This is a genomic window from Pseudomonas floridensis, assembly GCF_002087235.1.
Classification (GTDB): domain Bacteria; phylum Pseudomonadota; class Gammaproteobacteria; order Pseudomonadales; family Pseudomonadaceae; genus Aquipseudomonas; species Aquipseudomonas floridensis.
On the sequence record NZ_MUIO01000055.1, the window covers coordinates 1 to 56,313 of the forward strand.

A 56,313-nucleotide genomic window follows, 5' to 3' on the forward strand; every position below is an offset into this window, starting at 1 on the left:
GCCTTGCGGGGGTTATCGATTTTTCCCGGTGTACGTGAAAAAATGACCCCCGGCGGCCCGCGCCCCCCGGCGCCCATCTGCTGGCCCGCCTCGTTCTTGCTGATATTGCCCTTGCCGGGCCCCCCGGCGCCTCGGGCCTGGGCGTTGGGGGCCCATGAGCCCACGAACGGGACCGCCCCCCCCACCGCCCCCGCCGCACCGATAACAGACGTTGCCGCCACGAGGAAGCGACGCCGGCCAGTATTCACGCCGTCATTGCTCATTGCTGCCTTCTCCCCATCTGCTGTCGACCTGTCGAATCAGACGTCCGCCAGATAACAATTTAGCCGGTATCAAGACGGTTAGCGGGCAAATAATGTCTTTCAGGACCACAACGTCACCCTCTGGCCGACAACTGTAAAACCGTTGTAAACCGGGCATTACAGGCGAAAGACGCCCACTCATGAAAAAAGACGCACATAAAAAAACGCCCAACTCGATAAACGAGGTGGGCGTTCTTTTTGAACGAAGAACGAATTAACGCTTCGAGTACTGCGGACGCTTACGCGCTTTACGCAGACCGACTTTCTTACGTTCAACTTCACGAGCATCGCGAGTCACGAAGCCTGCTTTGCGCAGTGCGCCACGCAGGGTTTCGTCGTACTGCATCAGAGCGCGAGTGATACCGTGGCGGATTGCGCCAGCCTGACCACTTACACCGCCACCGATAACGGTGACGTAGATGTCGAACTTTTCAACGGTCTCGGTCAGTTCCAGCGGCTGACGAACTACCATGCGGGCAGTTTCGCGACCGAAGAACGAGTCCAGAGTGCGGTTGTTGATCGAGATGTTACCAGTACCCGGACGCAGGAAAACGCGTGCGGTTGCGGTCTTGCGACGGCCAGTGCCGTAATTTTGAGTCGCCGACATAATGAACTATTCCGTTAAAACTTCAGTTCTTGGGGCTGCTGAGCAGTATGAGGGTGTACAGCGCCCGCATAGACTTTCAGCTTACGATACATGTCGCGACCCAACGGGTTCTTAGGCAGCATGCCTTTGACCGCGGTCTCGATCACGCGCTCAGGAGCTTTGTCGATCAGCTTTTCGAAGTTGATCGATTTGATCCCGCCCGGAAAACCGGAGTGTGAGTAGTAGATCTTGTCGGAAGCCTTGGCACCGGTAACGCGGATCTGCTCGGCATTGATCACGACGATGTAGTCGCCGGTATCAACGTGCGGAGTGTATTCCGGTTTGTGCTTGCCACGCAGACGGCTCGCGATTTCGGTGGCCAGACGACCCAGGGTCTGACCAGCAGCGTCGACGACGAACCAGTCGCGCTTAACTGTTTCCGGTTTAGCAGTAAAAGTTTTCATTCTTTATAGCCTCAGGGGCCGCCCTGAAAATGAGACGGCGGATCTTACTGAATAGTGCGTACTTTGACAAGTCAAAGGCAGCCGGAAACAGACGCTATCGGGGGCTCGGGTCAGCGCGTCCGTTATACGGCAAGATTCTTCGGCAGACGGCGCATCACTTCCACTGCAAAGAGCTGGCGGATTATACAGGCTGAAAAAATAACCTCAACCGGATTTTTCATTCACGTTCTGTTTATTGCCCCGGACCGCTGCGATGGAGGATATTTGCCGCCCGGAAGCGCAGCCCCGAAAGGCCAGGACACCTCATAACGGTGACGACCTGACTGGACATGCCCGAGAAAAAATAAGACGATCCAGCCGTTGATTGACCATTTACCCATATAAGAATAAAGATTATGCCAACCCAACACTCCGCCCTTCTGCGGCGCGTCAGCATTCTGGCCACCGACAAGGTGTTTGCCTCGACCCTCATGCAGGCCAAGGATTTCTTCCACCTGGCCAGCCTCAGGTACAGTCGCCAGCTCGGCCATGGTCTGGTGCCTGCCTTCGAGATACGCCTGGTCAGCCCGGACGGACTGCCCGTGAGCAGCTTCAGCGACGTCACGCTGCCGGTCGATGGCGGACTGTGCCAGAGCGACATCATCGTGATCCCCGCGTTCTGGGATGATTTCGACGCGCTCTGCCAGCGCTACCCGCAAGTCCTGCCATGGTTGCGCGAACAGCACGCCCAGGGCGCGGTGCTCTGTGGCGAAGCCACCGGCGTATTCTGGCTCGCCGAGGCAGGGTTGCTCGACGGCAAGGAAGCAACCACTTACTGGCGCTTCTTCAGTCAGTTCGCCGAGCGTTACCCGAACGTGCTGCTCAATCAGGAAAAACACCTGACCGACGCCGACAATCTGTACTGCGCAGGCGGCACCACGTCTGCCTGCGACCTGTACATCTATCTGATCGAGCGTTTCTGCGGTGCGAACGTCGCGCAGGCCGTGGCCCGCGACATTCTGTATGAAGTGCGGCGCACGTATGCGCCGGGACGGATCGGCTTCGGCGGCCAGAAACTGCATCAGGACGTAATCATTCTGCAGATCCAGCACTGGCTGGAAGAGCACTTCGCCGACAAATTCCGCTTTGAGGACGTGGCCCGCGAACACGGCATGAGCATCCGCAATTTCATGCGGCGCTTCCAGACCGCGACCGGTGACAAGCCGCTGCATTACCTGCAAAGGTTGCGCATCGAAACCGCCAAGGGCCTGCTGTCCGGTTCGCGCAAAAGCATCAAGACCATTAGCTATGAAGTCGGCTACGACGACGCCAGCTTCTTCGCCCGCCTGTTCCGCCAGCACACCGAGCTGTCACCAAACCAGTATCGGCAGCAGTTTCAGCAGGCCGCCTGAACGGACCAGCCTGGACGTGAAAACGAGAAAGGCCTGCAATGCAGGCCTTTTCGTTCTGGTTCGCTCATCACGCCATCAAGGCTTGTGCGCCCGCGACAGAAATTCGTGGGACTGCATTTCCAGAAGACGGCTCAGGGTGCGCTGGAACTCGAACATCAGTCGGCCACCGGTGTACAGATCCTTCAGCTCGACTTCCGCCGAAATGATCAGCTTGACGTTACGGTCGTAGAACTCGTCAACCATGTTGATGAAGCGACGGGCGATATCGTCGGTAGAAACGTCCATCTGCTCGACACCGCTGAGCAACACGGCATGGAAGATTTTGCCCAGCTCGATGTAATCGTTCTGGCTGCGCGGACCGTCGCACAGCTCGCGGAAATCGAACCAGGCCACGTCGTCGCAGGTGCGCAAGGCACGAATCTCACGATTCTCGATGGTCAGCACGTCGTTTTCGACAGTCTCCGCACAATCTGGCGTCAGCGCTTTGAAGCTTTTGCGCATGCTGTCCTGCGCCGCTTCATTGAGCGGGAAGTGGAACAGCTCGGCCTGCTCGAGGTGACGCAGACGGTAATCCACGCCGCTGTCGACGTTGACGATATCGGTGTTCTGTTTGATCAGCGCAATGGCCGGCAGGAAGCGGGCGCGCTGCAAACCGTCCTTGTACAGACCGTCCGGGACGATGTTGGAGGTGGCGACCAGCGTCACGCCGTTCTTGAACAGCTCCTCCATCAACGTGCCGAGAATCATCGCGTCCGTGATGTCGGAAACGAAGAATTCGTCGAAACAAATCACCCGCGCCTCATCGGAGAACCGCTTGGCGATGATGGTCAGCGGGTTCTTCTCGCCCTTGAGCGTCTTCATCTCCTCATGCACGCGCTTCATGAAGCGGTGAAAGTGGGTACGCACCTTTTCCTTGAACGGCAGGGCATCGAAGAACGTATCGACCAGATAGGTCTTGCCACGCCCTACTCCGCCCCAGAAATACAAGCCTTTGACCAGCGCGGGCTCCTTTTTGCCAAACAGCTTGCCGAACAGGCCGGGCTTGCTGTCATGGGAGGCGACCAGATCGTCGTACAGACGCTGCAAATGCCGCACGGCATTTTCCTGCGCGGCATCGTGGAAGAAGTCCGGGCGTTTCAGATCAGCTTGATATCGTTCTAAGGGCGTCATATTCGTTAGCAAGGCAACAAAAACGGGTCGTCACTGTAGCGACGACCCTGAGGAATGGCAATCAGTCCTGCTGGGGAGCGAGTGCCAACTTGAGGGTCTGGATGGCGCTATCGCGCGTCTGGGCATCGTTGAACACCGGACTGTCCGCCACGCAGGCATCGTCCAGCCACAGCGTGAAGCGATCAGCCTCGGTGCGCAGATCAAGCTCGCCGCCCTGCTGAAGTTGCTTGCTGACCGCGCCTGCCGCCTTGCCGTCGGCAAAGGTACGCGACAACAGCAACTGCTCGCCGTCGGCCGCCAGCAGACGGAAACGGAAGCTGCCGTCATCTTCGCGGAAGCTGACGAAACGAGCGCCCTTGGCAGCTTTCTTCTTGCCGGTATCCGCGCCCTGCACCACGGTGCGGAACGAACGCAGGCCGACTGCTTCACGCAGCTCGCCGAGGAATGGCGTAGCGACGTGACGGGCCTTCTCGGCACCGCTCAACAGAATGTCTTCCAGGTCGGCCGGACGCTCGATCAGGCTCAGATACCTTTCACGCTTTTCGGCCAGTTCGGCGTCCAGCAGAGTAAACAGACGATTCTTCGCCTCGCCCCAGCCCAGACCGTCCAGCAATTCGCTGCGGAATGCAGCACATTGCTCAGGCGTCGAGAACGCCTGATACAGGGTGAACAGATGGGCGTTGTCCGGATCCTTCGCTTCGCCCGGCGCACGTGAGTCGGTGACGATGCGCGAGATCGCGTCTTTCATCTCCTTGGCGCTGCTGAACAAGGGAATGGTGTTGTCGTAGCTCTTGGACATCTTGCGACCATCCAGGCCCGGCAGCGTTGCGACGCTTTCCTCGATCAGCGCTTCGGGCATTACGAAGAATTCCTTGCCCTTGCCGAACAGGTGATTGAAACGCTGGCCGATGTCACGGGCCATTTCGACGTGCTGAATCTGATCGCGACCCACCGGGACCTGATGCGCATTGAACATCAGGATATCCGCCGCCATCAGCACCGGGTAACTGTACAGGCCCATGGTGATGCCAGAGTCCGGGTCTTCACCACCCTCAACGTTCTTGTCCACCGAGGCTTTGTAGGCGTGCGCGCGGTTGAGCAGGCCCTTGGCTGCCACACAGGTCAGCAGCCAGGTCAGCTCGGGGATTTCCGGAATGTCGGACTGGCGATAGAAGGTCACACGGTCAACGTCCAGACCGGCGGCAAGCCAGGTCGCTGCGATTTCCAGGCGCGAGCGCTGAATGCGCAGCGGGTCATCGCATTTGATCAGCGCGTGGTAATCGGCCAGAAAGTAGAACGAGTCGACGTCACTCTGGCGACTGGCAACGATGGCAGGACGAATCGCGCCCGCGTAGTTGCCCAGGTGAGGAGTGCCGGTGGTCGTGATACCGGTCAGGATACGAGTGGTCATGGCAGGTCGCTTATCTATGGGCTGCAATCAATTGGAGAGACGCGGCAGGATCAATTCTTTGAGATCGGTCAGCTTGCCGTGAAAAAAGTGTCCGCATTCTGCCACTTTCAGCAGCTCATGGGGACGTTGCAGCGCGGCAGACCAGGCATAGACCGTTTGCGGATCGATGACTTCGTCGGTTTCAGGCTGGATTACCGTCAACGGGCAGTTCTGCGGCAACACACTCTGGTCGCTCAGACGCGAAGCAGCTGCGGCCACCAGAAACAGGTGCTTTAGTTTTTCGCCCTGAGCCTCGAGCCGACCACCCAGATTCGCCGCGACATAGCCGCCGAACGAGAAGCCGAACAGCGTCATGGGCAAATCGGGGTGTTTTTCACGCAGCCACCTGGCGGCAGCCTGTGCATCGTCGATCTCGCCAGGCCCGGCCACCGACGTACCGGCACTGGCACCGACGCCGCGGTAATTGAAACGCAGAGTGATCAAACCCTCGTCCCGTGCGGTACGCTGCAACGTGGAGACGACTTTATTGAGCATCGTTCCACCCTGGATCGGGTTAGGATGGCAGATCAGTGCAATGCCTCTGGCATCCGGGACGTCCTGATACAGTGCTTCGAGCTGGCCCTCTGGGCCATCGATGAATGTAGGGGTTTCGCGCATGAGCAAAAAAGAACTCCGTGACCTTGAAATGGGTCGACTCGTCTAGCTGAATGTCTGCGGCTTGCATATCAACGACACGTCGCGGGTATACAGCGCAGGTTCGAGCCGTTAACGTAAAGCAAAGCCGTTTATAGAGGAAGGACTCGTGGAACACTCGCTCTTAGTTTGGTTGTTGCCGACTCTCGCCCTGGTTGCCGGTGTCGTCATTGGTTTCCTGGTCGCACGTCTGCTGCCCAACACCGTTCCGAACAGCACCCAGCGCCAGCTGGATGACATTCAGGAGCGCTTCGATACCTATCAGAACGAGGTGGTCACTCACTTCAACAGTACGGCTAACCTGGTACAAAAGCTTTCGCAAAGCTACCACGATGTGCAGGAACATCTCGCCGAGGGTGCCAACCGTCTGGCCCTTGACGAACTGACCCGTCAACGTCTGCTGGCCGCTCTGCACCCGGAGGCCAATCAGGCACCTCGCGACCGCCTGACACCGCCACGCGACACCGAAGCCCCTAAGGATTACGCCCCCAAATCGCCCAACACACCGGGCATGCTGGATGAGCATTACGGCTTGAAGAAGTAATAATCGTACCGCGACACCCAAAGCCCGCCACCGATCAAATGGCGGGCTTTTTTCGGTCATGAAAAAGCATCGGAGGGAGCGCTCACAGGCTTTAAGCTTCCTCCTTCAAGTATCAAAAGCAAAAACCCGCCTGAATCGGCGGGTTTTCTGCAGCAGGCTTAGACCTAGATCGCGCCGCGACTACGCAGCACGTCCAGCACCTGTTTGACGCCTTCGTCCACGGTCAGTGTCTGGGTGTCGATCACCAGATCGGCATCCAGCGGCACGTCGTACGGGAAGGACTCGCCCGGAATGTTGTCGCCATCGGCCGCGTACAGGCCTTGAGGATCGCGCGCACGGCATACTGCAGGCGATGCCTGGACGTACACGGTGATCAGACGGTCCTTGCCGATCAGCGCCTTGACGCGCTCGCGACCTTCGGCGTCCGGCGCAACGAAGGCGGCCAGGGTCAGCAGGCCCGCTTCGTTGAACTGGCGCGCCACGTGAGCGGCACGGCTCCAGTTCTCGGTGCGTCCGGCACGGTTCTGCGGCAGGCCTTTGTTCAGGTCGTGACGCAGGTTCTGACCGTCCAGCACATACACGGCACGGCCCATGTCGAACAGCTTGCGCTCCAGCGCATAAGCCAGCGTGCTTTTGCCTGCGCCGGAAAGGCCGCTGAACAGCACGGTCGCCGGTTGCTGACCGAAGCGCTGGGCGCGCTCTTGCGTGGTCACATGAGCCGACTCGCCATGGTGAGTCGAACCCCCGGCATTGACCGGCCTGGCGATGATCATGCCCGCCGCCACGGTGCCGTTGGTCAAACGGTCGATGACAATGAACGCGCCAGTGGTGCGGTTACTGTCGTAGCCATCCAGCGCGATCGGCGCATCGAGGCTGATCTTGACGCGACCGATCTCGTTCAACTGCAGCGAACTGGCAGGCCCTTCCTGCAGCGTGTTCACATCCACGCGGTGGGTAATGCTGGCAATCGAGCCCGGCACGTAGCTGGTAGCGCGCTTGATGTCGTATTTCTTGCCCGGCAGCATCGGTTCTTCGGCCATCCAGACCAGCATGGCATCGAACGCGTCGCTGACTTGCGGGACATTGTCGGCATGCACCAACAGGTCGCCACGGGAGATGTCAATCTCGTCTTCCATCGTCAGCGTCACGGCCTGACCAGGACCCGCCTGCTCCAGCTCGCCTTCGAAGGTGACGATGGACTTCACGCGGCTGCTCTTGCCCGACGGCAGCACGACGATTTCATCACCCTTGTGCACGATGCCGCTGGCCAGCGTGCCGGCGAACCCACGGAAATTGAGGTTCGGGCGATTGACGTACTGCACCGGGAATCGCAAGTCGGTGTAGTTGCGGTCACTGGCGATCTCGACAGTTTCTAGGATTTCCATCAACGACTGGCCGGTGTACCACGGCGAACGCTCGCTGCGGTTGACCACGTTGTCGCCCTTGAGCGCCGACATCGGCACGAACGCCATGGTGGTCGGCTTAAAGGCAATGCCTTCGGCGAACTTCAGGTAGTCGGCCTTGATCGACTCGAACACGCTCTCATCGAAACCGTTGAGGTCCATCTTGTTGATCGCGACCACGATGTGCTTGATGCCCAGCAGCGACGCGATGTAGCTGTGACGACGGGTCTGGGTCTGCACGCCGTAACGGGCGTCGACCAGAATGATCGCCAGATCGCAGGTCGATGCACCGGTGGCCATGTTGCGGGTGTACTGCTCGTGGCCCGGTGTATCGGCAATGATGAACTTGCGCTTGGCCGTCGAGAAATAGCGGTAGGCGACATCGATGGTGATGCCCTGTTCGCGCTCAGCCTGCAAGCCGTCCACCAGCAACGCCAGATCGACGTCGTCGCCTGTAGTGCCGGACTTCTTGGAATCGCGCGTGATGGCTTCCAGGTGATCTTCATAGATCATCTTGGAATCGTGCAGCAGGCGGCCGATCAGCGTGCTCTTGCCGTCGTCGACGTTGCCACAGGTAAGAAAGCGCAGCATTTCCTTGCGTTCGTGCTGGCCCAGATAAGCGAGGATGTCCTCGCTGATCAAATCGGATTGATGCGACATGTGACACCCCCCTTAGAAATAACCCTGACGTTTCTTTTCTTCCATCGAGCCTGCGCCATCGTGGTCGATGACCCGGCCCTGACGTTCGGAAGTACGCGTCAACAGCATTTCCTGAATGATGTCGGTGAGGCTGGTGGCGTCGGATTCCACGGCACCGGTCAGCGGGTAGCAACCGAGTGTGCGGAAACGCACCTTCTTCTTGACGATGCGCGACTTTTCCTCGTCGGTGAGGTGCTCGAGGATGCGATCGTCGTCGATCATGATCAGCGTGCCGTTCTTTTCGATCACGTCACGCTCGGCCGCGAAGTACAACGGCACGATCGGGATACCTTCAAGGTAGATGTACTGCCAGATGTCCAGCTCGGTCCAGTTCGACAGCGGGAACACACGAATCGACTCGCCTTTGTTGACGTTGCCGTTGTACACGTTCCACAGCTCGGGACGCTGGTTCTTCGGATCCCAGCGATGCTTGCTGTCGCGGAAGGAATACACGCGCTCTTTGGCACGCGACTTCTCTTCGTCACGGCGCGCACCGCCGAACGCCGCGTCGAAACCATGCTTGTCCAGCGCCTGTTTGAGGCCCTGTGTTTTCATGATGTCGGTGTGCTTGGCGCTGCCATGGGTGAACGGGTTGATGCCCTGCGCAACCCCTTCAGGGTTGACGTGGGTAATCAGGTCCAGCCCCATTTCCTCGACCATCTGGTCGCGGAAGCGATACATTTCCTGGAATTTCCAGCGGGTATCGACGTGCATGACCGGAAAAGGCAGCTTGCCCGGGAAGAAAGCCTTGCGCGCCAGGTGCAGCATCACGGCCGAATCCTTGCCGATCGAGTACAGCATCACCGGGTTATCGAACTCGGCGGCGACCTCACGGATGATGTGGATGCTTTCCGCCTCCAGCTGTTTCAGATGCGTCAGTTTGTCAACCATGGTTACTCACGGATTGCGTTCGTTATGGACCGGGAAAACCCGGGGCGGCCTGCGGGCCGTATTCGAGCCGCGCACTTTATCATGCGTGATATCGCTAATCAGCGAAGCGGCTAGATCGAAACGATCTATGCATATGCCCCGCCGTTTGATCGGTCAGATCGGGTTCGGACAGTCGATGAAGATGTGCTCGACGGCAAAGCGCCGCGCCAGATAATCGCCCAGCGCCTGAACGCCGTAGCGCTCGGTGGCGTGGTGTCCGGCGGCGATGAAACTGATGTCGTTTTCGCGAGCACTGTGGAACGTCTGCTCCGATGCCTCGCCACTGAGAAACAGATCCACGCCTTCGAGCACGGCCTGATCGATGTAGCCCTGCCCGCCTCCCGTGCACCAGCCGACCCGACGAATCATCTGACTGCCTTCGATCAGCAACGGCTCGCGGCCCAGCGCGTCCTGCACTCGCCGGGCGAAATCACGCGGGGTCACGGCTTCGGACAGGGAACCGACCAGACCGACCACCTTGGGGTTTTCCGGATCAAGAGGGCCCTCAACGGTGATGTCCAGTTGCCGAGCCAGCTGCACGTTATTGCCCACATCCGGATGAACATCCAGCGGCAAGTGATAGGCCAGCAGGCTGATGTCATGCTTGAGCAACGTTTTCAGACGGCGCTGTTTCATGCCGACGACACAGGGGTTTTCGCCTTTCCAGAAGTAGCCATGGTGCACCAGGATCAGGTCGGCCTGAGCCTCGACTGCGGCATCCAGCAACGCCTGACTCGCAGTGACACCGCTGACGATGCGCATCACTTGTGGACGACCTTCGACCTGCAGGCCATTGGGGCAGTAATCCTGAATACGGGCGCTGTTCAGATAGCGATCGGCTTCTTCAACCAGGGTGCTCAGGGCAACAGCCATAAAAGACTCCTAAATATGCAGTTCAGAGCTGCTTTGTGCTCGTATAATGCCCGCCATTATGGCGCACCCGCGGCAAAAATCTCTGCGCCGAAACCATCAGGACGTGTTCAATGCTCAAGGCACTGCGCTTTTTTGGCTGGCCGCTGCTGGCCGGTGTGCTTATCGCCATGCTGATTATCCAGCGTTATCCACAATGGGTCGGACTGCCCAGCCTGGATGTCAATCTGCAACAGGCGCCGCAGACCACCAATATCATGCAGGGCCCGTCGTCCTACGCGGATGCAGTGAGTGCCGCCGCGCCAGCGGTGGTCAACCTCTATACCACCAAGATGGTCAACAAGGGCAACAATCCGCTGTTCGAAGACCCGCAGTTCCGGCGCTTCTTCGGCGATAACACACCCAAACAGAAGCGCATGGAATCCAGTCTGGGATCCGGCGTGATCATGAGCCCGGAAGGCTACCTGTTGACCAACAACCACGTGACCATTGGCGCTGACCAGATCGTAGTGGCGCTCAAGGATGGCCGAGAAACCATCGCACGCGTGATCGGCAACGACCCGGAAACCGATCTGGCCGTTCTCAAGATCGACCTGAAAAACCTGCCGTCCATCACCATCGCCCGCTCGGACGGCATCCGCATCGGTGATGTGGCGCTGGCCATCGGCAACCCGTTCGGCGTCGGTCAGACGGTCACCATGGGCATCATCAGCGCCACCGGGCGTAACCAGCTGGGCCTCAATACCTACGAAGATTTCATTCAGACCGACGCGGCCATCAACCCCGGCAACTCGGGCGGTGCGCTGGTGGATGCCAGCGGTAACCTGACCGGCATCAACACGGCGATCTTCTCCAAATCGGGTGGCTCGCAAGGCATCGGCTTCGCCATTCCGACCAAGCTGGCGATGGACGTCATGAAGTCGATCATCGAACACGGTCAGGTCATTCGTGGCTGGCTGGGCATCGAAGTTCAGCCGCTGACTCAGGAACTGGCCGAATCGTTTGGCTTGAAGGACCGTCCAGGGATCGTGGTCGCCGGAATCTTCCGGGACGGGCCGGCGCAGAAAGCCGGCTTGCAGCTGGGTGACGTGATCCTGAGCATCAATGGCGAGCCAGCGGGCGATGGACGCCGCTCGATGAACCAGGTGGCGCGCACCAAACCCAAGGACAAGATTGCCATCGATGTAATGCGTAACGGCAAGGAATTGCGGCTCAGCGCCGAAGTGGGCCTGCGTCCGCCACCGGCACCTACACCTGCGGCGAATCCAGGCTAGTCGACTTACAGCGCCTTGATGCAGCCTTCGCGGGCAGGCCAATACCCGTGAAGGCTGCAGAACAGACAGGCGCTGATTCTCAAATATCGCTCAAACCGTCCAGCAGCGCCTGATGCTGTTCGGGCGTACCGATGCTGATGCGCAGGAACTGGGCGATACGTGGTTGCTTGAAGTGACGCACGATCACGCCCTGCTCTCGCAGCTTCGCCGCCAGACCCGCCGCATCGTGTTGCGGATGACGGGCGAAGATGAAGTTCGCAGCCGACGGCAGGACTTCAAAGCCCTTGGCCTCCAGTTGTCCGACCAGCGCCTCGCGACTCTCGATGACCTTGTTGCGGGTCACTTCGAAATGCTCACGATCCTCGAACGCTGCCGCGCCGCCCACGTTGGCCATGCGATCCAGTGGATAGGAATTGAAGCTGTTCTTGACCCGCTCCAGCGCCTCGATCAGATCCGGATGCCCGACCGCCAGACCGACCCGCAGGCCCGCCAGTGAGCGCGATTTGGACAAGGTCTGGGTGACCAGCAGGTTCGGGTAACGATTGACCAGCGCAATCGCGGTTTCACCACCAAAATCGATATACGCCTCATCCACGACCACCACCGAATCCGGGCTGGCCTGAATGATGCGCTCCACTGCGTCCAGCGGCAGCAGGCAGCCAGTCGGCGCGTTCGGATTGGGGAAAATGATCCCGGCGTTTGGACGCGCATAGTCCTCGACACGGATCTGAAACTGTTCATCCAGTGGCACCGCTTCGTGATCGATGCCATAAAGGCCGCAATAAACCGGATAAAAGCTGTAGCTGATGTCCGGAAACAGCAGCGGCGCGTCATGCTTGAACAGACCGTAGAAAATGTGCGCCAGCACTTCATCCGAGCCGTTGCCCAGAAACACCTGATTCGGCTCGACTTCGTAATAGCGGGCCACCGCCTGCTTGAGCAGGTCGCTGTTGGGGTCAGGATACAGACGCAGATCGTCGGTCAGCGCTGTGCGCATGGCGTCGAGCGCCTTGGGCGACGGGCCATAGGGGTTTTCATTGGTGTTGAGTTTGACCAGCCGGGTCAACTTCGGCTGCTCGCCCGGTACGTAAGGCACCAGACCACGGACAAAAGGGCTCCAGAACTTGCTCATCACTTGTCTTCCTCTGTGCCACCGGCTTTCCAGCTCGGGTCGGTGATTCGATATTCGGCGCTGCGGGCATGGCCGCTGAGCGATTCGCCACGGGCCAGAACCGAAGCCGTCTTACCCAGTTCGGAGGCGCCCTCTGGCGAGCAGAAGATGATCGAGGAGCGCTTCTGGAAATCGTAGACCCCGAGCGGCGACGAGAAACGCGCTGTGCCGGAGGTAGGCAATACGTGGTTTGGGCCGGCGCAGTAATCGCCCAGCGCCTCGGAGGTGTGACGGCCCATGAAGATCGCACCGGCATGACGAATCTGCGGCAGCCAGGCTTCAGGATCGGCCACTGACAACTCCAGGTGTTCAGGCGCAATGCGGTTGGCGACTTCAATGGCTTGCGCCATGTCAGCCACCTTGATCAGCGCGCCGCGGCCGTTGATGGAGGTTTCGACAATCGCTGCACGCGCCATGGTCGGCAGCAGGCGCGTGATGCTGGCGGCCACCTTGTCGAGGAACTCGCTATCCGGGCTGACCAGAATCGCTTGCGCATCTTCGTCGTGCTCAGCCTGGGAGAACAGGTCCATGGCGATCCAGTCAGGATCGGTCTGGCCGTCGCACACCACCAGAATCTCGGAAGGCCCGGCAATCATGTCGATGCCGACCTGGCCGAATACGTGACGCTTGGCGGTCGCCACATAGATGTTGCCCGGACCGACCACCTTATCGACCTTCGGCACGCTTTCAGTGCCATAGGCCAACGCCGCGACAGCCTGGGCACCACCAATGGTGAACACCCGGTCAACGCCTGCAATGCAGGCCGCAGCCAGCACCAGCTCATTGATTTCGCCACGCGGCGTTGGCACCACCATGACCACTTCGGTCACGCCCGCCACCTTGGCAGGGATCGCGTTCATCAACACCGACGACGGATACGACGCCTTGCCGCCCGGCACGTACAGACCGGCACGATCCAGTGGCGTAACCTTCTGACCCAGTACCGTGCCATCGGCTTCGGTGTAACTCCAGGAATCCTGCTTTTGCTTTTCGTGGTAGCTGCGCACGCGCTCCGCGGCCTTTTCAAGGGCCTGGCGCTGCGCCGGCGTAATACGGGTCAGCGCCAGCTCCAGACGTTCACGGGGCAGAATCAGATCGGCCATCGACGCGACCTGAAGCCCGTCGAAACGCTGGGTGAACTCGACCAGCGCCTCATCACCGCGCTCGCGTACCGCCTTGATGATGTCGAGCACGCGCTGATTAACCGAGTCGTCAGACACACTTTCCCAGCTCAGCAGATGATCCAGATGTCGGGCGAAATCCGGATCGGCAGCATCGAGTCGGCGAATAGCAGTGGAAGTGGTCATGGCGAGGGCCTCAATAATTGGCAGATGCTCAGGAGCCTAAAGCTACCAAGCTATCCGCGCAGGCACCTGAGAAATTTGGCTATGACACGGATAGCTGGACGCAACTCAACGTTGCGTGATCGGATCAACCGCGGTGTCGCGACTCCACTGCCTTGCGCAGGGTGTCGATAAGCGCCTGAATGCGCGCGTGTTGCATTTTCATCGAAGCCTTGTTGACCACCAGACGCGAGCTGATGGTGGCGATCAGTTCCTGTGGCTCAAGACCGTTGGCGCGCAACGTGTTGCCGGTATCGACCACGTCGATGATCTTGTCCGCCAGACCGATCAGCGGGGCCAGCTCCATCGAGCCGTAAAGCTTGATGATATCGACCTGACGGCCTTGCTCGGCATAATAACGCTTGGCAACGTTGACAAACTTGGTGGCCACGCGCAGGCGCCCCTTGGGCTCGACAGCGCCGATCGCACCGGCCGTCATCAGTTTGCACTTGGCAATCTGCAGGTCGAGCGGCTCATACAGGCCCTGACCGGTGTACTCCATCAACACATCCTTGCCCGCGACGCCCAGGTCGGCGGCGCCGTGCTCGACATAGGTCGGCACGTCGGTAGCGCGCACGATCAGCAGGCGCACGTCAGGCTGGGTCGTGGGAATGATGAGCTTGCGGCTCTTGTCCGGATTCTCGGTCGGCACGATGCCCGCTTCAGCGAGAAGCGGCAGGGTGTCGTCAAGAATGCGGCCCTTGGACAGTGCGATGGTCAACATGGGAAACGTAAGTCCTTATCAGGAAACTTTTGGCATGACGCAAGCGGCGCATGACAAGCCTCGGGCCCAGACAGCCAGAGGTGAAACGAATCAGAAATCACACCGGTATGGAACAACGCCCCTGGCACCATGAAGCACCAGGGGCGTAAGTTACTAGCCCGGAACGCGACGGATCTTGGCGCCCAGCATCTGCAGCTTCTCTTCGATGCACTCGTAACCACGGTCGATGTGGTAGATGCGGTCGATCAGCGTATCACCTTCAGCCACCAGCGCCGAGATCACCAGACTCGCCGACGCACGCAGGTCGGTCGCCATGACTGGCGCACCCTTGAGGGTCGGGGTGCCGGTAACGATCGCGGTGTTGCCTTCGACCTGAATGTGCGCGCCCATGCGGTGCATTTCATACACATGCATGAAGCGGTTTTCGAAGATGGTTTCGATCACTGCGCCAGTACCTTCGGCGATGGCGTTGAGCGAGATGAACTGTGCCTGCATGTCGGTCGGGAACGCCGGGTATGGCGCGGTACGCACGTTCACAGCCTTGGGCCGCTTGCCGTGCATGTTCAACTCGATCCAGTCGTTGCCGGTGGTGATTTCAGCACCCGCTTCCTGAAGCTTGAGCAGAACGGCTTCGAGGATGGTTGGATCAGTGTCCTTGACCTTGACGCGGCCGCCGGTGACGGCTGCAGCGACCAGATAAGTACCGGTCTCGATACGGTCAGGCATGACCTTGTAAGTGGCCGAACCCAGACGCTTCACGCCATCGATGGTGATGGTGTCAGTACCTGCGCCCTGGATCTTGGCACCCATCGCGATCAGGAAGTTGGCCAGGTCGACCACTTCAGGCTCACGCGCGGCGTTCTGCAGCACGCTGCGACCGTTTGCCAGACTGGCGGCCATCATGATGTTCTCGGTACCGGTCACGCTCACGGTATCGAAGAAGAAGTTGGCACCGCGCAGGCCGCCTTCAGGCGCCTTGGCCTTGATGTAGCCGCCTTCGACGTCGATGATCGCACCCATGGCTTCAAGGCCGCGGATGTGCAGATCGACCGGACGCGAACCAATGGCGCAGCCGCCTGGCAACGCGACTTCGGCTTCACCGAAGCGCGCAACCATCGGGCCGAGCACCAGGATCGAGGCACGCATGGTCTTGACCAGTTCGTACGGAGCAACGAGGGTCTTGATAGTACGGGCGTCGATTTCCACGCTGAGCTTTTCGTCGATCACAGGCTCGATGCCCATGCGACCGAACAGCTCGATCATGGTGGTGATGTCGTGCAGGTGCGGCAGGTTCTGAACGGTAACCGGCCCATCGGCCAGCAAGGTTGCCGACAGGATCGGCAAGGCAGAGTTCTTTGCCCCGGAGATGCGGATTTCGCCATCAAGACGAACACCACCGGTAATAATCAATTTATCCATTAGAATCTCGACACCAATTGGCTCAGGTGCGCTCGGCCCAGGCAGCGCGGCTGAAAAATTTCATAGTCACCGCGTGGATACTGCCATCGGCAATCCAAGGGTTCAGATGGGCATAGATCTGTTGCTGACGTTTGACGGGGCTCAGCGTGGCCATCTCGTCACTGATCACGTTCAGCTGGAAGTTGCAGCCTTCGCCTTCGACTTCCACTTTGATTTCGGGCAGCTTTCCTTCAAGGAAGCTTTTAACTTCTACGGCCTGCATGCTTAACCTCGATCGGCGCTGAACGCGCGCGGGTCGACCATGATACAAAAAAGCCCATGCTATGCGAACCCCGATGATGGAGTGCCGGACAGAGGGCTTTTTCGATCGACCTGTTAATGAATGTCCAGAAGCTCGTTCAGACCTGACACCTGGGCAATTTTACGCATGTCGTCAGGCAGCGACTGCACCTTGATCGATTTGCCGGCTTCGTTGGCATCGCGCATGAACGCCAGCAACAGGGCCAGGCCCACGCTGCTGGATTTCTCGACGCCCGAACAATCGAGCGTCAAGGTGTTCAGGTCGCCTGACCGGATCAGCGCGGCGCCTTGCTTGCGCAGCGCCGGACCGGTGCGGTAATCCAGCGTTCCGACCAGTTTCAGCTCACCCGGACCGACAAGGCGGACAGCGGACTCACTCATTGAACGGACTTCTGTGCAGCCTGATCGGTGGTTTCCTTGGCCTTGGCCACTTCGCCAGCCCAACCATCGATGGTCTTGTCCAGGTCGTTGCCATTACGCTGCATGGCATCGGCGAACTGGTCACGGAACAGCTTGCCGATGTTGATGCCGTTGATGATCACGTTGCGCACTTTCCAGTCACCGTTGATTTTTTCAAGGGTGTAGGAAACCGGGTAGACCGCGCCGTTGTTGCCTTTGACCTGCATGTCGACGCTGGTGCGGTCTGCACCTTCTTCCTTGGCAGGCGAAACGGTGATGCCCTGGTTGTTATATTCCAGCAGCGCGTTACCGTAGAACTGCATCAGGCTGCGCTTGAAGTTTTCCTGGAAACGCTGCATCTGCGCAGGTGTGGCCTTGCGCGAATACTTGACGGTCATGATGCTGCGGGAAATGCCATCGGCGTCCACCACCGGACCGACGATACGGTTGAGCGCATCGTAGAAGGCACCTGGATTGGCTTTGTACTGTTCTTTATTGGCGGCCAGATCGCTCAGCAATTCCTTGGTAGTACGGTCTACCAGATCATGAGCGGACGGTGACGTCGCGGCATTGGCCAGCATCGGCAGAGCGGCCAGTAACACCAGAAGGCCACGGCGCAGAATCGAGATCATTTATAGCTCCTCACTTAGCGTCTTTACTTACGGTATTGAGCAGGAATTTCCCGATCAGGTCTTCAAGAACGAGTGACGACTGCGTGTCATGAATGGTTCCCCCGTCCTTAAGCAGCGCTTCATCGCCACCCACGCTCAAACCAATGTATTTTTCACCCAGCAGGCCAGCCGTCAGGATCGATGCCGTGGAGTCCATCGGCAGGTTGTCGACCTTCTTCTGAATCTCCAGCGTGACACGACCGGTGAAGGTGTCGCGATCCAGATCGATCGCCGTGACCCTGCCGATCGTGACACCGGCCATGCTTACCTTGGCTCTGACAGTCAAACCGGCGATATTGTCGAAGTAGGCATAAAGTTTATAGCTGTCATTGGTCGCACTGGTGCTCAGACCACTGACTCGCAGGGCCAGCAAGAGCAGAGCCAGTATCCCGGCCAGCAGGAACAGGCCGACACCGGTTTCGATGGCGCGGTTTTGCATCAGAAATCTCCAAACATCAAGGCGGTCAAAATAAAGTCCAGGCCCAGCACTGCCAACGAGGCGTATACGACAGTCTTGGTGGTTGCACGGCTGATCCCCTCGGAAGTGGGTTCACAGTCATAGCCCTGGAAAACGGCAATCCATGTCACCACAAAAGCAAATACGACGCTTTTGATGACGCCATTGAGCACATCGTTCGTGAAAGAAACACTATTTTGCATGTTCGACCAGAAAGAGCCGCTGTAAACGCCCAGCCAGTCGATCGCGACCCAGGATCCACCCCAGATTCCGACCACGCTGAAGATCATCGCCAGAATCGGCAACGAAATGAAACCTGCCCACAAACGCGGCGCCACGATGTACTTGAGGGGGTCGACCCCGATCATCTCAAGACTCGACAGCTGCTCAGTGGACTTCATGTTGCCGATCTCGGCGGTCAGTGCCGACCCGGCGCGTCCGGCGAACAATAGAGCGGTAACGACCGGCCCCAGTTCACGCAGCAGCGTCAGTGCAACCATCTGCCCGACCGCCTGCTCCGAACCGTACTTGGTCAGAATGCTGAAACCCTGAAGCGCCAGCACCATGCCGATGAAGGCACCGGAGACGACAATGATGACCAGCGACATGACGCCGACGGAATACAGCTGCTTGACCAGCAATTGAAAGCTGCTGCCCGTACCGCCGCGTCCCACCAGAGCATGACCGAGAAATATCCCCGAACGCCCCAGCACAGTAACGATATCTATGGCCGAACGCCCAAGCAGGCGAATACGGTCCATCAGTGACTTCTTGCGCATCAGCGCTTCCCCAAAAGGTCTTCGCGAAAATCCGGCGCCGGATAATGAAACGGCACGGGGCCATCTGGTTCGCCGGTCATGAATTGACGAATGCGCGGATTGTCCGAGGACATCAGCTCCTGCGGCGTGCCCTGCCCCAATACCTGCCCGTCGCCGACCACGTAGAGATAATCAGCAATGCTCGCGGTCTCGCTCAAATCGTGAGACACCACGATGCTGGTAATGCCCAGCGCATCGTTGAGCAGACGGATCAGACGCACCAGAACCCCCATCGCAATCGGGTCTTGCCCGACGAAGGGCTCGTCATACATCAGAATCTGCGGATCGAGTGCGATTGCCCGGGCCAGTGCGACGCGACGTTTCATGCCGCCGGACAATTCATCAGGCATCAGCTCGACCGCCCCGCGCAGCCCTACGGCCTGCAACTTGAGCAGCACGATGTCGCGAATCATCTCTTCAGGCAGCTCGGTGTGAACACGCAGCGGAAAGGCCACGTTTTCGAACACGTCCAGGTCGGTGAACAGCGCACCGCTCTGGAACAGCACCCCCATCTGCTTGCGGGCATCGAACAGATCGCTGCGCGACAGCTCGGGCAGATTCTGACCGTTGACCCACACCTGACCTTCGCTGGGACGCAATTGTGCTCCCATCAGACGCAGCAAGGTGGTCTTGCCACAGCCGGACGGCCCCATGATCCCGGTGACTTTGCCCCGAGGAATACGAATATCGACATTATTGAAAATGCTGCGCGCACCGCGTTTGAAGGAAACCCCTTTCAACTCGACCGCGTAAGCGTCATCAGGACTCATCTAAACTCCTTGCGATACAGCCTCCCTCCTCAGCCGCCGAATCCCGTAGGGAGACAAGCTGTCCAGGCGGGCCGAACAAGCCGCGAACTATACCATCGCAGCGACGCGCCACCCAAGAAGAGAACCCGTAGGTTCAGATATTCACCGGATAACCATTGAGAGCACCCACCAAGGGTGCAGCTTGCGGTGCAACTCCACCGCCCAGTTACAGACCCTCCGATGCGTAGGAAATTCGTTTATAAACGACACATCGACGATCAGACGTGAGGGAATCGCACATTACCGCTATAATCGCCGCCTTTCAGCAGGCCGACCTTTTCAAGATATGAACCAATCCAGTGACCTGATTCAATCCGCGCAGCGCACCATTCGCCTTGAGATAGAAGCCATTGAAGGCTTGCTGGGCCGTCTCGATGCCGATTTCGTGCGTGCGTGCGAGATGATCCTGGCCAGCAAGGGGCGTGTCGTCGTGGTCGGTATGGGCAAGTCCGGGCATGTCGGCAACAAGATTGCGGCAACCCTGGCGAGCACCGGCACCACCTCCTTTTTCGTGCACCCTGCCGAAGCGAGTCATGGCGACATGGGCATGATCACTCGAGATGACATCATCCTCGCGCTCTCCAACTCGGGCACGACCAACGAGATCGTCACCCTGCTGCCGCTGATCAAACGACTGGGCATCCGCATGATCAGCCTGACCGGCAATCCCGAGTCGACACTGGCCAAGGCCGCAGACGTCAACCTGAACGTGCACGTCGTACACGAAGCCTGCCCACTGAATCTGGCACCCACTTCGTCGACCACTGCAACGCTGGTAATGGGCGATGCACTGGCGGTGGCTTTGCTGGAAGCCCGCGGCTTCACCGCGGAAGATTTCGCCTTTTCCCATCCGGGCGGCGCACTGGGCCGACGCCTGTTGCTCAAGGTTGAACACGTGATGCATGCCGGCGAAGCGCTGCCAGTGGTTCCACGCGGCACGCTGCTGCGCGACGCACTGCTGGAAATGACCCGCAAGGGCCTGGGCATGACGGCCGTCCTGGAACCCGACGGTCGACTGGCCGGGATTTTCACGGACGGCGATTTGCGTCGCACGCTTGATCGCCCTGTCGATATTCGCGAAACCACCATCGATGAAGTGATGACGGTTCACGGCAAGACCGCTCATGCCGATATGCTGGCTGCAGAAGCCTTGAAAATCATGGAAGACTTCAAGATCAGCGCGCTGATCGTCGTGGATGAAGAGGACCGACCGGTCGGTGCCTTCAATCTGCAGGACCTACTGCGCGCAGGAGTGATGTAATGCAGACCGAAACAACCAGCCGTGACCTGGTGCAACGTGGCAAGGCGATCAAACTGGCCGTTTTCGACGTCGACGGCGTACTGACCGACGGGCGTTTGTACTTTCTGGAAGACGGCAGCGAATTCAAGACATTCAACACACTCGACGGCCAAGGCATCAAAATGCTGATAGCCTCCGGGGTAACCACCGCCATTATCAGCGGTCGAAAGACGCCAGTGGTCGAACGCCGGGCCAAAAACCTGGGCATCGCGCACCTGTATCAGGGACGTGAAGACAAGCTGGTGGTACTGGATCAACTGCTGGCCGAGCTGAACCTGAGCTATGAACAGGTCGCTTATCTGGGCGACGATCTGCCAGACTTGCCGGTCATCCGGCGCGTCGGCCTGGGCATGGCGGTTGCCAATGCAGCCGGCTTCGTTCGCCAGCATGCACATGGCGTTACTCAGGCGCGCGGCGGCGAAGGCGCGGCCCGTGAATTCTGCGAACTGATTCTGAGTGCGCAAGGCAACCTTGAAGCGGCTCACTCCGCCTACTTATAGAAGCCATTTATGTTCAGCAAGAAAATTCGAAAGTTTCTGCTTTTCGGGGTACTGGCGCTGCTGCTGGCTGCTGTCGGCTACTGGAACATCAGCCCGGAAAGCTTCATGGACCAGCCTATGACTGCGGTCGATGAGAATGCCATCGATTATTATGCGATCAATGCGCACAGCGTTCAGTACCTGCCCGACGGCAGCCTCCAGTACGACATGACCGCTGACCGGGTCGAGCATGTGAAGGCCACCGATGTGACCCTTCTGACGACCCCGGATCTGCAAATGTACCGCGGTACGCAATTTCCGTGGCACGTGCAGAGCAAACAGGGCGAAGTCTCGCCGGGCGGCGATCAGGTCGAACTCATCGACTCCGTTCGCGTTGCCCGGACCGACGAAAAACAACGTACGACTATCATCACCAGTAGTCGCATGACCGTATTCCCACAGAAGCAATATGCGCAGACCGACCAAGACGTTAGAATCGACGCCGCGGGCGGTGTCACTACGGCCAAGGGAATGAAAGCGTATTTGAACGACAGCAGGATGGACCTGCTGTCCAACGTTAGAGGACAGTATGAGGCTCGTTAAAACTCTTCCTTTTTTGCTCGGCCTGGGCGCAGCACTGGGAAGCGCGAGCGCCTGGTCCCTGCCAACCGACCGCGATCAGCCAATCCACATCCAGTCCGATGATGCGCAGCTTGATGACAAGAAAGGCGTGGCCACTTACAAGGGCAACGTCATCATCACGCAAGGCTCGATGAAGATCACTGGCAACACGGTGACCATCACGCGTAATGCCCAGGGCGAAGTCGACGTGTTCACGTCCGTCGGCAACCTGGCCTATTACGAGCAGAAGCCTGCCGTCGACAAGCCTATCGTGCAGGCCTACGCCGTCACGATCCAGTATTACGCGGCGCAGGACCGAATCGTCCTGATCGACAAGGCCAAGGTCATCAACGACGGCAACACCTCCGAAGGCGAGAAAATCGTCTACGACACCGTCAGGCAGGTCGTCAGCGCAGGTCGTGCCAACGGCGGTGCGAAGGTAACCACGCCTCGTCCGCGGATCGACATGGTCATCCAGCCGAAAAAGAAAACCGATCAACCGCAGAAGGCCCAGTAATGGCGACGCTTAAAGCCCAGCATCTGGCTAAAAGCTACAAAAGCCGTCAGGTCGTGCGCGATGTGAGCATTTCCATCGACAGCGGCCAGATCGTCGGCTTGCTTGGCCCGAACGGTGCCGGCAAAACCACCTGCTTCTACATGATCGTGGGTCTGGTGCAGGCCGATCAGGGACGCGTTCTGATCGACGATCTGGACGTCAGCCATCAGCCTATGCACGGCCGCGCTCGCGCAGGCATCGGCTATCTGCCGCAGGAAGCTTCGATCTTTCGCAAGCTGTCGGTGGCCGACAACATCATGGCCATTCTCGAGACCCGCAAGGAGCTCGACATGGCGGCGCGACGCAAGGAGCTGGAAAGCCTGCTGCAGGAATTCCACATCACCCACATTCGCGACAACCTGGGCATGAGTCTGTCCGGCGGCGAACGCCGTCGCGTCGAAATCGCGCGCGCCCTGGCGACCGCACCGAAGTTCATCCTCCTGGACGAACCCTTCGCAGGCGTCGACCCAATTTCGGTAGGCGACATCAAGCAGATCATCCATCACCTCAAGGCCAAGGGCATTGGCGTGCTGATCACCGACCACAACGTTCGTGAGACGCTGGATATCTGTGAAACCGCCTATATTGTCAACGATGGGCAGCTGATTGCAGAAGGCGATGCAGAAACCATTCTGGCAAACCAGTTGGTTAAAGAAGTCTATCTGGGTCACGAATTCCGCTTGTGATGGCTGCGTCTGGCGTTTTCAGGCCATCTACGTCCAAGCAGCGTGTTGACAACGCATTATTTGTCGTAACGCTCTAGGCAAACGCCATGCTTTCAGGCATATAATTTGCTTAAGTTGGCGTTTCGGCGCCTGTAGTGGATGGCGCGTGTGCGCCGGCGAATAAGGTGTTTAGCCCCTGCCATGAAACCATCGCTAGTCTTGAGAATGGGCCAGCAGCTGACGATGACACCGCAGCTGCAACAGGCAATCCGCTTACTCCAGCTATCCACACTGGACCTCCAACAGGAGATCCAGGAGGCGCTGGAATCGAACCCCATGCTGGAACGCCAGGAAGAAGGCGACGACTTCGACAACTCCGATCCACTGGCCGACAACATCGAACAAAAGCCCAACCCCGACGTTCAGGAACCGACCTATCAGGAGTCTGCGCCCACCGTAGACAACCTTGAAGATGGCGAATGGAACGAGCGCATTCCCAACGAACTGCCGGTCGACACCGCCTGGGAAGACATCTACCAGACCAGCGCCAGCAGCCTGCCCAGCAACGACGATGACGAATGGGACTTCACCACGCGCACATCCGTTGGCGAGAGCCTGCAAAGCCACCTGCTCTGGCAGCTCAATGTGGCCCCGATGTCGGACACCGACCGCCTGATTGCCGTCACGCTGATCGACTGCATCAACAATCAGGGCTACCTCGACGAAAGCCTCGAAGAAATTCTCGACTCCTTCGATCCCGAGCTGGATATCGAGCTCGACGAGATCGAAGCCGTTCTGCATCGCATCCAGCAGTTCGAGCCGGCCGGTATCGGCGCCCGCACCCTGTCCGAATGCCTGTTGCTGCAATTGCGCCAGTTGCCAGCGAAGACGCCCTGGCTGAGCGAAGCACAGCGTCTGGTCACCGATTACATCGACCTGTTGGGCAGCCGCGATTACGGGCAGCTCATGCGCCGCATGAAGATCAAGGAAGACGAGCTTCGCCAGGTCATCGAACTGGTGCAGAGCCTGAATCCAAGACCCGGCTCACAGATCGAATCCACGGAAGCCGAGTACGTCATCCCTGACGTGATCGTGCGCAAGGACAACGAGCGCTGGCTGGTCGAGCTCAATCAGGAATCGGTCCCGCGCCTGCGCGTCAACCCGCAGTACGCAGGCTTCGTGCGCCGCGCCGATACCAGCGCCGACAACACGTTCATGCGCAACCAGTTGCAGGAAGCCCGCTGGTTCATAAAGAGCCTGCAGAGCCGCAACGAAACACTGATGAAAGTGGCCACCCAGATCGTCGAGCATCAGCGCGGCTTCCTTGAATACGGCGACGAAGCCATGAAACCGCTGGTCCTGCACGACATCGCCGAAGCGGTTGGTATGCACGAATCGACGATTTCCCGCGTGACCACCCAGAAGTTCATGCACACGCCACGCGGTATTTACGAGCTGAAATACTTCTTTTCCAGCCACGTCAGTACCTCGGAAGGCGGTGAATGCTCATCCACGGCAATCCGCGCAATCATCAAAAAACTGGTTGCCGCCGAAAATCAGAAAAAGCCGTTGAGTGATAGCAAGATCGCTGGTTTACTGGAGGCACAAGGCATTCAAGTAGCCCGTCGCACAGTCGCCAAGTACCGCGAATCTCTTGGCATTGCGCCATCCAGTGAGCGCAAGCGGCTGATGTGATGCAGGCCGAGCCACAGCGTTCCAGTGGCAGGCACCATGCCTGCCTCTTTATGCACTGGCAAAGGAGAAAGCTGTATGCAAGTCAACATCAGTGGACACCAACTGGAAGTGACCAAGCCCCTTCGCGAATACGTTGAGCTCAAGCTCAAGAAGCTCGAAGGGCACTTTGACAAGATTACAAACGTGCAGGTCACGATGGCGGTCGAGAAACTGAAGCAGAAGATCGAAGCCACGCTGCATATCCACGGTGGAGAGGTAGTTGCCAATGCTGAACATGACGACATGTACGCGGCCATCGACCTGCTCACTGACAAGCTCGACAGACAATTGCTCAAGCATAAGGAAAAGCAGCAAAGTATCCTCAAGGGTGCAACCGCTCGCTGACACTCATCACACATGATCCGACTTGAAGAAATCCTGACCCCCGGCCGTTCTGAAGTGAACGTGCCGGGCGGCAGCAAGAAAAGCGTACTCGAACATATTGCCCGACTGATTGGCCGCGAAGTATCGGGGCTTGATTGGGAAACAGTATTCAAAGCCCTCGTCGCCCGTGAAAAACTTGGCTCCACCGGTTTTGGCGATGGTATTGCCATCCCTCACTGCCGTCTTGCCACCTGTGGCGAGCCTGTCAGTGCCGTCATTCATCTCAACGATTCCGTAGACTTCGATGCCATCGACGGCGCGCCTGTCGATTTGCTGTTCGTGCTGCTGGTCCCCGAGGCTGCCACAGACAAGCATCTGGAGCTGCTGCGCCAGATCGCCAGCATGCTTGATTCCAAGGATGTCCGGACACGCCTGCGCAGCGCCAAGACCAATGAAGCGCTCTATCAAGTGGTGCTAGACGTGCAGAACGGCAACTGACCATGCGCATGATCATCGTGAGTGGCCGCTCCGGCTCGGGTAAAAGCACTGCGCTCGACGTGCTGGAAGACAACGGTTTCTACTGTGTCGATAACCTGCCTGCCGGGTTGCTTCCGGAGCTTGCCGAACGCGCACTGATCAATACCGAGCTGGCCGAACCGCTGCTGGCGGTCTCTATCGATGCCCGCAACCTGCCAAGCCACCTGACCCGCTTCCCGGCGATGCTGGATGAAGTGCGGGCACGCAATATTCAGTGTGACGTTCTGTATCTGGATGCCGACGAAGCCACTCTGCTCAAGCGCTTTTCCGAGACACGACGCCGCCACCCTTTGAGCACATCGGATCGCTCATTAGCCGAAGCGATACGTGACGAAAGCACCCTGCTGGGGCCGATCATCGACCTGGCCGACCTCAAGATCAACACCACTCACCTGAACCTTTATCAGCTTCGCGATACCCTCAAACTGCGCTTGCTGAACAAGCCGGAACCAGGCACTGCGTTTCTGATCGAGTCCTTCGGTTTCAAGCGCGGCATGCCGGTCGATGCGGATCTGGTGTTCGATGTGCGCTGCCTGCCCAATCCGTACTGGAAGCCTGAACTGCGCGATCACTCGGGCCTCGAGCAGCCAGTCATCGACTACCTTGCCGCGCAGCCTGATGTGGAAGAAATGTTTCAGGACATCTCTTCCTACCTCAACAAGTGGCTGCCTCGTTTCGCGGCCAGCAATCGCTCTTACGTGACCATCGCCATCGGCTGCACCGGCGGACATCACCGCTCCGTCTACCTGACTGAGCGATTGGGTCAGGTCTTGCAACAATCACTCAAGAACGTTCAGGTTCGCCACCGCGACCTCAGCTGAAAGGATCTTCTCTGCGATGCCCGCTCGTCAAATCACCATCATCAACAAACTGGGCCTGCATGCCCGCGCAGCCGCCAAGTTCGTTGGGGTAGCAGGCAAGTTTCCCTGCCAGATCCGCGTTGGCCGCTCGCCGGACAGCATGGTCGACGGCAAGAGCATCATGGCCGTGATGATGCTGGCCGCCGGCAAAGGCACCGAGATCCACTTGCTGACCGAGGGCGAAGGCGAACAGGACGCGCTGGATGGACTGGTCGAGCTGATCAACAACAAGTTTGACGAAGGCGAATGACCGCTACCCGGCGCTGACACTCAGACCAGCGCCGTATCCATCACCATCATCAGGCAGAATCCTGCTATCAAGCCCAGGCTGGCAATTTTGTTATGCCCGTTGAGCCGTGACTCCGGAATGATTTCATGGGTCACCACCAACAGCATCGCACCTGCAGCCAGCGCCAGACCAAACGGCAATATCGGCTCAGCGATGGCTACCAGCCAGGCGCCCAGCAGCGCGAACAGCGGCTCGACCAGTCCGGACGCTGCGCCAATCAGGAAAGCCCTGACCCGCGACATGCCGGCACCTGCCAACACCATGGCGATCACCAGCCCCTCAGGCACATCCTGCAAGGCAATGCCGATCGCCAGACTGTCGGCTTCCGACAAGCCACCGCCCGCCGAGACGCCAATCGCCATGCCTTCCGGAATGTTGTGCGCCACGATGGCAATCACGAACAGCCAGATACGCGGCGCGATGGCTGGACGATCATGCGCGATGTTCGACTGTGCGCCTTGAGAAACGCTGTAATCCACGGCGAACAGGCCCAACGCTCCCATCACGATTCCCAGACTGATGAGACCGCCAGCGCCCCACGGCGTCAGCCCCAGACCTTCAGCAGCGTCCAGACCCGGCACGATCAGTGAGAACGCCGTCGCCGCCAGCATCACACCAGCACCGAACCCCAGCAAGCCGTCGGACACCATGATCGGCATCTTGCGGATCACCAGCACCGGCACTGCGCCCAGAGCAGTCCCCAGCGCGCAAATGGCACCGCCCTCCAGCGCCCTTAGCAGGCGAGGCTCAAGATTCAGCCACGCAAGGCCTTGAGCCACCAGTAACGCCATACCCGCCAGGAGCAGCACGGTCCCCACTGCCAGACGAAACAACCGGACACTGCTGATCGCGAGTATTTCAGAACGCATAAACGGCCTTAGATCGTGTTGAGGAAGATCAGGCCAGTGCGGCTTGATAGCGCCGGGACACTTCGTCCCAATTGATCACGTTGTAGAACGCGTTGATGTATTCCGGACGGCGGTTCTGATAGCGTAGGTAGTACGCGTGCTCCCATACGTCGAGGCCGAGAATCGGCGTGTTGCCATTCATCAACGGGCTGTCCTGATTGCCGCTGCTTTCCACCACCAGTTTCTTGTCCGCAGTAACGCTCAGCCACGCCCAGCCGCTGCCGAAACGTGTCAGTGCGGCCTTGGTGAACGCCTCCTTGAAGCTGTCGAAGCCGCCCAATTGGGTGTCGATGGCCTGAGCGATCGCCCCGGTTGGCTGTCCGCCACCGCCCGGCACCATCACCTCCCAGAACAGCGAATGGTTGGCATGACCGCCGCCCTGATTGATGACCGCCGGACGCAGGTTTTCAGGCAGCTGCTTGACGCTGGCAACCAGCTTTTCGACAGGCCACTCGGCGTACTCGGTGCCTTCCACAGCGGCATTGAGATTATTGATGTAGGTCTGATGGTGCTTGGTGTAATGAATCTCCATGGTTTGCGCATCGATGTGCGGTTCCAGGGCATCGTAGGCGTAAGGCAGTGCGGGCAAGGTGTAAGGCATATCAATGTGCTCCGTAAAAAAGGCCGGGAGTGGCTGCTGAATCGCGCTGCAACGAAGAACGGGTGTGTTCGCCGCTGCTGTTCAGGAGTCGATGAGTGCGGGGGTATTCACCGTGTTCACTGATGAAGCCCAACAGCTCGGCATAGGTTTTACTGCTGTGCCGCAGGGCCGCCTGACGCAAGGCTGGCGGCAGACGCGTGTCCTGCATGGTGCGCAAAAGATGTTGATGGATGGCGCACAGGTATTCGGCGCTTTCTTCCGGCTGACCCAGGCTCAGGTGCAGGTCTGCCAGGTTGTGATGAGAAATCACACAGGCCGCGACGGCTTCGTCGGCATCCGCCCAGCGCTCGAACAGCACTTGCGCCAGCGCCAGTGCCTGGAGGTACAGCTCGCGGGCTTCGACCCATTCGCCGAGATTGAAACAGCGATTGGCCTGTTCAATGGTACGTTTCCAATGCTGCATGACCTACCTCCAGGAGTGTTGGACGGACGGAATCAGAGGCCGCCAGCGGTGAGTTTTTCGGGGTTGAGCAACACGTCCAGCTGGCTGCGCTGCAAGTCCGTATGCTCAAGCGCAACGTCGATCACCGGACGCCCTTCCTGGTAAGCCTTCTTGGCGATTTCAGCCGCCTTCTGATAGCCGATGATCGGGTTGAGCGCCGTCACCAGGATTGGATTGCGCGACAAGGCTTCCTTGAGCTTGCCTTCGTTGACCTTGAAGCTGGCAATGGCTTTGTCGGCCAGCAGGCGACTGGCATTGGCCAACAGCTCGATGCTGCTGAGCAGGTTCTGGGCAATGATCGGCAACATCACGTTCAATTCAAAATTACCGGACTGGCCCGCCACGGTGATGGTCGAGTCGTTGCCGATCACCTGCGCGGCAACCATGGCGGTAGCTTCCGGAATCACCGGATTGACCTTGCCAGGCATGATCGAAGAGCCCGGTTGCAGCGCTTCCAGCTCAATTTCGCCCAGACCTGCCAGCGGACCGGAATTCATCCAGCGCAGATCATTGGCGATTTTCATCAATGAAACGGCGGTGGCCTTGAGCTGGCCGGAAACGGCCACAGCGGTGTCTTGCGAGCCGATCAGCGCAAACAGGTCTTTGCCCTGAGTGAACGTGACGCCGGTTGACGAGCTCAAGTGCGCGCTGAAACGCACGGCAAACTCGGGATGCGCATTGATGCCGGTCCCGACCGCGGTACCGCCTTGCGCCAAGGCTTGCAGACTAGGCTGCAACCCCTGCAAGTGCTCAATGTTGGCGCGAATCTGTTGCGTCCAGCCATTGAGCACCTGACTCATGCGCACCGGCATGGCGTCCATCAGATGCGTGCGACCGGTCTTGACGAAAGCGTGCACCTGGACCGCTTTGTGCTCGGTCACCTGGACCAGATGATTCAACGCAGGCAGCAATTGCTCGTGCAGCGCCAACGCGGCGCTGACGTGAATGGTCGTCGGAATGATGTCGTTGCTGCTCTGTCCGCAATTGACGTGATCGTTGGGGTTTACCGGCTCTCCCAGAATGCGGCTGGCCAGCGTGGCAATCACCTCATTGGCGTTCATGTTGGTGCTGGTGCCAGACCCGGTCTGGAAGATGTCCACCGGAAAATGCGCCATGAAGTCGCCGTCCAGTAGCTGATCGACCGCGCCGACTATCGCCCTGCTCTGCCCTTCACTGATTTGCTTCAGCTCCAGGTTGGCCTGAGCCGCAGCTGCCTTGGCTAACAACAACGCCCGAATGAATTGCCGGGGCATGCGTTGGTGGCTGATCGGGAAGTTATCCACCGCTCGCTGAGTCTGCGCGCCATACAGAGCGTCGGCCGGCACCTGCAATGGGCCCATGCTGTCGCGTTCGATCCGGGTATTACTCATCGCAATGTCCTTGCACCAGTTCAGAGGGAGAAATCGAGGGCTGCAGCACGCATGAGGCCAATTGGCGGACACAGACCTCCCAGCGCTGACGACGGGCCGGCGTGGAAGCGAGCGCCTCGACATCGCGCAACGGGCGCCAGGCCTGATCCAGACACAGGCACCGCCAGTGCCACGGCAACGCAGTGTCGCGCGCCGTGTCCATCAGCAGGCGAAAAGAGCTTTCAGCGATCATGGCCTGAGGCGTGGCGGTGAATCGCGCCAGATAACGTCCCTCGGCGAGGTAATGCTCGATCAGGCGCGGCTCGTCAGGTTCAAGCGCGCAACGAATCCGCAGACTCAATCCACGCCAGTTTTCCAGGTAAGGCAGCTCGTGCTGAAAGGATCCCATGACTGCATCTCAATTATGAAATGAGATTCATTATTGAATGAGATCGAGAATCAAAACAAGAGCACTGCTGGATTTGTGAACGGAGGAGAGGATCACGTGAAGAGGGTCAGATGCGTATCACTGCGGGTTGCGCGTGCGTTTTGACTGGCAAGGAGGACGGGTACGTTCAACTGATTGCGTACCGAGCGGGAAGAACTTTCCGCGAAAGCGCCGGTATGTCCGCCGATCAAGCCCCGCGCCTGAACACAGGCTTCGCCCCCCCAAAAGACTTATGCAGCTCTCAGCAACTTGTTCGGGAAGAGGCCCGTGCAGGCGCTGGAAATGCGGCGTTTTGATAAAGCCTTCGCGGAAGAGTCCGCTCCCACAGCCTCACGACGGAGCGCCGCACCCGACTGAGTGGGGGCGAACTTGTTCGGGAAGAGGCCCGTGCAGGCGCTGGAAATGCCGCGTTTTGATAAGGCCTTCGCGGACGAGTTGGCTCCCACAGCCTCACGACGAAGCGCCGTACCTGATTGCGTGGGAGCGAACTTGTTCGCGAAGAGGCCGGAACCTTCAATCGCGACTCACCGTTTGAAATACAAATTTGGCGAAAAGGAGCACACCTACCATTTCACAAAAACAGGTGTCAATCAGCTGCCCGCCACGGTCATGCGCTCGATCAGGACCGAACCTGTGCGAATGTTGCTGCGCAATTCGAGATCGCTGCCAACGGCGACGATCTGCTTGAACATGTCGCGCATGTTGCCGGCAATGGTCACTTCCTGAACCGGGAATTGAATCTCGCCATTCTCGACCCAGAAACCTGCCGCACCGCGCGAATAGTCGCCGGTGACCATGTTCAAACCACTGCCCATCAACTCGGTGACCAGCAAGCCGCGCCCCATGCGCCGGATCAGCGCGTCCTGATCTTCGGTGCCGTGGCTGACAAACAGATTGTGCACACCACCGGCATTGGCGGTACTCGGCATGCCTAACTTGCGGCCGGAATAGGTGCTCAGCACGTAGGACACCAGATCACCCTTCTCCACGAATGGCTTGGCATAGGTCGCAAGGCCATCGCTGTCGAACGCCGAACTGCCCATGGCGCGCATCAGGTGCGGGCGCTCGTCGATGGTCATCCATTCGGGAAACAGCCGCTGGCCGAGTGAGTCCAGCAGGAACGAGGACTTGCGATACAGCGTGCCACCGGAAATTGCCCCGAGGAAGCTGCCGAACAGGCCACCGGCCAGCTCAGCGGAGAACAATACAGGCACTTCACAGGTTGGAACGGGACGCGCACCCAGTCGGCTCGCCGCACGCTGCGCGGCCTTGCGACCTATGGACTCCGCATCCGCCAGCAACTGGCCCTGACGGTTCACGTCGTACCAATAGTCGCGCTGCATCTGGCCTTCGCCTTCGGCAATCATGACGCAACTGAGGCTGTGCCGGGTCGAGGCGTAACCGCCGATGAAACCATTGCTGTTGCCGTACACGCGGCAACCCTGGTGAGTATTGAGCGTGGTGCCGTCGGCGTTCTTGATCCGGCTATCCTCGGCAAAGGCTGCCGCTTCACAGCTGAGAGCCTTCTCAATGGCCTGTTCGGGCGTGATGTCCCACGCGTGATAGAGATCAAAATCCAGATTTTCCTTGGCCATCAGAGCGGCATCCGCCAGCCCGGAGCTTTCATCCTCGGAGGTATGCTCGGCAATGGCCAGCGCAGCGGCAACCGTTTCACGGATCGCATCGGCACCGGTGGCCGAGGTGCTGGCGGAGCCTTTGCGCTGCCCCACATAGAGCGTGATACCGAAGCCCTGATCGCGATTGAACTCGACCGTTTCGACTTCGCGCTGACGCACCGAGGTCGACAGTCCCTGCTCCAGCGATACCGCGACTTCACAGGCGCTGGCGCCCTGACGCCTGGCTTCGGCAATGATCTGCTCGACCTGTTCCTGCAGTTCGGGCAAGGCCTGGGGGCCGACGCTTTGGGATGCACTCATGACTTTCTCCATCAAATTCTGCTTTCGGCACAGGCCGAATACCGACCGGGCCGGACAAGCGGCCCCCGACTGGTTATCATGGCGGCGTTTCTTTGCGGACTGCCCCCATGGTTGATTCTTACGACGACTCCCTCGACGGGGAGAAAAGCAAAACCCAGGTCAAACGAGAGCTGCATGCTCTGGTTGATCTCGGCGAGCGACTGACAACACTCAAAGCCGATGTACTGGCCAAGCTGCCGTTGACCGACGCGCTGCGCAAGGCGTTGGCCGAAGCGCCCAAGCACACGGCCAACATTGCGCGAAAGCGGCATATCCTGTTCATTGGCAAGCTGATGCGCGATCAGGATCAGGAAGCCATTCTGGTTCTGCTGGACCAACTCGATGCCTCCACTCGCCAATACAACGAACGCTTTCACGGCCTTGAACGCTGGCGTGATCGCCTGATCGCGGGCGATGACAGCGATCTGGAAAAGTTCGTTGTCGAGTACCCGGATGCCGATCGACAGCAATTGCGTTCGTTGATCCGTCAGGCTCAACACGAAGTTGCACGTAACAAACCGCCGGCCACCAGCCGCAAAATCTTCAAATACATTCGTGAGCTGGACGAAATTCAACGCGGTCTGCGTTGAATCCGACCTCGGGGCCGACCATCAACGGTCAGCCCCGGCTCACGTTCAGTTGCCCGTACCGCCGACCGTGATTGCGTCGATTTTCAGCGTCGGCTGACCCACGCCTACCGGCACCGATTGACCGTCCTTGCCGCATGTACCCACGCCACTGTCCAGCGACAGATCGTTACCCACCATCGAAACCTTGCTCATGGCTTCCGGGCCGTTGCCGATCAGGGTCGCGCCTTTGACCGGCGCGGTGATCTTGCCATCTTCGATCAGGTACGCTTCGCTGGTCGAGAACACGAACTTGCCGCTGGTGATGTCCACCTGACCGCCGCCGAGGTTGGCGCAGTAGATACCGCGCTTCACCGAGGCAATGATTTCCTGTGGATCGCTCTGACCGCCCAGCATGTAAGTATTGGTCATGCGCGGCATCGGCAGGTGCGCATAGGACTCACGACGACCGTTGCCGGTCCGCGCCACGCCCATCAGCCGGGCATTCAATTTATCCTGCATGTAGCCCTTGAGAACGCCATTCTCGATCAGGGTGGTGCACTCGGTCGGCGTACCTTCGTCATCCACACTCAACGAGCCACGACGACCGGCCAGTGTGCCGTCATCGACGATGGTGCACAGCTTCGATGCAACCATCTCGCCCATCCGGCCACTGTAGGCCGAGCTGCCCTTGCGGTTGAAGTCGCCTTCCAGGCCGTGGCCGACCGCCTCGTGCAATAGCACGCCAGACCAGCCGGAGCCCAGCACTACCGGCAAGGTGCCAGCGGGGGCCGGAATCGCTTCAAGATTGACCAGCGCCTGGCGCAACGCCTCACGGGCATACCCCATGGCGCGATCGTCAGTGAGGAAGTAGCGATAGTCGGTCCGCCCGCCGCCGCCATGACCACCACGCTCGCGACGGCCATTCTGCTCGACGATGACGCTGACGTTGAAACGCACCAAGGGACGCACGTCGGCAGCCAGGCTGCCATCGGCGGCGGCCACCAGAATCCGCTCCCAGACTCCGGCCATGCTGACCGAGACCTGCTGGATACGCGAATCCAGTGCACGGGTCGCCACATCGATGCGCTTGAGCAGCTCGACCTTCTCGGCGCGGCTCAGCACTTCCAGCGGGTTGTCCGGCGCATAGAGCTGAGCCACATCCTGCGAGGTGAAGGCCTGTACGCGGCCGTTCTGGCCGGCCCGCGAAATGGAGCGCGCGGCACGTGCCGCGGTGCTCAACGCATCGGCAGTGATTGCATTGCTGTAGGCAAAACCGGTTTTCTCACCTGACTGGGCACGTACGCCCACGCCCTGATCAAGGTTGAAACTGCCTTCCTTGACGATGCCGTCTTCCAGCGACCAGGACTCGGAGATCATCCCCTGAAAGTACAGGTCGGCCGCGTCGATCCCAGGACCCGCCAGCTCGCCCAGCACCGATTGCAGGCTGTCGAGGCTCAGGCCACCGGGAGCCAGAAGGTGTTCACTGACTGAGGACAAGTCACTCATATTCACTCCGAAGCAGGCCGCAAAGCGTCCTGCGAAAAAAAGCGCCGGTGACTGGACACCGGCATCCGCGCCCGTATGGACGCCTGTTCTTCATGGTCGCGCCGGGCCAGCAGCACGGCCTCTCCCTGCGCTTGCTGAGCCAGGACGCGGCCCCATGGATCAATGATCGCCGCATGCCCGAAGGTTTCCCGAGGCCCCGAATGCACCCCGCCTTGTGCGGCTGCCAGCAGGTAACACTGGGTTTCGATGGCGCGCGCCCGGATCAGGATGTCCCAGTGCGCAGCGCCTGTCACCGCGGTGAATGCCGAAGGCGCCGTGATCAGCTCGGCACCGGCCTCACGCAGCGCGGTGTACAGCTCAGGAAAGCGCAGGTCGTAACAGACGCTCAGTCCAAGTCGTCCGACCGGCGTATCGGCCACCACGACGTGGTTTCCATAAGCATAGTCATCCGATTCACGGTAACGGCCTCGATTGTCCGCGACGTCCACATCGAACAGGTGCAGCTTGTCGTAACGCGCCACCTGCTCACCGTGTTCGTCAATCAGCAACGAGCAAGCCGTCACTTTGCCCCCGGGCCGATCATCAGGCGGCAGGGGAATCGTTCCGGCAACAATCCATAACTTGAGGTCACGAGCCGCCTGTTTCAACCACGGCAGGATAGATCCCTGCCCCGCGGCTTCGGCGCGCCCGATATCGGCGGCGTCGCGACGCCCCATCGCGGCAAAGTTTTCCGGCAGCACCGCTAGCCGGGCGCCGCCCTCGGCAGCCTGCTCCAGCAACGCACGGGCGCGGGCCAGGTTACCTGCGATGTCGGTCTGGCTGACCATCTGAATCACGGCGAAAGACATGGCGACCCTTTCTTGAATGGCATGGGCACCACTGTACTCCATGCCGCGCTATTGAGGCTTTTCAAAAGGCTTGTCGAAGGTGATCTTCGGCTCTTTCCAGGGGCCTTCGACCTTGTATTGCACACTGGCGAACCGTGCGACCTTGTCACCCAGCAGCTTGTCCACCAGGAACAGCGCACCGCCGATGGCCGGAGCGCCGACGATCAGCGCGGCAATCGGCAGGTTGTTAGTGACCGGCAGCGTCACCAGCAGCTTGGCATCTACGCGATCCTTGACCATGTCCAGGGTGCCGTTGAGTTCGAGGTTGCTGGAAGGGCCGGTCAGTGTGATCGGGTTGCGCGTAACATAAACGCCATCGCTGGCCACCAGCAGGCCTTTGACCCGGTCGTAGCTAAGCCCCTTGCCCAGCAGGTCGGAGAAATCCAGACGCAGGCGGCGGCCAATGGAGTTGAAGTTCAGCAAGCCGAATACCCGAAGCGCCTGCGCGCCCCCCTCGACTTCCACGAACTGCCCGCTGCGCAAGGTCGCATCCAGACTGCCGGAATAACGCTTGAGCCCGACCCACGCGGGCGAACCGGGCCAGCGCCCGTCGAAATTCATCTCGAAGCTTTCACTGGTCACCGTCGGGGCGAAGCTCCAGGCTTTCAGAACATCCGCGAGGTTCTTGCCACCCAATCTACCCTTGAACCAACTGCTGCTCGATCCGGGCGCACCTTCCCAGACACCTTCGCCTTCCAGCAGGATGCCCTTGAGGCCCAGGCTCATATCGGACAGACGTATACCGGCTGCCGTCGGCCGGCTTTTCAACGCCCACGCGCCCAGTAGTTGGTCGCCCTGAAACAACTGAGAGATTTTCACATCGAGTGCGGGGATCTTGCGCGGATCCACGTCGGCCAGAGGGTCCGGCGGATTCTCCACCACCACCGCCTTGGGGTCGGCCGCAGGCAGCTTCACGTAGAGCATATTGATGCCGATCGGTGCGGACTTGGCGTCCGGTAATGTTGCCGTGCCCTTGACCAGTGCGCTGTCCAGCGACAACGCCCAAGCGGCCGCCGTGCGCTGCAACTGAACACGGACGTCATCCAGCGTGGCGCCCATCGCCGTCAGTTTGCCGATCTGCAGATCGACGCTGCTGAGCAGCTGCCTGGCATTACCGCTCGGATCACCGCCGGAGTAGCGATCAACAATCGCCTGCCACGGCGCGATATCCAGCGTATCCAGACTGCCGCTGACTCGCAGGCCTTTGGCATCCGGCACAATCGCACCGCCCTGACCAAGAAACAATTCACCACGCCCGTCGGCGAACTTCCCCGCAGGCGCGGCGAACGCCAGATTGGCGATATCGCCGTACGCAGCACCGAAGCGGCGTGGCTCGCCCTGCAGCGTCATGCGGAATTCGCTGGCGCGCTCCTGCTCTGCGGTCTTGCCAAAGGGCGCGGGCAGATCGATGGCAACGCCTTTGAGCGCCGAAGTGATCAGTAACGGGCTGTCCTTGCCGTCCAGGGTCAGTTGCAGCTGGAACGGCATATCGCCCGAAACAGGCAAAGCTTGCTGAACGTCGAGCCAGTCGGTGAGCTTCTTGATGGTGATCTGCCCGTTAGCGACGATGCGAGTCACGTTGGCGCCCGGCTTGCCTTCAGCGGCAATTTCCGCCGTCACCGGCCGGTCAAATGCCTGGGCGCGGATACCTTTGCCGCTAAGCCCCTTGCCGCTGTCGAAACGGAAATCGCCGCGCAGCCGGGTCAGATCGAGCACCGGATCGGCAAGTTTCAGACGCGCATCGCGGGTACTGAAATCCACGGCGACCTTGGGTTCGACACCTTTGGCCAGCGCAACATCCAGCTTCAGCTTGCCATTCAAAGGCCCCTCGCCCTGCCAGCCGGCGAACGTACTGCCAGTGCCGATCGGCGCTTCCTGAAGGATTTTAAGCCCATCACCCAGCGTGCCGGAAAAGTTGCCGTCGACCAGCAGATGACTGTCCTGGCCAGCTGGTGCATGGGGAATATTGACCAGCACATCGCTGACTTTGGTATTCAGCAGTTGCCCTTTGCTGGCCTTGACGCGCACACCGCTGTTCTCGACATACACCTTGCCATCCACGCCGGTCAGCGAGGGCCAGCCCGGCTGGAAAGCGAGCGTCGCATTGCTCACATCGAAGAACAGACTGATCACCCGCGCCGTGTCGGGAGAACTCTTGTTCAACGAGCCCTGATATTGAAAGAAGCCCTGGTTGACCGCGCCGCTGACAATTGCGGTGCGCAGCCAGTGATCCAGTTCGGGACTCAGCACAGCAGGCAGGTATTTGCTGGTATAACGGCCATCGCCGTCGACCATGCCGACCCGCAGGTCCATGTAGTCTTCCTGATCATGCTTGAGGTGGATACGGATCAGGAAGTCGGCTGCGATCTTGCCCTCATCGCCCAGCACCTTGATGTACGGTGCGATCAGGGTGAAGGCCTGATCGTCCAGCTTCCAGGTCAACCGGGCGTTGGCTTTCTGATAGCGCCAGGCCTTGGCAAAAATCGGGTCCAGATGCAGCATGAAATCGCTGGTATCCAGCCGCAGTTCGCCCTGGCCAAGATCACCGCTGATTGCGCCGCTGACGTTCGCTGCGGCCGGGGCGTCGTGATAAGCATTGAAGCCCACTTTGTCCAGATTGGCCGCAAAGCTCAGGCGCTTGTCGCCAATTGCCTGAGGACGGTAATCGAGCAACACATTGCGCAATCCGCCCTTGACCTTGAGACCGTCGACCACGGCCATCGCTTTGTCCGGCAACGGTGCCAGCGAGTCGATCAATGGGGTCAGCGGCGTCAGATCCAGCCGGTCGGCCTCGACATGCCACAGCTCTTCGCTGTCAGGCGTAGCGGCGGTCTGTGTTGCGTGAATGCGGCTTTCCCAGCGATCGCTGCCCAGGCTCATGGCCAGCGAATCGAGTTTCAGGTCCAGCCCCTTGTCAGTCCGCTCCAGCCAGGCATTGAGTGCCAGATCATCGATGGTCGATGGCTTGCGTCCGGCGTAAACGGCCTTGATCTGCGGCGCGTGAAGACGCGCCACTGCGCTTTTCACCGAGCCATTGGCCCAGCTCAACCAGAATTCGCCGCCCGCCTGCAACCTGGAGACGGACCATTGCCGGGTGAGGCTTGCAGGCAGCCATTTGGCCCAGTCGCTTTGCGGCAAGCTGGCGTAGAGATCGGCCTCACCGTCTTTCCAGCGGCTGGCTTCGATGCGCGTGCGCAGGTTCAACGCCAGCGGCTGCCCGTCCGGTAGCGTCAGGCGCGCATCGAGGCGCTGGTGATAGCTGCCAGTGGCCAGGCTCAGATTGACATACGTAAGGGTCAGCGGGGATTCGTTCAACGGTTGCAGAGTGATCTGACTGTTGAGCAGCGACAGGCGCGAAACACGCTGCAATTGCGTCAGAATCTTCTCCGGATCGATCGGGCTGTCATCCTGGACCGGCATGCCCTGCACCGCCCAGCGGCCGTCCTGATCCTGTTTGAGGACGAGCTTCAGACCGTCGACTTCCAGATGCGCAAGCCGCACGTCGCGGGCCAGCAGGCTCTCCCACAAATCAGGAACCACTTTGACGCTGTCCAGACGCAGGACGTTGCTGCCCTCTCCCACCATCACATCGTGGGCCAGCACCACCGGAGCGAAACCACTCCAGCTGCCCTCCAGGCTGCCAATACTCAATGGAATGCCCAACGCTGCGCCAGCGCGGGTTTCGACGTTGACGCGGTACTCGGCGACCATGGGCGCCAGTTGACGTCCCAGGCTGACATAAAGCGCCGCCAGCACCAGCAGCAACGCGCAGAGGCTCAAACCCCAGCGGGTCATGACGGCAACGAAACGTGGAAGACGCTGCATCAGCACGCCCTCAATGACAGGCGTGCGGCGATGACCCGGTCATTACAGGCAGGTGAGGTCAGGTACAGGTTTTGCTCATTCGCCACGCATCATTCTCGATATAAGGGTTGAACCTGCCAGAACCCCGCCGGGCGCTTGTTGCAAACAGTTGAACGGTGACAATCTCAGAGCAGTACGACGTCGTATTGTTCCTGCGAGTACATGGTTTCTACCTGAAAACGAATCGTGCGGCCGATAAAACTTTCAAGCTCGGCCACATTGCCCGATTCCTCATCGAGCAAACGGTCCACCACACGCTGGTTGGCCAGCACCCGATAACCCACGGCCTGATACGCCCGGGCCTCACGCAGGATCTCACGGAAAATTTCGTAGCACACGGTTTCGGGCGTCTTAAGCTTGCCGCGCCCCTGACAGCAGTGACAAGGCTCGCAGAGCACCTGCTCCAGACTTTCACGTGTGCGCTTGCGCGTCATCTGCACCAGACCCAGCTCGGTGATGCCGATGATGTTGGTCTTGGCGTGGTCGCGCTCCAGCTGTTTTTCCAGGGTGCGCAACACCTGACGCTGGTGTTCGCCATCTTCCATGTCGATGAAATCGATAATGATGATGCCGCCCAGATTGCGCAGGCGCAGTTGCCTGGCGATGGCCGTGGCCGCTTCCAGGTTGGTCTTGAAAATGGTCTCTTCCAGGTTGCGATGGCCGACGAACGCGCCGGTGTTGACGTCAATGGTGCTCATCGCCTCGGCCGGATCGACCACCAGATAGCCGCCCGACTTGAGCGGCACCTTGCGCTCCAGCGCTTTCTGGATTTCATCTTCGACGCCGTAAAGATCGAAAATCGGTCGCTCGCCCGGGTAATGCTCCAGCCGGTCGGCGATCTCGGGCATCAGTTCGGCTACGAACTGCGTGGTCTTCTGGAAGGTTTCCCGCGAGTCGATGCGGATCTTCTCGATCCGCGGGCTGACCAGATCGCGCAAGGTGCGCAAGGCCAGACCCAGGTCTTCGTAGATCACGGTAGGCGGGCTGACTGTCTTGATCTGTTCGCCGATCTGGTCCCACAACCTGCGCAGGTAGCGGATATCCATGAGAATCTCGTCGGCTCCAGCGCCTTCGGCGGCGGTACGCAGAATGAAGCCGCCAGCCTCCTTGATGCCTTCCAGCGCGACGCAATCGCTGACCACCTTTTTCAGGCGCTCGCGCTCCGCCTCGTCTTCGATCTTCAGGGAAATACCGACGTGCGCAGTACGTGGCATGTACACCAGATAACGAGACGGGATCGACAACTGCGTGGTCAGGCGTGCGCCTTTACTGCCAATCGGGTCCTTGGTGACCTGCACCACCAGACTCTGGCCGTCGTGCACCAGCGAAGCGATGCTTTCGACGGCAGGCCCTTCGCGCATGGAAATTTCCGAGGCATGAATGAACGCGGCACGGTCCAGACCGATGTCGATGAACGCCGCCTGCATGCCGGGCAATACGCGCACGACCTTGCCTTTGTAGATGTTTCCCACGATGCCCCGGCGCTGGGTCCGTTCGACGTGGACCTCCTGCAGCACACCGTTTTCCACCACCGCAACCCGTGATTCCATCGGGGTGATGTTGATCAGAATCTCTTCACTCATGGCTTGTTACCTTCCAGGTATTGCCAACAGGGTATGCCGAAACCCGCGAGTAATTCTGCGGTTTCGCACAGAGGCAGACCAACCACTCCAGAATAGCTGCCTTGCAGATTCGCGACGAAGATCGCCGCCAGCCCCTGAATGGCATAGCCGCCAGCCTTGTCCTGCGGTTCGCCGCTGAGCCAGTAGGCACGGGCTTCGTGTGGTTGAATCGGGCGAAAGCGTACGCGACTGGTGACGATCCGGCTTTCACTGCGCCGATGATCGACCAGCGCAATGGCGGTCAGCACCTCATGTTCGTTGCCCGACAACGCCGCCAGCATGCCGAGGGCATCGGCCTCATCTACCGGCTTGCCGAGAATCCGGCCATCGAGCACCACGGCGGTATCGGCGCCCAGCACGCAAACAGGTTGATCGGGCGACAACAGCGCAAGCCCCGCACGGGCCTTGCCCAGCGCAAGACGCTCAACGTAGGCGGCAGGGGTTTCGGTGTCGGAAGGCGTTTCGTCGATCTGCGCACTCAGCACCGTGAATGGCACACCGATCTGGGTAAGTAACTCGCGACGGCGCGGTGAGCCGGAAGCCAGATGAAGCAAGGGCATAAGGACGTCTCCGTGTCGGTGGCGATGAGCGCACACGCCTGGCGCGGCGCGCTCATATTGCGCTTAATTGATTTTCAAACGTTTGCGCAATCCACGCAGGCCGTAACTGACCCAGGGCCAGAGCAGCGCACTGACCAGTGCGGGCAGCACGAGCGCCAGGGTTGGCTGGCGGTTACCGGTCAACGCGCTGAGCCATAGTTGAGCAAGCTGCGCCAGACCGAACACCACCAGCAATACCAGACATTGTTGCCACATCGGAAACATGCGCAAGCGCTGCTGCAGCGACATGACCAGAAAGGTAATCAGACTCAGGATCAGCGCGTTCTGCCCCAATAACGTGCCGTACAGCACGTCTTCCATCAGGCCCAGCACCCACGCCGTCGCCATGCCGTACTTGTGCGGCAGCGCAAGGACCCAGAAGGTCAGCAGCAATGCCAGCCACAAAGGACGAAAGATCTCCATGAACTGCGGCAGCGGTGAAATGCTCAACAACAGGCCAATGGCGAACGTCAGCCAGACGACCCAGCCGTTGCGTCCGGAAACATGACTAACCATCGATACGCTCCCGGGTGCTGGAAGGTGAAGAAGCCGGGGGTTGAGACGTGGCGGGCCTGGAAGCCGGCCGTGCGGCAGGCGTTGCGGGCGTAGCCGCAGGTGTCGGCGCGGCGCTTTGCGCGGCCGGTTTGTGGACGGCGCCGTTGACCGGAAAGACCGGAGCGATCGGCTGCGGCCACATCGGGAAGGCCGGCGTTGGCGGCGGCAAGGTCGGTATCGCGGCAGGCTCGAGGCCTTTGTCGAACGACTCCTGCGCCTGCGCGGCATCGGCTGCGCGCTCTTCAGGCGTGCGGCTGTCGGAGAACACCAGCAGCAGATTACGACTGCGGTTCAGCGCTGCGGTGGGCACTGCGCGTACGATCGCGAAAGGCTGCCCGGAGTCGTGAATCACTTCCTTGACGGTCGCCACCGGATAACCGGCGGGAAAGCGCTGCCCCAGACCGGAACTCACCAGCAGATCGCCTTCCTTGATGTCGGCGGTGTCGGCAACGTGACGTAATTCCAGACGCTCGGGATTGCCCGTACCGCTGGCGATGGCGCGAAGGCCGTTGCGGTTGACCTGAACCGGAATGCTGTGGGTCGTGTCGGTGAGCAGCAGCACGCGTGAGGTGTACGGCATCAGTTCGACCACCTGCCCCATCAGCCCCCGTGCGTCGAGCACCGGCTGGCCAAGCACCACGCCGTCGCGTTCGCCCTTGTTGATGATGATGCGATGGGTAAAGGGGTTCGGGTCCATGCCGATCAGCTCGGCGACTTCGACTTTCTCGTTAACCAGTGCAGAAGAGTTGAGCAACTCGCGCAGACGCACGTTCTGCTCGGTCAACGCCGCCAGCTTTTGCAGACGACCCTGCAGGAGCAGCGCTTCGGTCTTGAGTTTTTCATTTTCAGCGATCAGCTCGGTTCGGCTGCCGAACTGGCTGGCAACGCCCTGGAACAGGCGCTGAGGCAAATCGACGATCCAGTAGGACTGCATCAACACCAGCGACATCTGGCTGCGCACGGGCTTGAGGACCGTGAAGCGAGCGTCAACCACCATCAACGCCACAGACAACACAGCCAGCACCAGCAGACGTACGCCCAGCGATGGGCCTTTTGCGAAAAGCGGTTTAATAGGCCGCTCCTCCCGGGCATGCAATCGACGGATCAAGCTTCAATTGGCTGTTATTCATGCGGTATGGAACCGGCCTGGACAGATGAAAGAAATAGGCACCCTGTTTCAACCTGACGCATACAGGTAGCACAAGTGCTACCCGTATACAAAAGGCCAATGAACGGCACCCCGGCGAATTACTCGCTGGAGAGCAGATCCATGGTGTGCTTATCCATCATTTCCAGCGCACGGCCACCGCCACGCGCTACGCAGGTGAGCGGATCTTCGGCCACGATGACCGGCAGACCGGTTTCCTGCGCCAGCAACTTGTCCAGATCACGCAACAATGCGCCGCCGCCGGTCAGTACCAGACCACGTTCGGCGATGTCCGAAGCCAGTTCAGGAGGCGACTGCTCCAGGGCGCTTTTCACGGCCTGAACGATGGTCGCAAGCGATTCCTGCAGCGCTTCGAGCACTTCGTTGGAGTTAAGCGTAAAGGCACGCGGAACACCTTCGGCCAGATTACGGCCACGTACGTCGACTTCACGCACTTCACCACCCGGGTAGGCGGTGCCGATTTCCTGCTTGATGCGCTCGGCGGTGGATTCGCCGATCAGGCTGCCGTAGTTGCGGCGCACGTAGGTAATGATCGCTTCGTCGAAGCGGTCGCCGCCTACCCGTACGGATTCGGCGTAAACCACACCGTTCAGGGAGATCAGCGCGATTTCAGTGGTGCCGCCGCCGATGTCGACAACCATCGAACCGCGTGCTTCTTCAACCGGCAGACCGGCACCGATGGCAGCGGCCATGGGTTCTTCGATCAGGAATACTTCGCGCGCACCAGCGCCCAGGGCCGACTCGCGAATGGCGCGGCGCTCAACCTGGGTGGATTTGCACGGAACGCAGATCAGCACACGAGGGCTGGGCTGCAGAAAGCTGTTTTCGTGGACCTTGTTGATGAAGTACTGAAGCATCTTTTCACAGACGCTGAAGTCGGCGATAACGCCGTCTTTCATGGGGCGGATGGCTGCAATGTTGCCCGGCGTACGGCCCAGCATGCGCTTGGCTTCTGTACCGACGGCCACGACACTCTTCTGGTTGCCGTGAGTACGAATGGCAACGACAGAGGGCTCATTCAGAACGATACCGCGCTCACGCACGTAAATAAGGGTGTTGGCAGTGCCCAGGTCGATGGATAGATCACTGGAAAACATGCCACGCAGTTTCTTGAACATGGGAAAGGGACCCTAGGGAACGCGTGGGTAAAAAAGTGCGGCAAACTCTAACAACGACAGGGATTTTGGGCAAGGAGCCAATATGTTAAATTGGCGCTTTTATGAACACGACTCTCGAAGTTAGCGGCTTCAGACCGCAGAAACACGATAGTGTTCCGCATTCGATCACAAAGCAAATCCGCTAGTATTCCACTGGAGATCCCCCCATGGCGCTTGAACGCTCCGACGTGGAAAAGATCGCTCATCTGGCCCGACTGGGTCTTAATGACGCCGATATCCCACGTACCACCGAAGCCCTTAACAGCATTCTCGGGCTGGTCGATCAGATGCAGGCGGTCGACACCACCGGCATCGAACCCCTCGCCCACCCGCTGGAAGCCTCTCAGCGCCTGCGTGAAGACGCCGTCACCGAACGAAATCGTCGCGACACTTACCAAGCCATCGCACCAGCCGTCCAGGACGGGCTTTATCTGGTTCCGAAAGTCATCGAGTAAGGGAAAGAGCCTGCATGCATCAAATGACTCTGGCCGAGATCGCCCGCGGACTCGCCGAAAAGAAGTTTTCCTCTGAAGAACTGACCCGCGTTCTGCTGTCGCGCATCGCGCAGCTCGACCCTCAGCTCAACAGTTTCATCAGCCTGACCGAAGACCTGGCCATCACCCAGGCCCAGGCTGCGGATGCACGCCGTGCGGCCGGTGAGAATGGCGCCCTGCTCGGCGCTCCGCTGGCTCACAAGGACCTGTTCTGCACCCAAGGCATCCGCACCAGTTGCGGCTCGCTGATGCTCGACAATTTCAAGGCACCCTACGATGCCACCGTTGTATCCCGCCTGGCTTCGGCCGGCACGGTAACGCTGGGCAAGACCAACATGGACGAATTCGCCATGGGCTCGGCCAACGAATCGAGCCACTACGGCGCGGTGAAGAACCCGTGGAACCTTGACTGCGTTCCCGGCGGCTCCTCCGGCGGTTCGGCGGCGGCTGTCGCGGCACGTCTGCTGCCTGCTGCGACCGGCACCGACACGGGCGGCTCGATTCGTCAGCCCGCTGCGCTGACCAACCTCACCGGTCTGAAGCCGACCTATGGTCGGGTGTCGCGCTGGGGCATGATCGCCTATGCCTCCAGCCTCGATCAGGCCGGCCCGATGGCACGCACCGCAGAAGACTGCGCCCTGCTGCTGCAAGGCATGGCCGGTTTCGACCCGCAGGACTCCACCAGCATCGACGAACCGGTTCCGGATTACTCGGCAACCCTCAATGCGTCGCTCAAGGGGTTGCGTATCGGTTTGCCGAAAGAGTATTTCAGTGCCGGTCTGGATCCGCGCATCGCGCAGCTTGTCCAGGAAAGCGTCAGGGAGCTGGAAAAGCTCGGCGCGATCGTCAAGGAAATCAGCCTGCCGAACCTGCAACATGGCATACCGGCCTATTACGTCATCGCGCCGGCAGAAGCCTCGTCCAACCTGTCGCGTTTCGATGGCGTGCGTTTCGGCTACCGCTGCGAAAACCCCAAGGACCTGACCGACCTGTACAAGCGCTCGCGCGCGGAAGGTTTCGGCCCTGAAGTGCAGCGGCGCATCATGGTCGGTGCCTACGCCCTGTCGGCGGGTTACTACGACGCCTATTACCTGCAGGCCCAGAAAATCCGTCGCCTGATCAAGAACGACTTCATGAATGCGTTCGCCGAGGTTGATGTGATTCTGGGTCCGACCACGCCCAACCCGGCCTGGAAAATCGGCGCCAAGACCAACGACCCGATTGCCGAGTACCTGGAAGACTTCTACACCATCACCGCCAACCTGGCGGGCCTGCCGGGCCTGTCCATGCCTGCGGGCTTCGTCGAGGGCCTGCCGGTAGGCGTGCAACTGCTCGCCCCGTATTTCCAGGAAGGCCGTCTGCTTAACGTCGCGCACCAGTACCAGCAGGTCACCGACTGGCACACTCGCGCACCTGAAGGCTTCTGAGGAGAAACACATGCAATGGGAAGTCGTCATCGGGCTGGAGATTCATACCCAGCTTTCGACCCAATCGAAGATTTTTTCCGGCAGCGCCACGACCTTCGGCTCCGAGCCTAATACCCAGGCCAGCCTCGTCGATCTGGGCATGCCGGGTGTCCTGCCGGTCCTGAACAAGGAAGCCGTGCGCATGGCCGTCAAGTTCGGCCTGGCGGTGGATGCCGAGATCGGTCAGCACAACGTGTTCGCTCGCAAGAACTACTTCTACCCCGACCTGCCCAAGGGCTATCAGATCAGCCAGATGGAATTGCCGATCGTCGGCAAGGGCCACCTGGACATCACTCTGGAAGACGGCACGGTCAAGCGCATTGGCATCACCCGCGCGCACCTTGAAGAAGACGCAGGCAAAAGCCTGCACGAAGACTTCCAGGGCATGACCGGCATCGACCTGAACCGTGCCGGCACGCCACTGCTGGAGATCGTTTCCGAACCGGACATGCGCAGCGCCAAGGAAGCCGTGGCCTACGTCAAGGCTATCCACGCCATTGTCCGTTACCTGGGCATCTGCGACGGCAACATGGCCGAAGGCTCGCTGCGCTGCGACTGCAACGTGTCGATCCGGCCCAAGGGCCAGGTCGAGTTCGGCACGCGCTGCGAGATCAAGAACGTCAACTCGTTCCGCTTCATCGAGAAAGCGATCAACAGCGAAATCCAGCGCCAGATCGACCTGATCGAAGACGGTGGCAAGGTCGTCCAGCAAACCCGCCTGTACGATCCGAACACCAACGAAACCCGCGCCATGCGCAGCAAGGAGGAAGCCAACGACTACCGTTACTTCCCCGATCCCGACCTGCTGCCGGTGATCATCGAGGACTCGTTCCTGGAAGAAACCCGCGCCACGCTGCCGGAATTGCCGCCGCAGAAACGCGAACGCTTCCAGAGCCAGTTCGGTCTGTCGACCTACGATGCCAGCGTTCTGGCTTCCAGCCGCGAGCAAGCCGACTACTTCGAACACGTGGTCAGCATCAGCGGCGACGCCAAACTGGCGGCCAACTGGGTCATGGTTGAACTGGGCAGCCTGCTGAACAAGCAGGGCCTGGAGATCGAGCAATCGCCGGTCAGCGCCGAGCAACTGGGCGGCATGCTCAAGCGCATCACTGACAACACGATCTCCGGCAAGATTGCCAAGATGGTGTTCGAGGCGATGGCCAATGGCGAAGGCAGTGCCGATGAAGTGATCGAAACACGCGGTCTGAAGCAGGTGACCGACAGCGGTGCCATTGAATCGATGCTCGATGATGTGCTGGCTGCCAATGCCGAGCAGGTCGAACAGTACCGCGCTGCCGATGAAGCCAAGCGCGGCAAGATGTTCGGCTTCTTCGTCGGCCAGGCGATGAAAGCGTCCAAGGGCAAGGCCAACCCCCAGCAGGTCAACGAGTTGCTCAAGACCAAGCTGGAAGGCTGAGCTTTACTGCCCGGAAAATGATCGTGCCAAGGCCCGGTGCCATTCGCTGAATGAATGGCACCGCAAGCCCGACAACACCGTATGCGCTGACCGGACGCCGATTATGTGGAAGATCGCTACCACCTGCGTCTGCTCAGACATACCTTTGAACAACGATCAGCGTATGACTTTTCACCGGCATTCAGGACTCCATCCATGCGCCGACTTCTCTATGCCTGCAGCCGGCTGACGATACTGGCTGGCTGCTCCAGCAACAGCATCATCGACCCCCACGGCTACGAAGAAACGGGACGAGCCTCGTATTACGGCTCCCAGCATCATGGCAATCGCACCGCCAGTGGCGAACCCTTCAACCAGAACGCATTGACTGCCGCGCACCGACGGCTGCCATTCGGCACGCGAGTGAAAGTGACCAACCTCGACAACGATCAATCCGTGGTTGTGCGCATCAACGATCGCGGGCCTCATACCCGTGGCCGATTGATAGATGTCTCTCGCAAGGCCGCCGAACAACTGGGTATGCTGCGCAGCGGCACCGCCCCCGTACGCATTCAGGCCCTCGACTAAGGACGCCCGCGATTCTCCAGCTATCGACACTGCCCGCCCCTGCTCTGATCCAGATGGTCTTCGGCCTCCTGTTGCTGTTGATCGGCGCGGAATTGTCGGTGCGCTCGGCGGTACACCTTGCCGCCCTGTTCAAGGTCAGACCGCTGATCATCGGCCTGACCGTGGTGGCGATGGGCACCAGCGCGCCGCAGATGGCCGTCAGTCTGCAGGCTGCGTTCTCGGACAACACCGACATTGCCGTGGGCAGCGTGATCGGCGGCAATATCTTCAACGTGCTGGTGATTCTGGGACTGTGTGCGCTGGTAATTCCGCTGCGCGTCGCGCGTCAGGTGCTGCGCGTCGATATTCCGTTGATGATCGGCGCCTGCCTGCTGGTCATCGCCCTGTCGTGGAACGGCGCGTTCAGTCGATTCGACGGCGTGCTGCTGCTCGCGGGCCTGCTGATCTGCCTGTTCGTCATCGTTCGCCAAGGCGGCCATGTGCCCCGGCACGGTCAGGCCAACACCACAGAGAAGCCACGTGCCCTGATGCGTATCACCGCACTGGCCGCAGGCTTGCTGTTACTCACCTCGGGCGGGCATCTGCTGGTGGACGCCTCAGTGGTGATTGCGATCAACCTGGGGCTCTCTGAGCGAATCATCGGCCTGACCGTCATCGCCATTGGCACTTCGCTGCCGGCCCTGATGACCTCGCTGATTGCGGCACTGCGCGGCGAACGCGACATCGCCGTGGGCAACGTGATCGGCAGTAACCTGTTCAATCTGCTGGGCGTGCTGGGCCTGACCGCCCTGGTCGCACCGGTGCCGCTGACCATCTCGCCCAACGCCCTGGTTTTCGACCTGCCGATCATGCTCGGCGTCGCGCTGTTGTGCGTGCCACTGTTCTATTCCGGTTACCGGATAGACCGCATCGAAGGGGTATTTCTGTTATCGCTGTACCTGACGTACGGCCTGCATATCGTGTCGATCAGCACCGGCATGCTGCTGGCCGAGCGTCTTGAAGGCATCATGCTCAGGTACGCCCTGCCGCTGCTCGGAATCATCGTTGCCTTTGGCACCGTCCGCGCCTGGAGGCGGCAGCACTGATTCACAACGCCTGGCCCTAGCGCCGCAGGAGAAATGCCATGACAGACAAAACGATCAGCAACGGCGAGCAGATCCGCCGCCAGGTGATGGGCGATGCCTACGTAGACCGCGCATTGGGCAACGCCACTGACTTCAGCCAGCCGCTGCAGGATTTCGTCAACGAACATGCCTGGGGCAGTGTCTGGAGCCGTGACGGCCTGCCGCTCAAAACCCGCAGCCTGATCACTCTGGCGACGCTCACCGCACTCAAATGCTCGCAGGAACTCAAGGGCCATGTGCGCGGGGCGCTGAATAATGGCTGCACGGTCGAGGAGATTCGCGAGGCATTGCTGCACTGCGCGGTCTACGCGGGTGTACCTGCGGCGATAGACGCATTCCGGGCGGCGCAGGAAGTGATCGACAGCTACGTGAAACCGGATCAGGCGGATGAGAAAGCCTAAATCCAGCCGCCCCATTGCAGGATGAAGATCCCGATGTTGGTCGTCACGGCGGCGGCCAGCGTGGTGAGGACGATGATCGCCGCCGCCAGTTCGTAATTGCCATTGGCGGTGCGCGCCATGATGTAGCTGGCGGCAGCGGTCGGACTGCCGAAGTACAGAAACAGTATCCCAAGTTCCGCCCCGCGAAAGCCCGCCAGCCAGGCCGCAAAGGTGCACAGCACCGGCAGCCAGACCATCTTCATGACGCTCGCGCTGATCGCCAGCTTGCCGCTTTTGCGCAACGAAGCCAGTGACAGCGTCCCGCCGATACAAATCAGCGCCAGTGGCAGGGTCATCTGCGCCAGGTAGCTGCCCGACGTTTCCAGCCATTTGGGCAAGCCGATGCCGAAGTAAGCGAACGGCGAGGCGACGATCACGCTGACGATCAGCGGGTTGGCCAGCACGCTTTTGAACACGCTCCACGGGTCGGACTTGATCACCGGGCTATAGACCGCCAGCACCACGGTCGACAGGGTGTTGTAGAAGACGATGACCAGCGCGGCGAGAATCGCACCCAGCGAAATACCGTAGGAGCCATACATGCTGGCAGCCAGCGCCAGGCCGATTACACCGTTATTGCCGCGAAATGCCCCCTGAACGTAAACCCCTCGGTCTTCACGCGGACAGCGCCAGATCGCCCAGCACCAGGTGAACGCAAAACTCACCAGCGTGGCGATGCCGAAGAAGATCAGCAGTTTGGGTTGCAGGGCGGCGCGCAGGTCAGCGTGGATGATGCCCAGAAACAGCAGGGCCGGCATCGTGACATTGAACACCAGCGCGGACGCAGCCACGATGAAGCCATCGTTTATCGCACCGATGCGCTTGAGGAATACGCCAAGAAACAGCATGGCGAACACCGGGGCAGTGATGTTCAGGGTTTCAAGAAAGATAGCCAGCATGCAACGCACCCGGTCCCGTCGATAGGTCGCTCATGATAAGCCACCCATGCCGGACGTGTTGCACGGTTTTTCGGAAAACCCTGGGCACCCTGCCCGCGCAAGGCATCAGACGATACGACTGACCTCCACCTCCGGCTGCAATTTGCGTTCGAACACTGAAACACCGTCCAGATCACGCAGGTTCACGGTCATCTCGCCACTCTGGCCATCGATGTTCACTTCGCCGAAGAACTGGAAACCGGCGAACGGTGAGGTGTTCTGCGCAGGCGGCGCCTTCTGGAACACCAGCTCCGGACCAAAGGTCTTGTCCAGAGGATTGGGCCCGAAGCTGCCAGCGTTCAGCGGACCGGCGACGAACTCCCAGAATGGATCGAAATCCTGAAACACCGCCCGGTCCGGCTGGTAGTGATGCGCGGCGCAATAATGCACGTCCGCCGTCAGCCAGACACAGTCGCGAACCTTCTGCGCACGCAAGTACGCCAGCAGCTCGGCGACCTCAAGCTCGCGGCCCAGCGCAGGCCCGTCGTTACCGTTGGCAATCGCCTCCCAGCGAGCCACGCCGGGGCTGACTTCACCGTCCGGCACGCCCAGCCCGATGGGCATATCGGCAGCAATCACCTTCCACTGTGCGGTCGAGCCCTTGAGTTCGCGCTTGAGCCAGTCAAGCTGTTCGCGCCCCATGAATGCCGTGGTCGGCCCCGGCTTGTCGGCCAGATTGGCGTCGTTGCCATCGCGGTAACTGCGCATGTCGAGGACGAACACATCAAGCATCGGCCCATAGGGAATCTTGCGGTAAATCCGCCCGCCGTTATCGGCTTCCTGCAGACGCAACGGTGCATATTCCAGATACGCCTGCCGGGCGCGAGAGGACAGCAACTGGATGTCCTTGACCTTGTAGCGGTCATCCAGCTGTTTGCTGGGCGACCAGTTGTTGGTCACCTCATGGTCATCCCACTGCCAGATCTGTGGCACTTCGGCATTGAAACGGCGCAGGTTGGCGTCCATCAGGTTGTAACGATAGTTGCCGCGGTATTCATCCAGGGTTTCGGCCACTTTGCTTTTCGCTTCGGTGGTCAGGTTGCGCCAGACGCGCCCATCTTCCGTGGTGATCTGCGCCGGGATCGGTCCGTCGGCGTAAATGGTGTCGCCGCTGTGGATAAAAAAGTCGGGAAGACGCAGGCGCATGGCTTCGTAAATGCGCATTCCGCCCACATCAGGGTTGATCCCGAAACCTTGGCCCACCGTGTCGCCGCTCCAGACGAAACGGATAGTGCGACGCTGCTGCGGCATGCTGCGCAGGTGGCCAAACCAGGGCTCACTGGCGACGCCGCTCTGGGCATCTTCGAAGGACACGCGATAGAAAATCGTCTGATCGACTGGCAGGCCTGTCAGCTCGACGCGTGCGGTGAAATCGGTGCGCTGATCGGCCAGCGCCGAGACCACGCGTCGAGGCTGGGGGAACATACTGCGCGTGTCCCATTCGACGATCATGCGCGAAGGCCGGTCGCTGCGGCTCCAGACCATGGCGCGGTCGCCCACCACGTCACCGGACTGCACGCCATCAGTCATCTTCGGGCGATCCTGCACCGCAGCGATAACCGCCGGCGCAAGCCCCGGCAACAGCAACCCGGCCCCGACGGCCTGAATGACACGACGACGCTTGAGATCGAACTGGCTCACGGTAATCCCCTCGCTGACAGGCAAAAGATCAACCTAGCAGGGGAATGTTTGGGGAGTGTTACAGCAGAAACGAGCGTCACGGCCCCGCCCCCGATCCATGGGAGCGAGATCGCTCGCGATGGGGCCGGTTCCAGCCGCGCCCCTTCGCAGCAGTCAGGCGCTGGCGGGTGCGACGTCCAGTTCGACCACTTCAGGTCGCTTGAGCAGCGCGTACACGACGCCGGTCACCACGCTCCCCGCCACGATCGCCACCAGATACAGCAGCGCGTGATTGATGGCGTTGGGAATCAGCATGACGAACAGGCCGCCATGCGGAGCCATGAGTTTGCAGCCGAAGTACATCGACAACGCGCCGGTCAGCGCACCACCGACGATGCTTGCCGGGATGACGCGCAGCGGGTCTTTCGCGGCAAACGGGATTGCGCCCTCGGAAATGAAGCAAAGCCCCAGTACAAACGCCGCCTTGCCTGCCTCACGCTCGCTCTGGGCGAACTTGCGACGAGCCAGAAGGGTGGCAATGCCCATGCCGATGGGCGGCACCATACCGGCGGCCATCGCGGCCGCCATCGGCGCGTAGCTCTGCGACGCCAACAGACCGACCGAGAACGCGTAGGACGCCTTGTTGATCGGCCCGCCAAGGTCGACACACATCATCGCGCCCAGCAGTACACCCAGCAGAATCGCGTTGGTGGTGCCCATGCTGTCGAGGAAGTGCGTCAGCGCTTCGAGCATGCCCGCAACCGGCTTGCCGACCACGTAGATCATCACCAGACCGGTGAACAGGCTCGACAGCAACGGGATGATCAGGATCGGCTTGAGCGCTTCGACACTGGCTGGCAGGCGTGCGTAGCGATTGATCGCCGCCGCGCTGTAACCGGCCAGGAAGCCGGCCACGATGCCGCCGATGAAACCGGCGCCCAGCGTGCTCGCCAGCAGACCACCGATCATGCCTGGCGCAAGGCCTGGACGGTCAGCGATAGAATACGCGATGTAACCCGCCAGCAGCGGCACCATCAGTTTGAACGCCGCTTCGCCACCGATCTGCATCAACGCAGCGGCCAACGTGCCTTCTTCCTTGAATGCGGTAATCCCGAACACGAACGACAATGCAATCAGCAGACCACCGGCAACCACCATCGGCAGCATGAACGAAACGCCGGTCAGCAAATGCTTGTAGACGCCGGTCTTCTCTTGCTTGGCAGGCGACTTGGCCACCGTCGCATCGGATTCGACCTGGCCTTCTGCCAAGGCCTTTTTAAGCGTGGCGTCGGACTGCTTGAGCGCAATGCCGGTGCCGCAGCGATAAATCTTCTTGCCGACGAAGCGGTCGGTATTGACCTCGATATCGGCTGCCAGCAGCACCACGTCCGCGTCGGCGATAGCCTGCGGACTCAGTGGATTGCGCGCACCGACCGAGCCTTGGGTCTCGACCTGCAAATCGTAGTCCAGACGTTTGGCAGCCTGCTGAATCGCCTCGGCAGCCATGAACGTATGCGCCACGCCAGTCGGGCAGGCCGTAATGGCGACGATGCGCGGCTGACCGCCCGAACTGCCCGCCGCTTCAGGTGCGCCAGCCTCTTGAGCAACGTGAACCTGCGCGTCCTTGTTGGCACGCTGCAGAAAACCGTCGACGTCCTGCAAGGCGTGGGAAGGCGAATCCTGGAACAGACGCTTGCCAACGAAGCGGCTCAGGTCCACAGGTCCGGTGTTGACCACCAGTACCAGGTCCGCAGCTTCGATGTCCTGCGCCGACAACTGACGATCCGCCTTGTGCGGATCGATGATCTCGACGCTGGTTTCCCAGCCTTGCCGCATTGCTGCCGCTTCGAGCAATCGTGCACTGAGTACGCTGCTGACCTTGCCGTTCGGGCAGGCCGTTACTATGGCTAACTTCATGACGATCCTCTCTTATTGTTCTGTCAGGTTGCGCACAGTCACGCCGCCTTCAAGCCGTTTGAGTTGCGCGGCATCGGTGATACCGAAACCGATCTGGGTAACCGCCATCGCGGCAATCGCCGTGGCGGTGCGCAGCGTCTTGTGCGGCTCATCGCCACCTATCAGACCGTGCACCATGCCAGCCAGCAGCGAGTCGCCCGCGCCTACCGTGCTGGCCACAGTGACCTTGGGCGGCAGCGAATGCAGCGCCAGATTCGGACTGAACCAATGCACGCCTTCCGAGCCTTGGGAGATGACCACATGCTCGATGCCTTGCGCGTGCAAACGCGTCGCCGCCTCGGCCTGAGCCGCGATGGAAATGATCGGTGCGTCCAGCGCGTCGGCCAATTCTTCGGTGTTGGGTTTGATCAGCCACGGACCTGCCGCCAGACCGGCACGCAGGGCCAGGCCGCTGCTGTCCAGCGCGACTTTCAGCCCCAGATCCTTGAGCATCACCAACAATGAATGCAGCCACTCGGGCGTCACGCCACGCGGCAGACTGCCCGCGACCACGACCGCATCGAAACCCGGCGCGATCTGCTGCACACGTGCGAACAATGCGTGTTGAGCTTCGTCACTGACCTGCGGGCCTGGGCCGTTGAGGTCGGTGATACGCCCACTGCCTTCGGCCAGCTTGATGTTGCTGCGGGTTTCGCCCGGCACTCGCACGAACTCATCAATGAAGCCGCGACGTTCGAACAGCGACTCGAATGCCTGCTGATTGTCGATCCCCAGGAAACCGGCGACGGTCAGCTCATGCCCCAGGTCAGACAACACCTGCGCCACGTTCAGCCCCTTGCCTGCGGCGTGAGTGAGCATCGCGTTGCTGCGATTGACCTGGCCCAGTTCGATCTGACCCAACTGCACGGTCAGGTCGAGTGCCGGGTTCATGGTCAGGGTAAGAATCTTCGCCATTACAAGGCCTCCACAAGCGCACGGACTTCGGCGGCGCTGCCCACCGTCAGCGCATTTTGCGCCAGTTGCTGAGCCGAGCTCAGGGTCAGTTCACGAACGCAAGCCTTGACCTCACCGATGCTGCGCGCCGAGACGCTCAACTCATCCACGCCCAGGCCGACCAATACCGGTACGGCCAGCGGGTCTGCCGCCAGCTCACCGCACACACCGACCCATTTGCCGTTGGCGTGCGCAGCACGCACGGTCATATCAATCAGTTGCAGCACCGACGGGTGCAAGCCATCGGCCTGTGCCGACAGGGTCGGGTGACCACGGTCGATGGCCATGGTGTATTGCGTCAGGTCGTTGGTGCCGATGCTGAAGAAATCGACTTCACGGGCCAGCACCGGCGCGATCAGCGCGGCGGACGGCACTTCGATCATGATCCCCAGTTGCAGATCGCTGACCGGAAT

General features: G+C 60.0%; 58 protein-coding genes (1 of these 58 only partly in view). 20 read left to right on the forward strand and 38 right to left on the reverse strand.

Features of this window, described 5'->3' with window-relative positions:
• The 3 genes from BZK31_RS14440 to rplM all read right to left on the reverse strand — a co-directional run.
• The coding region (locus tag BZK31_RS14440) for a ubiquinol-cytochrome c reductase iron-sulfur subunit N-terminal domain-containing protein (protein ID WP_157900740.1) at positions 1-263 on the reverse strand (263 nt) is incomplete at its 3' end.
• A 253-nt stretch (positions 264-516) separates the two neighbouring features.
• Positions 517-909: a 30S ribosomal protein S9 gene (rpsI, locus tag BZK31_RS14445; RefSeq protein ID WP_024687149.1), complete on the reverse strand. Its 393-nt coding sequence runs from the start codon at positions 907-909 to the stop codon at positions 517-519.
• A 14-nt stretch (positions 910-923) separates the two neighbouring features.
• Positions 924-1,352, reverse strand: a complete 429-nt coding sequence (rplM, locus tag BZK31_RS14450) for a 50S ribosomal protein L13 (protein WP_025261754.1) — start codon at positions 1,350-1,352, stop codon at positions 924-926.
• A 494-nt stretch (positions 1,353-1,846) separates the two neighbouring features.
• On the opposite strand from rplM, the gene BZK31_RS14455 reads away from it, so the two are divergent.
• On the forward strand, positions 1,847-2,743 hold the full coding sequence (locus BZK31_RS14455) for a GlxA family transcriptional regulator (RefSeq protein WP_167377965.1): 897 nt from the start codon (positions 1,847-1,849) through the stop codon (positions 2,741-2,743).
• Positions 2,744-2,818: 75 nt separating this feature from the next.
• On the opposite strand, the gene zapE is transcribed toward BZK31_RS14455, so the two are convergent.
• From zapE to BZK31_RS14470, 3 genes are all read right to left on the reverse strand, one after another.
• The gene (gene zapE / locus BZK31_RS14460) at positions 2,819-3,913 is read right to left on the reverse strand and encodes a cell division protein ZapE (RefSeq protein ID WP_083183644.1); all 1,095 of its coding nucleotides are present in this window, start codon (positions 3,911-3,913) and stop codon (positions 2,819-2,821) included.
• A gap of 61 nt (positions 3,914-3,974) precedes the next feature.
• Positions 3,975-5,324, reverse strand: a complete 1,350-nt coding sequence (locus BZK31_RS14465; protein ID WP_083183645.1) for a tryptophan--tRNA ligase — start codon at positions 5,322-5,324, stop codon at positions 3,975-3,977.
• 27 nt (positions 5,325-5,351) lie between these two features.
• Complete coding sequence (locus BZK31_RS14470) at positions 5,352-5,981, reverse strand: alpha/beta hydrolase (RefSeq protein WP_083183646.1); 630 nt, start codon at positions 5,979-5,981, stop codon at positions 5,352-5,354.
• A gap of 145 nt (positions 5,982-6,126) precedes the next feature.
• Here BZK31_RS14470 and BZK31_RS14475 point away from each other — a divergent pair, with 145 nt between their 5' ends.
• Complete coding sequence (locus BZK31_RS14475) at positions 6,127-6,561, forward strand: Z-ring associated ZapG family protein (RefSeq protein WP_083183647.1); 435 nt, start codon at positions 6,127-6,129, stop codon at positions 6,559-6,561.
• Between the two features lie 164 nt (positions 6,562-6,725).
• On the opposite strand, the gene cysN is transcribed toward BZK31_RS14475, so the two are convergent.
• The 3 genes from cysN to BZK31_RS14490 all read right to left on the reverse strand — a co-directional run bounded on the left by cysN (position 6,726) and on the right by BZK31_RS14490 (position 10,466).
• Positions 6,726-8,624, reverse strand: coding sequence for a sulfate adenylyltransferase subunit CysN (gene cysN, locus BZK31_RS14480; RefSeq protein ID WP_083183648.1), 1,899 nt, complete (start codon positions 8,622-8,624; stop codon positions 6,726-6,728).
• Positions 8,625-8,636: 12 nt separating this feature from the next.
• Positions 8,637-9,554 (reverse strand): sulfate adenylyltransferase subunit CysD, encoded by a 918-nt coding sequence (gene cysD / locus BZK31_RS14485; protein WP_083183649.1) that lies wholly within the window; start codon positions 9,552-9,554, stop codon positions 8,637-8,639.
• 153 nt (positions 9,555-9,707) lie between these two features.
• Positions 9,708-10,466, reverse strand: a complete 759-nt coding sequence (locus tag BZK31_RS14490) for a Nif3-like dinuclear metal center hexameric protein (RefSeq protein WP_083183650.1) — start codon at positions 10,464-10,466, stop codon at positions 9,708-9,710.
• A gap of 110 nt (positions 10,467-10,576) precedes the next feature.
• On the opposite strand from BZK31_RS14490, the gene algW reads away from it, so the two are divergent.
• Complete coding sequence (gene algW / locus BZK31_RS14495; protein ID WP_083183651.1) at positions 10,577-11,737, forward strand: Do family serine endopeptidase AlgW; 1,161 nt, start codon at positions 10,577-10,579, stop codon at positions 11,735-11,737.
• A 79-nt stretch (positions 11,738-11,816) separates the two neighbouring features.
• Here algW and hisC read toward each other — a convergent pair whose 3' ends face one another.
• The 10 genes from hisC to BZK31_RS14545 form a co-directional block, all read right to left on the reverse strand.
• Positions 11,817-12,869, reverse strand: coding sequence for a histidinol-phosphate transaminase (hisC, locus tag BZK31_RS14500; protein WP_083183652.1), 1,053 nt, complete (start codon positions 12,867-12,869; stop codon positions 11,817-11,819).
• Positions 12,869-14,215, reverse strand: a complete 1,347-nt coding sequence (gene hisD, locus BZK31_RS14505) for a histidinol dehydrogenase (RefSeq protein WP_083183653.1) — start codon at positions 14,213-14,215, stop codon at positions 12,869-12,871. Before hisD ends, hisC begins: the two co-directional genes overlap by 1 nt.
• A 124-nt stretch (positions 14,216-14,339) precedes the next feature.
• Entirely contained in the window at positions 14,340-14,975 is a 636-nt protein-coding gene (gene hisG, locus BZK31_RS14510) for an ATP phosphoribosyltransferase (protein ID WP_004881537.1), read from the reverse strand.
• A 153-nt stretch (positions 14,976-15,128) separates the two neighbouring features.
• A complete protein-coding gene (murA, locus tag BZK31_RS14515) occupies positions 15,129-16,394 on the reverse strand; it encodes a UDP-N-acetylglucosamine 1-carboxyvinyltransferase (RefSeq protein ID WP_083183654.1) in 1,266 nt (421 codons plus the stop codon).
• Between the two features lie 22 nt (positions 16,395-16,416).
• Positions 16,417-16,656 (reverse strand): BolA family protein, encoded by a 240-nt coding sequence (locus BZK31_RS14520; protein WP_083183655.1) that lies wholly within the window; start codon positions 16,654-16,656, stop codon positions 16,417-16,419.
• Between the two features lie 113 nt (positions 16,657-16,769).
• Entirely contained in the window at positions 16,770-17,075 is a 306-nt protein-coding gene (locus tag BZK31_RS14525; protein ID WP_083183656.1) for an STAS domain-containing protein, read from the reverse strand.
• Entirely contained in the window at positions 17,072-17,725 is a 654-nt protein-coding gene (locus BZK31_RS14530; RefSeq protein ID WP_083183657.1) for an MlaC/ttg2D family ABC transporter substrate-binding protein, read from the reverse strand. The genes BZK31_RS14525 and BZK31_RS14530 overlap by 4 nt, the downstream gene beginning before the upstream one ends.
• Before the next feature lie 10 nt (positions 17,726-17,735).
• Positions 17,736-18,203, reverse strand: a complete 468-nt coding sequence (gene mlaD, locus BZK31_RS14535; protein WP_083183658.1) for an outer membrane lipid asymmetry maintenance protein MlaD — start codon at positions 18,201-18,203, stop codon at positions 17,736-17,738.
• A complete protein-coding gene (gene mlaE / locus BZK31_RS14540; RefSeq protein ID WP_083183659.1) occupies positions 18,203-19,000 on the reverse strand; it encodes a lipid asymmetry maintenance ABC transporter permease subunit MlaE in 798 nt (265 codons plus the stop codon). Before mlaE ends, mlaD begins: the two co-directional genes overlap by 1 nt.
• On the reverse strand, positions 19,000-19,809 hold the full coding sequence (locus tag BZK31_RS14545) for an ATP-binding cassette domain-containing protein (protein ID WP_003313589.1): 810 nt from the start codon (positions 19,807-19,809) through the stop codon (positions 19,000-19,002). Before BZK31_RS14545 ends, mlaE begins: the two co-directional genes overlap by 1 nt.
• Before the next feature lie 325 nt (positions 19,810-20,134).
• On the opposite strand from BZK31_RS14545, the gene BZK31_RS14550 reads away from it, so the two are divergent.
• From BZK31_RS14550 to BZK31_RS14595, 10 genes are all read left to right on the forward strand, one after another.
• Positions 20,135-21,109, forward strand: coding sequence for a KpsF/GutQ family sugar-phosphate isomerase (locus BZK31_RS14550; protein WP_083183660.1), 975 nt, complete (start codon positions 20,135-20,137; stop codon positions 21,107-21,109).
• Positions 21,109-21,648: a KdsC family phosphatase gene (locus BZK31_RS14555; protein ID WP_083183661.1), complete on the forward strand. Its 540-nt coding sequence runs from the start codon at positions 21,109-21,111 to the stop codon at positions 21,646-21,648. Before BZK31_RS14550 ends, BZK31_RS14555 begins: the two co-directional genes overlap by 1 nt.
• Positions 21,649-21,657: 9 nt before the next feature.
• A complete protein-coding gene (gene lptC, locus BZK31_RS14560) occupies positions 21,658-22,230 on the forward strand; it encodes an LPS export ABC transporter periplasmic protein LptC (RefSeq protein WP_083183662.1) in 573 nt (190 codons plus the stop codon).
• Positions 22,217-22,765, forward strand: coding sequence for a lipopolysaccharide transport periplasmic protein LptA (gene lptA / locus BZK31_RS14565; protein ID WP_083183663.1), 549 nt, complete (start codon positions 22,217-22,219; stop codon positions 22,763-22,765). The genes lptC and lptA overlap by 14 nt, the downstream gene beginning before the upstream one ends.
• Positions 22,765-23,490 (forward strand): LPS export ABC transporter ATP-binding protein, encoded by a 726-nt coding sequence (gene lptB / locus BZK31_RS14570; RefSeq protein WP_083183664.1) that lies wholly within the window; start codon positions 22,765-22,767, stop codon positions 23,488-23,490. The genes lptA and lptB overlap by 1 nt, the downstream gene beginning before the upstream one ends.
• A gap of 180 nt (positions 23,491-23,670) precedes the next feature.
• Positions 23,671-25,164 (forward strand): RNA polymerase factor sigma-54, encoded by a 1,494-nt coding sequence (locus tag BZK31_RS14575; protein ID WP_083183665.1) that lies wholly within the window; start codon positions 23,671-23,673, stop codon positions 25,162-25,164.
• Between the two features lie 75 nt (positions 25,165-25,239).
• Positions 25,240-25,548, forward strand: coding sequence for a ribosome hibernation-promoting factor, HPF/YfiA family (hpf, locus tag BZK31_RS14580; RefSeq protein ID WP_024687475.1), 309 nt, complete (start codon positions 25,240-25,242; stop codon positions 25,546-25,548).
• Positions 25,549-25,560: 12 nt separating this feature from the next.
• Positions 25,561-26,025: a PTS IIA-like nitrogen regulatory protein PtsN gene (gene ptsN, locus BZK31_RS14585; protein WP_083183666.1), complete on the forward strand. Its 465-nt coding sequence runs from the start codon at positions 25,561-25,563 to the stop codon at positions 26,023-26,025.
• A gap of 2 nt (positions 26,026-26,027) precedes the next feature.
• Positions 26,028-26,885 carry an RNase adapter RapZ gene (gene rapZ / locus BZK31_RS14590; RefSeq protein ID WP_083183667.1) on the forward strand — a complete coding sequence of 286 codons (858 nt, stop codon included), beginning with the start codon at positions 26,028-26,030 and terminating at the stop codon, positions 26,883-26,885.
• A 16-nt stretch (positions 26,886-26,901) separates the two neighbouring features.
• A complete protein-coding gene (locus BZK31_RS14595; protein WP_083183668.1) occupies positions 26,902-27,174 on the forward strand; it encodes an HPr family phosphocarrier protein in 273 nt (90 codons plus the stop codon).
• Positions 27,175-27,194: 20 nt separating this feature from the next.
• Here BZK31_RS14595 and BZK31_RS14600 read toward each other — a convergent pair whose 3' ends face one another.
• The 6 genes from BZK31_RS14600 to pmbA form a co-directional block, all read right to left on the reverse strand.
• Positions 27,195-28,082 (reverse strand): ZIP family metal transporter, encoded by an 888-nt coding sequence (locus BZK31_RS14600; protein ID WP_083183669.1) that lies wholly within the window; start codon positions 28,080-28,082, stop codon positions 27,195-27,197.
• A gap of 28 nt (positions 28,083-28,110) precedes the next feature.
• The gene (locus tag BZK31_RS14605) at positions 28,111-28,722 is read right to left on the reverse strand and encodes a superoxide dismutase (RefSeq protein WP_083183670.1); all 612 of its coding nucleotides are present in this window, start codon (positions 28,720-28,722) and stop codon (positions 28,111-28,113) included.
• 1 nt (position 28,723) lies between these two features.
• A complete protein-coding gene (locus BZK31_RS14610) occupies positions 28,724-29,185 on the reverse strand; it encodes a tetratricopeptide repeat protein (RefSeq protein ID WP_083183671.1) in 462 nt (153 codons plus the stop codon).
• A 32-nt stretch (positions 29,186-29,217) separates the two neighbouring features.
• Complete coding sequence (locus BZK31_RS14615) at positions 29,218-30,594, reverse strand: class II fumarate hydratase (protein ID WP_083183672.1); 1,377 nt, start codon at positions 30,592-30,594, stop codon at positions 29,218-29,220.
• On the reverse strand, positions 30,587-30,982 hold the full coding sequence (locus tag BZK31_RS14620; RefSeq protein WP_083183673.1) for a FagA protein: 396 nt from the start codon (positions 30,980-30,982) through the stop codon (positions 30,587-30,589). The genes BZK31_RS14615 and BZK31_RS14620 overlap by 8 nt, the downstream gene beginning before the upstream one ends.
• A 629-nt stretch (positions 30,983-31,611) precedes the next feature.
• On the reverse strand, positions 31,612-32,958 hold the full coding sequence (pmbA, locus tag BZK31_RS14625; RefSeq protein WP_083183674.1) for a metalloprotease PmbA: 1,347 nt from the start codon (positions 32,956-32,958) through the stop codon (positions 31,612-31,614).
• Positions 32,959-33,065: 107 nt separating this feature from the next.
• On the opposite strand from pmbA, the gene yjgA reads away from it, so the two are divergent.
• Entirely contained in the window at positions 33,066-33,587 is a 522-nt protein-coding gene (gene yjgA / locus BZK31_RS14630; RefSeq protein ID WP_024687484.1) for a ribosome biogenesis factor YjgA, read from the forward strand.
• A gap of 45 nt (positions 33,588-33,632) precedes the next feature.
• Here yjgA and tldD read toward each other — a convergent pair whose 3' ends face one another.
• The 8 genes from tldD to mreB form a co-directional block, all read right to left on the reverse strand.
• Positions 33,633-35,072: a metalloprotease TldD gene (tldD, locus tag BZK31_RS14635; protein ID WP_083183675.1), complete on the reverse strand. Its 1,440-nt coding sequence runs from the start codon at positions 35,070-35,072 to the stop codon at positions 33,633-33,635.
• A gap of 2 nt (positions 35,073-35,074) precedes the next feature.
• Positions 35,075-35,920, reverse strand: coding sequence for a carbon-nitrogen hydrolase family protein (locus BZK31_RS14640; RefSeq protein ID WP_083183676.1), 846 nt, complete (start codon positions 35,918-35,920; stop codon positions 35,075-35,077).
• A gap of 48 nt (positions 35,921-35,968) precedes the next feature.
• Entirely contained in the window at positions 35,969-39,784 is a 3,816-nt protein-coding gene (locus tag BZK31_RS14645; protein ID WP_083183677.1) for a YhdP family protein, read from the reverse strand.
• 164 nt (positions 39,785-39,948) lie between these two features.
• Positions 39,949-41,406 carry a ribonuclease G gene (gene rng, locus BZK31_RS14650; protein ID WP_083183678.1) on the reverse strand — a complete coding sequence of 486 codons (1,458 nt, stop codon included), beginning with the start codon at positions 41,404-41,406 and terminating at the stop codon, positions 39,949-39,951.
• The gene (locus BZK31_RS14655; RefSeq protein ID WP_083183679.1) at positions 41,403-42,005 is read right to left on the reverse strand and encodes a Maf family protein; all 603 of its coding nucleotides are present in this window, start codon (positions 42,003-42,005) and stop codon (positions 41,403-41,405) included. Before BZK31_RS14655 ends, rng begins: the two co-directional genes overlap by 4 nt.
• Positions 42,006-42,068: 63 nt before the next feature.
• Positions 42,069-42,560: a rod shape-determining protein MreD gene (gene mreD / locus BZK31_RS14660; RefSeq protein ID WP_083183680.1), complete on the reverse strand. Its 492-nt coding sequence runs from the start codon at positions 42,558-42,560 to the stop codon at positions 42,069-42,071.
• On the reverse strand, positions 42,553-43,671 hold the full coding sequence (mreC, locus tag BZK31_RS14665) for a rod shape-determining protein MreC (protein WP_083183716.1): 1,119 nt from the start codon (positions 43,669-43,671) through the stop codon (positions 42,553-42,555). The genes mreD and mreC overlap by 8 nt, the downstream gene beginning before the upstream one ends.
• 176 nt (positions 43,672-43,847) lie before the next feature.
• Entirely contained in the window at positions 43,848-44,885 is a 1,038-nt protein-coding gene (gene mreB, locus BZK31_RS14670) for a rod shape-determining protein MreB (RefSeq protein ID WP_002555108.1), read from the reverse strand.
• A 206-nt stretch (positions 44,886-45,091) separates the two neighbouring features.
• Here mreB and gatC point away from each other — a divergent pair, with 206 nt between their 5' ends.
• From gatC to BZK31_RS14700, 6 genes are all read left to right on the forward strand, one after another.
• Positions 45,092-45,379, forward strand: coding sequence for an Asp-tRNA(Asn)/Glu-tRNA(Gln) amidotransferase subunit GatC (gatC, locus tag BZK31_RS14675; protein ID WP_044323131.1), 288 nt, complete (start codon positions 45,092-45,094; stop codon positions 45,377-45,379).
• 14 nt (positions 45,380-45,393) lie between these two features.
• Positions 45,394-46,845 carry an Asp-tRNA(Asn)/Glu-tRNA(Gln) amidotransferase subunit GatA gene (gene gatA / locus BZK31_RS14680; RefSeq protein ID WP_083183681.1) on the forward strand — a complete coding sequence of 484 codons (1,452 nt, stop codon included), beginning with the start codon at positions 45,394-45,396 and terminating at the stop codon, positions 46,843-46,845.
• A 10-nt stretch (positions 46,846-46,855) separates the two neighbouring features.
• On the forward strand, positions 46,856-48,301 hold the full coding sequence (gene gatB, locus BZK31_RS14685) for an Asp-tRNA(Asn)/Glu-tRNA(Gln) amidotransferase subunit GatB (RefSeq protein WP_083183682.1): 1,446 nt from the start codon (positions 46,856-46,858) through the stop codon (positions 48,299-48,301).
• A gap of 195 nt (positions 48,302-48,496) precedes the next feature.
• Entirely contained in the window at positions 48,497-48,868 is a 372-nt protein-coding gene (locus BZK31_RS14690; protein ID WP_083183683.1) for a septal ring lytic transglycosylase RlpA family protein, read from the forward strand.
• Between the two features lie 53 nt (positions 48,869-48,921).
• Positions 48,922-49,953, forward strand: a complete 1,032-nt coding sequence (locus tag BZK31_RS14695; RefSeq protein ID WP_083183684.1) for a calcium/sodium antiporter — start codon at positions 48,922-48,924, stop codon at positions 49,951-49,953.
• Positions 49,954-49,991: 38 nt separating this feature from the next.
• Positions 49,992-50,393, forward strand: coding sequence for a carboxymuconolactone decarboxylase family protein (locus tag BZK31_RS14700; RefSeq protein ID WP_083183685.1), 402 nt, complete (start codon positions 49,992-49,994; stop codon positions 50,391-50,393).
• Here BZK31_RS14700 and BZK31_RS14705 read toward each other — a convergent pair.
• From BZK31_RS14705 to ptsP, 5 genes are all read right to left on the reverse strand, one after another.
• Complete coding sequence (locus BZK31_RS14705) at positions 50,390-51,331, reverse strand: AEC family transporter (RefSeq protein ID WP_083183686.1); 942 nt, start codon at positions 51,329-51,331, stop codon at positions 50,390-50,392. The genes BZK31_RS14700 and BZK31_RS14705 overlap by 4 nt on opposite strands.
• A 105-nt stretch (positions 51,332-51,436) precedes the next feature.
• Entirely contained in the window at positions 51,437-53,011 is a 1,575-nt protein-coding gene (locus BZK31_RS14710) for an alkaline phosphatase D family protein (RefSeq protein WP_083183687.1), read from the reverse strand.
• Positions 53,012-53,164: 153 nt separating this feature from the next.
• Entirely contained in the window at positions 53,165-54,907 is a 1,743-nt protein-coding gene (locus BZK31_RS14715; protein WP_083183688.1) for a PTS fructose-like transporter subunit IIB, read from the reverse strand.
• Positions 54,908-54,919: 12 nt separating this feature from the next.
• Positions 54,920-55,861 carry a 1-phosphofructokinase gene (pfkB, locus tag BZK31_RS14720; protein WP_083183689.1) on the reverse strand — a complete coding sequence of 314 codons (942 nt, stop codon included), beginning with the start codon at positions 55,859-55,861 and terminating at the stop codon, positions 54,920-54,922.
• Positions 55,861-56,313 carry the final stretch of a phosphoenolpyruvate--protein phosphotransferase gene (ptsP, locus tag BZK31_RS14725; RefSeq protein ID WP_083183690.1) on the reverse strand. It continues 2,415 nt past the right edge of the window, so the window shows 453 of its 2,868 coding nt (coding positions 2,416-2,868); its start codon lies off the right edge, out of view; it ends in the stop codon at positions 55,861-55,863. Before ptsP ends, pfkB begins: the two co-directional genes overlap by 1 nt.

What these genes read in the sequence shown, in the direction of transcription:
- rpsI (WP_024687149.1), bottom strand. Translation starts at nt 909, where the DNA reads ATGTCGGCGACTCAAAATTACGGCACTGGCCGTCGCAAGACCGCAACC.
- rplM (WP_025261754.1), bottom strand. Translation starts at nt 1,352, where the DNA reads ATGAAAACTTTTACTGCTAAACCGGAAACAGTTAAGCGCGACTGGTTC.
- zapE (WP_083183644.1), bottom strand. Translation starts at nt 3,913, where the DNA reads ATGACGCCCTTAGAACGATATCAAGCTGATCTGAAACGCCCGGACTTC.
- BZK31_RS14465 (WP_083183645.1), bottom strand. Translation starts at nt 5,324, where the DNA reads ATGACCACTCGTATCCTGACCGGTATCACGACCACCGGCACTCCTCAC.
- BZK31_RS14470 (WP_083183646.1), bottom strand. Translation starts at nt 5,981, where the DNA reads ATGCGCGAAACCCCTACATTCATCGATGGCCCAGAGGGCCAGCTCGAA.
- cysN (WP_083183648.1), bottom strand. Translation starts at nt 8,624, where the DNA reads ATGTCGCATCAATCCGATTTGATCAGCGAGGACATCCTCGCTTATCTG.
- cysD (WP_083183649.1), bottom strand. Translation starts at nt 9,554, where the DNA reads ATGGTTGACAAACTGACGCATCTGAAACAGCTGGAGGCGGAAAGCATC.
- BZK31_RS14490 (WP_083183650.1), bottom strand. Translation starts at nt 10,466, where the DNA reads ATGGCTGTTGCCCTGAGCACCCTGGTTGAAGAAGCCGATCGCTATCTG.
- algW (WP_083183651.1), top strand. Translation starts at nt 10,577, where the DNA reads ATGCTCAAGGCACTGCGCTTTTTTGGCTGGCCGCTGCTGGCCGGTGTG.
- hisC (WP_083183652.1), bottom strand. Translation starts at nt 12,869, where the DNA reads ATGAGCAAGTTCTGGAGCCCTTTTGTCCGTGGTCTGGTGCCTTACGTA.
- hisD (WP_083183653.1), bottom strand. Translation starts at nt 14,215, where the DNA reads ATGACCACTTCCACTGCTATTCGCCGACTCGATGCTGCCGATCCGGAT.
- hisG (WP_004881537.1), bottom strand. Translation starts at nt 14,975, where the DNA reads ATGTTGACCATCGCACTGTCCAAGGGCCGCATTCTTGACGACACCCTG.
- murA (WP_083183654.1), bottom strand. Translation starts at nt 16,394, where the DNA reads ATGGATAAATTGATTATTACCGGTGGTGTTCGTCTTGATGGCGAAATC.
- BZK31_RS14520 (WP_083183655.1), bottom strand. Translation starts at nt 16,656, where the DNA reads ATGCAGGCCGTAGAAGTTAAAAGCTTCCTTGAAGGAAAGCTGCCCGAA.
- BZK31_RS14525 (WP_083183656.1), bottom strand. Translation starts at nt 17,075, where the DNA reads ATGAGTGAGTCCGCTGTCCGCCTTGTCGGTCCGGGTGAGCTGAAACTG.
- BZK31_RS14530 (WP_083183657.1), bottom strand. Translation starts at nt 17,725, where the DNA reads ATGATCTCGATTCTGCGCCGTGGCCTTCTGGTGTTACTGGCCGCTCTG.
- mlaD (WP_083183658.1), bottom strand. Translation starts at nt 18,203, where the DNA reads ATGCAAAACCGCGCCATCGAAACCGGTGTCGGCCTGTTCCTGCTGGCC.
- mlaE (WP_083183659.1), bottom strand. Translation starts at nt 19,000, where the DNA reads ATGCGCAAGAAGTCACTGATGGACCGTATTCGCCTGCTTGGGCGTTCG.
- BZK31_RS14545 (WP_003313589.1), bottom strand. Translation starts at nt 19,809, where the DNA reads ATGAGTCCTGATGACGCTTACGCGGTCGAGTTGAAAGGGGTTTCCTTC.
- BZK31_RS14550 (WP_083183660.1), top strand. Translation starts at nt 20,135, where the DNA reads ATGAACCAATCCAGTGACCTGATTCAATCCGCGCAGCGCACCATTCGC.
- BZK31_RS14555 (WP_083183661.1), top strand. Translation starts at nt 21,109, where the DNA reads ATGCAGACCGAAACAACCAGCCGTGACCTGGTGCAACGTGGCAAGGCG.
- lptC (WP_083183662.1), top strand. Translation starts at nt 21,658, where the DNA reads ATGTTCAGCAAGAAAATTCGAAAGTTTCTGCTTTTCGGGGTACTGGCG.
- lptA (WP_083183663.1), top strand. Translation starts at nt 22,217, where the DNA reads ATGAGGCTCGTTAAAACTCTTCCTTTTTTGCTCGGCCTGGGCGCAGCA.
- lptB (WP_083183664.1), top strand. Translation starts at nt 22,765, where the DNA reads ATGGCGACGCTTAAAGCCCAGCATCTGGCTAAAAGCTACAAAAGCCGT.
- BZK31_RS14575 (WP_083183665.1), top strand. Translation starts at nt 23,671, where the DNA reads ATGAAACCATCGCTAGTCTTGAGAATGGGCCAGCAGCTGACGATGACA.
- hpf (WP_024687475.1), top strand. Translation starts at nt 25,240, where the DNA reads ATGCAAGTCAACATCAGTGGACACCAACTGGAAGTGACCAAGCCCCTT.
- ptsN (WP_083183666.1), top strand. Translation starts at nt 25,561, where the DNA reads ATGATCCGACTTGAAGAAATCCTGACCCCCGGCCGTTCTGAAGTGAAC.
- rapZ (WP_083183667.1), top strand. Translation starts at nt 26,028, where the DNA reads ATGCGCATGATCATCGTGAGTGGCCGCTCCGGCTCGGGTAAAAGCACT.
- BZK31_RS14595 (WP_083183668.1), top strand. Translation starts at nt 26,902, where the DNA reads ATGCCCGCTCGTCAAATCACCATCATCAACAAACTGGGCCTGCATGCC.
- BZK31_RS14600 (WP_083183669.1), bottom strand. Translation starts at nt 28,082, where the DNA reads ATGCGTTCTGAAATACTCGCGATCAGCAGTGTCCGGTTGTTTCGTCTG.
- BZK31_RS14605 (WP_083183670.1), bottom strand. Translation starts at nt 28,722, where the DNA reads ATGCCTTACACCTTGCCCGCACTGCCTTACGCCTACGATGCCCTGGAA.
- BZK31_RS14610 (WP_083183671.1), bottom strand. Translation starts at nt 29,185, where the DNA reads ATGCAGCATTGGAAACGTACCATTGAACAGGCCAATCGCTGTTTCAAT.
- BZK31_RS14615 (WP_083183672.1), bottom strand. Translation starts at nt 30,594, where the DNA reads ATGAGTAATACCCGGATCGAACGCGACAGCATGGGCCCATTGCAGGTG.
- BZK31_RS14620 (WP_083183673.1), bottom strand. Translation starts at nt 30,982, where the DNA reads ATGGGATCCTTTCAGCACGAGCTGCCTTACCTGGAAAACTGGCGTGGA.
- pmbA (WP_083183674.1), bottom strand. Translation starts at nt 32,958, where the DNA reads ATGAGTGCATCCCAAAGCGTCGGCCCCCAGGCCTTGCCCGAACTGCAG.
- yjgA (WP_024687484.1), top strand. Translation starts at nt 33,066, where the DNA reads ATGGTTGATTCTTACGACGACTCCCTCGACGGGGAGAAAAGCAAAACC.
- tldD (WP_083183675.1), bottom strand. Translation starts at nt 35,072, where the DNA reads ATGAGTGACTTGTCCTCAGTCAGTGAACACCTTCTGGCTCCCGGTGGC.
- BZK31_RS14640 (WP_083183676.1), bottom strand. Translation starts at nt 35,920, where the DNA reads ATGTCTTTCGCCGTGATTCAGATGGTCAGCCAGACCGACATCGCAGGT.
- BZK31_RS14645 (WP_083183677.1), bottom strand. Translation starts at nt 39,784, where the DNA reads ATGCAGCGTCTTCCACGTTTCGTTGCCGTCATGACCCGCTGGGGTTTG.
- rng (WP_083183678.1), bottom strand. Translation starts at nt 41,406, where the DNA reads ATGAGTGAAGAGATTCTGATCAACATCACCCCGATGGAATCACGGGTT.
- BZK31_RS14655 (WP_083183679.1), bottom strand. Translation starts at nt 42,005, where the DNA reads ATGCCCTTGCTTCATCTGGCTTCCGGCTCACCGCGCCGTCGCGAGTTA.
- mreD (WP_083183680.1), bottom strand. Translation starts at nt 42,560, where the DNA reads ATGGTTAGTCATGTTTCCGGACGCAACGGCTGGGTCGTCTGGCTGACG.
- mreB (WP_002555108.1), bottom strand. Translation starts at nt 44,885, where the DNA reads ATGTTCAAGAAACTGCGTGGCATGTTTTCCAGTGATCTATCCATCGAC.
- gatC (WP_044323131.1), top strand. Translation starts at nt 45,092, where the DNA reads ATGGCGCTTGAACGCTCCGACGTGGAAAAGATCGCTCATCTGGCCCGA.
- gatA (WP_083183681.1), top strand. Translation starts at nt 45,394, where the DNA reads ATGCATCAAATGACTCTGGCCGAGATCGCCCGCGGACTCGCCGAAAAG.
- gatB (WP_083183682.1), top strand. Translation starts at nt 46,856, where the DNA reads ATGCAATGGGAAGTCGTCATCGGGCTGGAGATTCATACCCAGCTTTCG.
- BZK31_RS14690 (WP_083183683.1), top strand. Translation starts at nt 48,497, where the DNA reads ATGCGCCGACTTCTCTATGCCTGCAGCCGGCTGACGATACTGGCTGGC.
- BZK31_RS14695 (WP_083183684.1), top strand. Translation starts at nt 48,922, where the DNA reads ATGGTCTTCGGCCTCCTGTTGCTGTTGATCGGCGCGGAATTGTCGGTG.
- BZK31_RS14700 (WP_083183685.1), top strand. Translation starts at nt 49,992, where the DNA reads ATGACAGACAAAACGATCAGCAACGGCGAGCAGATCCGCCGCCAGGTG.
- BZK31_RS14705 (WP_083183686.1), bottom strand. Translation starts at nt 51,331, where the DNA reads ATGCTGGCTATCTTTCTTGAAACCCTGAACATCACTGCCCCGGTGTTC.
- BZK31_RS14715 (WP_083183688.1), bottom strand. Translation starts at nt 54,907, where the DNA reads ATGAAGTTAGCCATAGTAACGGCCTGCCCGAACGGCAAGGTCAGCAGC.
- pfkB (WP_083183689.1), bottom strand. Translation starts at nt 55,861, where the DNA reads ATGGCGAAGATTCTTACCCTGACCATGAACCCGGCACTCGACCTGACC.